The organism is Arthrobacter livingstonensis (assembly GCF_003219815.1).
Lineage (GTDB): Bacteria > Actinomycetota > Actinomycetes > Actinomycetales > Micrococcaceae > Specibacter > Specibacter livingstonensis.
Map to the genome: position 1 here is coordinate 1 of NZ_QJVD01000022.1, position 56,108 is coordinate 56,108.

Genomic DNA, 56,108 nt, shown 5'->3' on the forward strand with positions numbered 1-56,108 from the left:
GTCCGCCTCCTCAACGGCATCGCCCTCTACACACCCACCAACAGCACCGACCCCACCCGCCACGACCTCCGCAACCCCTACCACCACGGCCTCATCCTCCCCGAATGAGCCAAGGAATTAGCCGACCGGGACTCCTCAAGCGAAGTTCTCAACACAGGACCGCGACCGAGGGGTTCCCCGTCAAAGGAACCAGGCCGGGGCTGGGAACCGACAGCGGGCCCGGACACCAAGGCGTCAGGAGGGGCCGGAGTCGTCCGTACCCATGTAAAAGGAGGTGGTGCGCTGGGCGGCCTCGCGTGCTGCCGCGGGGTTGGTCCCGCTGGCAATGGCGGCGTTGGCCCAGGCCTCGCTGCTGGCCGCAATGAACGAATTCATGGTCTCCGGCGGCGGCTGGTGGGACGGACCTGTGGGAATGCCGCGCAGGTGCTGGTAGAGCCCCAGCAGCGTCAGGTCCCAGCCCACACCTACCGCTCCCGGCCCGTAGGTGACCATCATGTCCGGATCCACCGCGGCTGTGTGCGTCAGCTCCACCAGCGCATGGTCGATGTTGGTGGGTGTCACCGTGAATTCAACCTCGGATTCGGGGCCGGCCCCCATCACCCAGGAAACCCGGAAGCTGCGCCCGGCGTTGCAGTCGAGTACTTCGCCGGAGGCGTTGCCTTCGAGGGCATAGTGCCCGCCGACGCTGAGGTCACCGCTTATGGGCAGGAACCACTCTTGGAGGCGTTCGGGCTCGGTGCACGCAGCCCAGACCTCGTGGGCCGGTGAGGAGAGCTCCTGATGAAGAACCACCGCAGTGGCGTCCTGATGCTCGAGCTGGGTCGTCTTAACGAGTCGAGTGATGCCGGGAAGGATGTCCATGATGTCAGCCATGCAGCCAGACTAGGCGAGGCTGGCTGCTCGGGCAACAAGCGCCCCGGCTGCGTGGCAGGATGATTCCATGGCAGTTGCTTTGGAATTCCATCCCCCGTTTGAGCCCGGCATCTTCGACTTTTTGGCAGCGCGCGCAGTTGTTGGCGTCGAGGAGGCAACATCCTCCAGTTATGCGAGGACGCTGCATCTCCCCGGCGGCCATGGCTGGTTCGCGCTTGCTTGGGACGGAAACAGGTTGCTGCTGGACCATGCGGTTGAGGACCCCGCAGACGTCCCTGCGTTGGTGTCGCGCGTGCGGCACCTGTTCAACCTGGACCACGACCCCACAGCTGCGGACGCGGCCCTTTCCGCAGATCCACTGCTTTCAGCACGGGTTGCGGCACTGCCCGGCATGCGGCTGCCCGGTTGCGTGGACCCGGCCGAGATCCTGGTCCGTGCCATGGTTGGACAGCAAATCACGGTGGCAGCAGCCACGACGGCACTGCGGCAGCTAGTTGCCCTAAGCACTTCCAGCCGTCTGCCGCACGGCTCCATGACCCACTTCTTTCCCTCACCGAAACAGATCGCAGCCGGCGGCCGCAGCATTTTGCGCGGCCCACAGCGGCGGATCGACGCCATCGTCGAGGTGGCCGGGAGGCTGGCAGACGGTTCCCTGCACATTGATGCCTTGGACACCCCTGTTTCCCTGGCGGAAAAGCTGCTGCCGCTTCCCGGCATCGGGCCGTGGACCGTGGGCTACGTCAGCATGCGGGTGCTCGGCAGCAGCGACGTCTTCCTGCCCACGGACGCCGCCGTGCGCAACGGGTACGGGCTGCTGCGCGGCGACTCGCTGGCCACGGCTCGGAGCATCAAGGCGCCCGAACTGGCGCGGATGGCCCAGCCGCTGCGGCCCTGGCGTTCCTATGCCACCCTGCACTTTTGGCGGGCCGCAGGGGAAAAATAGCACGACGGCGCCACCGGCTTGCCAACGCGCCCAGCCCGAGCAGGACCTCCCGGGCCCATGCGCGGTGCCAACCGGTGCGCTCAACAGTGAGCTGCCTGGCGCAGTCGGCACACCAGTGGGCCTGTTCGGGTTCCTTGCCGCATGCCACTGGGTGAAGTCCCCGCTGCAGCCGAGGTGCCAGGCGGCGCCGTGGTGGTCCCGGACGTGGCCATGATCAGCCAGGGCGACCGCATCCGGGCCAGGATGCGGGTAGCATCGGTGAAGTGACTTCAGCGCCTGCAGCCGGGATTGGTTTGCGTCTTTTTGGCGACGTGAGCGTGGACGGCAAGTCCCTGCCTGGCCGCCGCGCCAAGGCGCTGCTGCTTGCGCTGGCCATGGCGAAGGGACGCGCGGTTGCCCCGGCAAGCCTCATCGACGAGGTATGGGGGCTGGACGCGCCCGCCAATGCCGCCACCGCCCTGCACACCATGGTTTCGCGCATTCGGTCAGGACATTCCCGCGAGCTCATCACTTCCTCTTCGGCCGGCTACGCCTTGGGCATGCCCACCCGCACGATTGACTACTGGGCCGCCCGGAATCTCCTCGACGACGCCCGAGCCTCCCTCGCCCACGCCCCTGGGACGTCGCTGGAGCTGCTGGGGAACGCTGCCGCACTGACTGACGGCGAGCCCGCTGCCGGGACCGCCGCCTCGCCGGCCCTGGACGACTTCACCGTCCGGGCGGGACAGTTGCGCGGAAGCATGGACAAGACCCTGGCCGAGGCGCTGCTGGCCACCGGCCGACCCGCCGACGCCGCCGCGCTCCTGCAGCCGCTCCTGGCCGCCGGACCGATGGACGAACCCCTGCACGGCCTATACTTCCGCGCGCTGTCCGCCAGCGGCCAGGCAAATACCGCCCTGGCCGGCTATGACCAGCTGAGCCGGAGGCTGCGGCGCGAACTTGGCACCGGTCCCTCGCCTGTGCTGCAGCAGCTCCATGCCGGGCTTCTGCGGGAGACGGACGACGCCGGGACGCCCCCTTCGTCCGATATCGCACCTGCCGCCGTGCCCCGGGAAGCTGGGGCCGGCCGGGGCGCCCACAGCTTCGGCATTCGTTCGGCCCCCAATGAGCTGGTGGGCCGCACCGGTGACCTTGCCGCAGTGGGAACCCTCTTGCGCAGCAGCAGGCTCACCACCATCCTTGGCACCGGCGGCCTGGGCAAGACCCGGATGGCCCTGGAATTGGCAAACCGGGCGGCCGGAGAAGGCAAGTCGGTGATCGTGCTGGAGCTGGCAGGCATCCGGACATCTGACGACATTTGGCTGGCCCTGGCCGAAGGCGCCGGCATCCGCGAGGCCCGCAGCAGCCGCACACTGCAGGATGGCCGCCTCGGCCAGGACTTGCGCAGCCGCACACTGGCCAGGCTTTCCGCCGGGCAGGTCCTGCTGGTCGTGGACAACTGCGAACACCTCGTGGGCCAGGTCGCGGCCGTCATCGCGGAGATCCTCGCAGCCTGCCCGGACGCTTCTGTGCTGGCGACCAGCAGGGCACCACTGAGCATCGCCGGTGAATCCGTCTACCAGTTGCAGCCGCTGGCCACCGGCGGCCCCTCGGACACGGCCGTCCCTGCCGCCGTGGAACTTTTCACGAGACGTGCCATGGCCGCCCGGGGCAGCGTGCGGCTCGACCCCGCCGTGGTCCGCAACCTGTGCGAGCATCTGGACGGACTGCCCCTGGCCATCGAGCTGGCTGCCGCACGGGTTCGGATGATGAGCGTTGAGGACATTGCCCGGCGCCTCACGGCCGGCATGGACCAGTTGGTCAACACGGACAGGTCCGCGCCGGCGCGGCACCGGTCCCTGACCGCCGTCATCAATTGGAGCTGGGAGCTGCTCACCGATACGGAGCACACGGTGATGCGCCGGCTGTCATGTTTTCCCAGCGGGTTCTCCCTTGGCGCCGCCTGCGCCACGGCAGCCTGCCTGCCCGATCCGGGCTTGGCCGAGAACTCCCCGACCAACGGCGCCGCACTGACTCTGGCGTCGGAGGACGTGGAGGCGGCGGTGGAAGCACTTGTCAACCAGTCCCTGGTGCTCTCGGAGGAGGACCCGTCAACCGGCACTGTGCGCTTCCGCATGCTGGAGACGGTGCGGGAATATGCGGCGGCCCAATTAGCTGCGATGCAGGAAACTGCCGCCGTGGAAGCTGCCCTGACCGGGTGGGCAGTGGAATTTTCCCTTCAGGCACTCTCGGACAGCGCAGGTTCCGCGCAGCTGGCAACCCTCCGCCGCACCACGGCCGAACAGGAAAATCTGCTCCATGCGCTCAGGTCCGCCATGGCCGCAGGCGGACCTGGCAGTGCAGACCGGGTGTATGCCATTTTCGGGCTCCTGGCCAGCTACTGGTCCCAGCGCGGCATGCATTCCGAGGTGTACGAATTTGCGGGAACCATCCTGGCGGCAACGAAGGACTACATCCCCTCCGCCAGGACGGCGGACGCCGCCGTTTTCTCATTGTCAACACTGGCCCTGACCACCATGGTGTTCAACCTTCGCCAGGGGGCTGCCGTCCGGTCACGGCTGCGCAGGATTGTGGCCGCCGCGCTGCCTCTGGCACCACGCAACAACGCCATGGCACAAGTGATCCTGGCCATCGGCAACGACGCCCGGGTCGTGGGCCTGCTGGCCGAACTTCGCATGGATCCGCGGGACGATGTCGCTGCGTTGGCCCTGCTCATGAGCGGCGTCTGGGCGGAAAACATGGCCGAGCCCGAGCAGGCCGTCAGGTACGCCGAAAAGTCCTTCCGGCTCTCCGAAAAGTTGCAGGACACTTGGTCGGCGGGGTCGGCCGCGGACAATGCGGCCGAGCTGTACAGCCAGGGCGCCCAGCCCGGGCCGGCGGTGAAATGGGCGCGGCTGGCGGCCGAGCGGATGGCTTTGGTGGGTGCCTGGCCCGACGTTGCCAGTGCCACCCTGACCCTGGCCCTGAATCTTGCGGCCCTGGGCGATCCGGATGCCGCGGAGGCCGCCCTCCACCGCCTGCATGCGATGGATCCCGGGGAATCCCGTACTGAATTGGCGGCCATGGAAACGGTGGCAGCGGCGGAAATCCAGCTTGCCCGGGGTCACGACGCGGAAGGGCTTCGGCTGTATCGCTCCGTTCAGTCGCAGCGCCGGGCGGAACGCTCCAACGGGCCGATGGGCCAGATTCTTCAGGCCGCCAGAATTTGCGCCGAGGTCCTGTACAATTCCGGCGTTGCCGACACTGATGCCACAGTTGGCGACGTTGGCCGGCTGCGGCGTTCCGTGATTGCCAGCCGGCGCCGCTCTCCGCGGTTCATGGACATGCCCGTCCTGGGCACGCTCAGCCTGGCCGTGGGTGCCTGGCACGCAAGGCTCGCGGCCCCGGGAACCCGGCGTGCCGGCGTCGGACTTGAACTGATGGTGCTTGCCGGCATTCTCAAGGGGCGCCAGGATGAGACCGTCCTGGTCAGGAAACGCCACAACGCCGCCGCCCGTGACAGGCACGGGGCGGCGGCGTTGACGGAAGTCGAGGCTGCGGTGGCGGCGAATGTCCGTGACCCGGCCCGCGCCGTCGAGCGCGTGCTGGAACTGCTCTCGGATCCTTCGCTGCGGGAATCCTAGGCCTTGCGCATGTAGGCGCGTACGGTCAGCGGGGCAAAGGTGGCAACGACCACCACTCCGCCAAGCACTGCCCAGACGGCCGCCATGCCCAGCTGTCCGTTGTTGGCCAGGTCGCGCACGGCCGTCACCAGGTGGGAGACCGGGTTGACGTTCGCGAATGCCCGCAGCCAGGACGGCAGGCTGTCGGCCGGCACAAACGCGTTGGAGAGAAATGTCAGCGGGAACAGCACGATCATGCTGATTCCCTGCACACTGGAGGCGCTGCGGGCGATGACTCCGAAAAACGCCCAGATCCAACTCAGCGACCAGGCACACAACATGACGATCAGCCCGGCCAGCACCACCGCGCCAAATCCTCCGGCGGGATGGTAACCCATGACCCAGCCGGTGGCGAACGTCAGCGTGGTGGCAATGGCGTAGCGCAACGTGTCCGTCAGCAGCGCACCGGCCAGGGGCGCGATCCGGGCGATCGGCAGCGATTTGAAACGGTCAAACACGCCCTTGTCCATGTCCTCGCGCAGCTGCACGCCGGTGACCATGGAGGTGGTGATGACTGTTTGGACCAGGATGCCGGGGATCATCAGGGGCAGGTATTGCTGGACGTTCCCGGCGATGGCCCCGCCAAAGATGTAGGCGAACATCACTGTAAACAGGATCGGCTGGACCGTAACGTCGATCAGCTGTTCCGGGGTTCGGCGGATCTTGATGAGGCCGCGCCAGGCCATGGTGAGGGTGTTGGACAGGAGCTGGCGGGCTCCCACGTGGTTGCGGAGGGCCCCGGTGTCCTGCAGGAGGGCTGGGGTAATGGCGGTCATCGTGCGTTCTCCAATTCTGGGGTGGCCCTCCGGGCCTTTTCTGTTTCGGCGGGTGTGCCGGTGCCATGGCCGGTCAGTGTCAGGAACACCTCATCCAGGGTCGGCTGCTGGACGGAGATTTCCGCCACGGCGATGTTGTCGCGGCGCAGGGCAAGCAACAGGTCCGTGACCAGGTCGGCGTGCTGCATTGGTGCCGTGAGCTGGCCGGTCCCCTCGGAGACCACGGAGTCGACGCCGAGCGTGGAGCGGATCAGCTCACGGGCTGACGGGATGTCCGAGGACTCGGACAGCCGCAGCTGCAGGGCCGCGGTGCCCACGGAGGACTTCAGCTCACCGCTGGTGCCCTCGGCCACCACCCTGCCCTTGTCGATGACGGCGACGCGGTCGGCGAGCTGGTCGGCCTCGTCCAGGTATTGGGTGGTCAGCAGGACGGTGGAGCCCCCGGCAACTAGGCGCCGGATGGTGTCCCACATCTGGCCCCGGGTCCGTGGGTCCAGGCCGGTGGTGGGCTCGTCGAGGAAGATCAACGGGGGCTGGGCAATGAGGCTGGCGGCCAGGTCCAGGCGGCGGCGCATGCCGCCAGAAAAGCTCTTCAGCGGCTTCCGGGCGGCTTCGGTCAGGCCAAATTCTTCCAGGAGCTCCGCGGCCTTGCGCTTGGGCGCCGATCCGCGCAGGCCCAGCAGCTTGGAGAACAGCACCAGGTTTTCGGTGCCGCTGAGGTTCTCGTCAACTGACGCGTACTGCCCGGTGACGCCGATGAGCTGGCGCACAATCTGGGACTCGGTGCCGACGTCGAAGCCGAAGATTTTGGCACTGCCGGCGTCCGGCTTAAGTAGCGTGGCCAGCATGGAGATGGTGGTGGTCTTGCCGGCACCGTTGGGGCCGAGGACCCCGTAGACGGTGCCTGTCCTGACGGTGAGGTCGACGCCGTCGACGGCACGGTTGCTGCCGAAGAGCTTGACCAGGCCGCGGGCCTCGATGGCCAGCTCGGTGGGGCGGGTGGTGGATACCATGGTCGGCTCCTTCCTTTCAAAAGGTGTTCCGTACTTCTGGTATCCAGTTTTGGCCGCTCCGCTTACCGCGGGCTTACGTGGGCCTTACAACCGGGGAAGCGCCGGTCCGTCGCCGGGGCGGTTACTTCTTCAGCGCGGACGGCCAGGGAAGCAGTTCGGGCAGGTCAACGGAGTCCGCGGCGGCCTCGGCACGCAGGCTGCCCAAGGTCGGTGTGCGCCCGGCCAGCCAGGCGGCGATGTCGGTGAGCATGCCCTGCACGGAGACCGTGTCCTCCCCGTACCCCACGGTCATGGGGGCAAGAGCCAGGGGCAGCAGCACCAGTCGCGAATCCTCCGGCACCCTGGCCGCCAGGAAGTCGATCAGGTACAGGCAGAACTCCTTGGACCAGGTCTCCGGGCCGCGGCCAACATCAAGGTCCGCGAGGTGGATGACCAGCTCGCGCCACAGGGCCAGCGCGCCGTCGTACACCGTGCCGTCGCGGTAGCTGATGCGCAGCTTCCACTGTTCCGCGTCCAGCGCCGCCAGGGCGGAGAGCACACGGGAAAGCGCGGCGTCGAGCTTGGCCTGGTGCTCCGCGGCAGGTTTTCCCGCCGCCATTTCGATGGCCTGGGTGCGCCCACCCACGCCGCCGTCGTAAAATTCAATGGATTCCCCGCGCAAAGCGTATTCCACCTGCCGCGCCACGGCGTCGGCGACGTTGGCCACGTGGGCCAGCACATGCCCCCGCGTCCAGCCCGGCAGTTCGGTGGCTGCGCGGACATCGTCGTCGCTCAATTGTGCCGCTTTGCCGGCTAGTGCATCCGCTGCCGCACCCAGGCGGTCCGTCAGCTGTGCTGTTGAAATCTCAGTCATTGCCCAAGCATAGCGGCCGAGGGTCCCGCTGCGAGCTTGCGAGCCGCGGGAGGCGGCTCTGCGATAGCGGCCGAGGGTCCCGCTGCGAGCTTGCGAGCCGCGGGAGGCGGCTCTGCGATAGCGGCCGAGGGTCCCGCTGCGAGCTTGCGAGCCGCGGGAGGCGGCTCTGCGATAGCGGCCGAGGGTCCCGCTGCGAGCTTGCGAGCCGCGGGAGGCGGCTCTGCGATAGCGGCCGAGGGTCCCGCTGCGAGCTTGCGAGCCGCGGGAGGCGGCTCTGCGATAGCGGCCGAGGGTCCCGCTGCGAGCTTGCGAGCCGCGGGAGGCGGCTCTGCGATAGCGGCCCGGGCACGAAAAATGCCCACATCCAGTGTTTGAATGCGGGCATTCCCCGGTCCACGTTCGACGCCGGTCAGGCCAGGAAGCCGCGCGCCTCGCCCAGCTGCCCCTCCAGGGCGGCGAGCTGTTCCAACACGGCGGAAGGCGCGGTGCCGCCCTGGGCGCTGCGGCTGTTCAGCGATCCCTCCGTGCTCAGCACGGAACGGACCTCAGGGGTGAGGTGGGCGGAGATCCCCGCGTATTCCTCGTCCGTGAGGTCCCACAGCTCCACGCCGCGGGCCTCGGCCACCTTGACCGCTGCCCCGGAGAGCTCGTGGGCGTCGCGGAACGGCACGCCCTGGCGGACCAGCCATTCGGCAATGTCCGTGGCCAAGGCAAAGCCCTGCGGAGCCAGCGACTCCATGCGTTCGGTGTTGAACACCAGCGTGGCGATCATGCCCGAAACGGCCGGGAGCAGCAGTTCCAGGGTGTCGGCTGCGTCAAAGACGGGTTCCTTGTCCTCCTGCAGGTCCCGGTTGTAGGCCAGGGGCAGGCCCTTGAGCGTGGCCAGCAGCCCGGTGAGGTCGCCAATGAGCCGGCCCGCCTTGCCACGGGCCAGTTCTGCCACGTCGGGGTTCTTCTTTTGCGGCATGATGGAAGATCCCGTGGAGTAGGAATCATGCAGTTTCACAAAAGAGAACTCCTTGGTGGCCCACAGGATGACTTCCTCGGAGATCCGGGACAGGTCCACGCCGATCATGGCGCACACCCAGGAGAACTCGGCAAAGACGTCGCGTGAGGCCGTGCCGTCGATCGAGTTCCACGTGGCCGAGTCGAAGCCCAGATCGGCGGCAACGGCGTTGGGGTCCAGGCCCAGCGAGGACCCGGCCAGGGCACCGGAACCATAGGGTGAGACCGCCGCGCGCTTGTCCCAGTCCACCAGGCGCTGCACATCCCGCAGCAGCGCCCAGGCGTGGGCCAGCAGGTGGTGACTGAGCAGCACAGGCTGGGCATGCTGGAGATGGGTGCGCCCGGGCATGGCCACGCCGTGGTGGGCCTTCGCCTGCTCCACCAACGCGTCAATCACTGACAAGACGCCAGCTGCCACAATTCGGGCGTGGTCCCGCAGGTACAGGCGCCCCAACGTGGCAATCTGGTCGTTGCGGGAACGCCCGGCCCGGAGTTTTCCGCCCAAGATTGTGCCCGCGCGCGTAAGTAGTCCGCGCTCTAGGGAGCCGTGCACGTCCTCATCGTAAACTGCGGGCCGGTAGGCGCCGGACTTCACATCGGCTTCAAGCTCCGCAAGGGCCGCAAGCATGTCTGCCAGTTCGACGTCGTCCAGCAATCCCGCGGTCCGCAAGACCCGGGCATGGGCCTTGGACCCGGCGATGTCATACAGCGCCAGCCGCCAGTCGAAGTGCGTTGACTTGCTCAGTGCCGCCAGCGCGTCGGCGGGGCCGCCCTGAAAACGGCCGCCCCACAGTGCGCCCTCGTTCGTCCCCGAACGTCCCCCTACCTCGCTTCGCTCGGCCGGGGACCCCTGCGCCCGTGGGCCCATGTGGCTCATGGTCATTTCCCTGCCGCGCGCTGGTCGCGGGTGGAGGCCACCTTGGAGGACATGCCCCACAGTTCAATGAAGCCCTTGGCCTGCGATTGGTCGAAGGTGTCACCGGTGTCGTAGGTGGCCAGGTCGAAGTCGTACAGCGAGGTGTCGGAGCGGCGGCCGTTCACGATGGCCGCGCCGCCGTGGAGGGTCATGCGGATGTCACCGGAGACGTACTTCTGGGTGTCCTCGATGAACGCGTCCAGGGAGCGCTTGAGCGGGGAGAACCACTGGCCGTCATAGACCAGTTCGCTCCACCGCTGGCCAACAGTGGCCTTGAAGCGGGCCTGCTCTCGCTCAATCGTGATGTCCTCGAGGTGCTTGTGCGCGGTGATCAGCGCCATGGCGCCGGGGGCCTCGTAGATTTCGCGGCTCTTGATGCCCACCAGTCGGTCTTCGACGACGTCGATCCTGCCCACGCCCTGTGCGCCGGCGCGGCGGTTCAATTCCTGAATGGCCTGCAGCGGGGAGACGGCGATGCCGTCGATCGCGACGGGGACGCCCTGCTTGAAGGTCACAACAACTTCATCCGGCGCCGGCGGGAATTCCGGGGTGGCCGTGTAGTCGTAGATGTCCTTGGTGGGGGCGTTCCAGATGTCCTCCAGGTAGCCGGTTTCCACGGCGCGGCCCCAGACGTTCTGGTCAATGGAGTACGGGTTCTTCTTGGTGGTTTCTATGGGCAGGCCCTTGGCCTCGGCGAAGGCAATGGCCTTGTCGCGGGTGAGGGCCAGGTCGCGGACGGGGGCAATGCACTTCAGGTCCGGGCCCAAGGTCTGGATCCCAACTTCAAAGCGGACCTGGTCGTTGCCCTTGCCGGTGCAGCCGTGGGCCACGGTGGTGGCACCAAATTCGCGGGCAGCCTTGACCAGGTGCTTGACGATGACCGGGCGGGAGATGGCGGACACCAGCGGGTAGTGGCCCTGGTAGAGGGCGTTGGCCTTCAGCGTGGGCATGGCGTAGTCGTTGGCGAATTCGTCGCGGGCGTCGGCCACGTAGGCTTCGACGGCGCCGCAGGCCAGCGCGCGCTGGCGGATGTCCTCCAGCGACTCCCCTCCCTGTCCGACGTCAACGGCCACGGCGATGACCTCTGCACCGGTGGCTTCACCGATCCAGCCAATGGCAACGGATGTGTCGAGGCCACCGGAGTAGGCCAATACAATGCGGTCAGTCACGTTCTTTATCTCCTCGTGTGGGTGGAATCCGATCGGCCCTGCGGCGTCAACGGCGTTGGTTCTCTTGCTTCTAGGTTAGGTGGTTTGGGGGCAGTTCATCCCGCGGCGCCCGATTCGGCCGCGAACTGCAGGAAGCGTTCGGCGACCTCTGCCCCGCCCAAGGGATCGCGGGTGATGATCATGACGGTGTCGTCCCCGGCAATGGTGCCCAGGATGCTCGGCATGACCGAGTGGTCAATGGCCAGGGCCAGGAAGTTGGCGGCCCCGGGAGGGGTCCGCAGCACGGCGATGTTGGCGGAGGCCTCGGCCGTGACAAGCAGTTCCCCGCACAGCCGGACCAGGCGCGTGTCCAGCAGTTCCTGGGAGGAGTGCCGGTGCACTTCCCGTTCCCCTCCCTCGCGCGGCACGGCGTAGAACAGGCCGCCGTCCTCGCCGCGCACCCTGAAGGCCCGCAGTTCCACCAGGTCCCGGGACAGCGTCGCCTGCCCCACCACCAGTCCGTCGTCAGCCAGCAGCGTGGCCAGCTCCGCCTGGGAGCGGACGGCACGGCTGGTCAGCAGAGCAGTCACGCGGGCCTGGCGGGCCGTCTTGGTGGCGGGCATTGCCGTCCCGGAAGCCAGTGTCCTGGACATGGTCAGGCGCCGGCCGCTTCGGCAGCCGCCTGAAGTGCCAGTGCGTCCTCCGCCGCGGACTGTTCCACCAGCCACACCATGAGTGCCTTCTGGGCGTGCAGGCGGTTTTCCGCCTCGTCCCACACCACGGACTGCGGCCCGTCAATAACGGAGGCCGCGATCTCGTAGCCGCGGTACGCGGGCAGGCAGTGGAGGACGATGGCGCCGGCATCCGCCTTGGCGAGGGCGGCGTCGTCGAGCGCGTAGTCCTTGAAAAGCTGCAGGCGCGCCTCCTTCTCTTCCTCCTGGCCCATGGACACCCAGGTGTCGGTGACCAGGACGTCGGCGCCGGAGACAGCTTCGTCCACGTTGGTCGTGACCAGCACGGACCCGCCGGTGAGTACGGCGCGTTCCTCGGCGGCCACAACCACGGAGGCTGCCGGGAGGTAGCCCTCGGGGCCGGTGATGCGCACGTGCATGCCCGCGGTGACGCCGGCCAGCAGGTAGGAGTTGGCCATGTTGTTGGCGGCATCCCCCATGTACGTCATGGTCAGCCCGGCCAGCCTGCCCTTGTGCTCGGCGATGGTAAGCAGGTCGGCCAGCAGCTGGCAGGGGTGGTAGTCGTCGGATAGCGCGTTGATGACCGGCACCTTGGAGTTCGCGGCCATTTGCTCCAGGCCGTCCTGGCCATAGGTCCGCCACACGATGGTGGAAACCATGCGCTCCAGCACCTTGGCCGTGTCCGCCACGGACTCCTTGTGGCCGATTTGGGCCTCCCCGGGATTGATGATCAGCGGGTTTCCACCCAAGGCGGCAACGCCGGCTGCGAAAGAAACCCGCGTCCGCGTGGACGTCTTGTCAAAGATCACGGCCACGGTCTGCGAGCCCGAACCATCGCCGGCAAACGTGCTCTTGGAATACGGCGCCTTCTTTAGCTCGGCCGCCAGGGCCAGAACCTCGGCCTGCTCTGCGGGGCTGAGGTCGGTGTCGACAAGGAAATGCCGGGTCATCAGGATGCTCCTTCGGTTGCTTGGGCCGCAACGGCCGTCCGGATCAAGGCCGGCAACGCCGCCAGGAATGAGGTGGCCTGCTCCACCGTCAGGTTCAGTGGCGGGGCCAGGCGGATGGTGTTGGGCCGCGGGGCGTTGACGATGAAGCCGGCGTCCAGGGCCGCGTTCACCACACCGGCGGCCACGGGCTCGGCCAGATCAAAGCCGATCAGCAGCCCGTGCGCGCGGATGTCGGTGACGGCGTCGATCTTGGCCAGCCCGGACGCAAAGACACGGCTGACGGCATTCACATTGTCGAGGACGCCCTGGGCCTCAAGCACGTGCAGCGTGGCCAGTGCCGCTGCTGTGGCCACCGGGTTTCCGCCAAATGTGGTGCCGTGCTGGCCGGCGGACAGCAGCGACGACGGCCCCCCGCCAAAGGTGATGAGGGCACCGATGGGAAATCCCCCGCCCAGACCCTTGGCCAGGGTCATGGCGTCAGGCACGATGCCTGCGTCGATACCGGCAAACCAGTGGCCGGTTCGGCCCACACCGGTCTGAACCTCATCGACAATCAGCAGGGATCCGGCCTTGGTGGTGAGCTCGCGGGCGGCCTGCAGGAATTCCGCCGAAAGCGGACGGACGCCGGCCTCGCCCTGAATGGGCTCAATCACCAGCGCCGCAACAGTGTCATCCAGCGCATCCCGCAGGGCGTCAATGTCGTTGAATGGAATGTGCCGGACGCCGCCTGGCATGGGTTCAAACGGTTCACGGTAGGCCTGCTTGGCGGTCAGCGCCAGCGCACCCATGGTGCGCCCGTGGAACGCACCCTCAAGGGCCAGGATGGTAGTGCGCGCGCGGCCGCCGGCAGCCGGGTGGGCTTTCCCGTGGGCGCGGGCCAGCTTGAACGCGGCCTCGTTGGCCTCCGTGCCGGAATTGGCGAAGAACACCTTGGATCCGGCCGGCGCGGCGCTCAGTTCCAGCAGCTTTTCGGCCAGCGCAATCTGCGTGGGGCTGGTGAAGAAGTTGGATACGTGGCCCAGGGTGGCCAGCTGGCTGGCGATGACGGAGGTGACAAAAGGGTGTGCATGGCCCAGCGCGTTCACGGCGATGCCGCCGAGGAGGTCCAGGTACTCCTTGCCGTCCGCGTCCCACACCACGGCGCCGGCACCGCGCACCAGGACACGCTGGGGGCTGCCAAAAACGCCCATGAGCGAATTGCTGTAACGGGCCAGCCACTGTTCGCTGGTGCCCGTGCCGGCCACGGCTGCTGCTGTGGCGGGGACCGTTGCGGCCTGGTCCGTGCCGGCCGTTTCGGAGCCGGCCGCTTCGGAGCCGGCCTTTTCGGAGATTGCCGCTTCGGGGCTTACATTTTCGGGGCCCGTCCCCGCGTTTCCACTGCTCATGATGCGTCCTCTTCGTCGGGAAAGATTTGGGTGCCGTTGCCGGCGGTGGTCATCAGTTCCAACAGGACTGAGTGTGCGCTGCGCCCGTCGACCACTGCGGCACGGGCCACCCCGCCGTCGACAGCGTTTAGGCAGGCGCCCATCTTGGGGATCATGCCCGATTCCAGTGAGGGCAGCATGGCGCGCAGTTCGCCGGCGCCCAGGGAGGAGAGCAGCGACGACTTGTCCGGCCAGTTGGCGTAGAGTCCCTCAACGTCGGTCAGGATGACCAGGCGGGATGCCCCAAGCGCGACGGCCAGGGCTGCGGCCGCGGTGTCCGCGTTGACGTTCAGCACGGTGGAGGCGTCCCCCACCTCGGGGGCCACCGTGGAGATGACGGGAATGCGCCCGGCCTCCAGCAGGTCAACGATGGCTCCGGGATTGACGCCAACCACCTCGCCAACCAGGCCCAGGTCCACGGGCAGCCCATCCACGACCGTGCCGGTCCGCTCGGCCTGCAGCAGGGCGCCGTCCTCGCCGGACAGCCCCACCGCATAGGCTCCGTGCGAATTGATCAGGCCCACCAGCTGGCGGCCCACCTGGCCGGTGAGCACCATGCGCACCACGTCCATGGCCTCCGGCGTGGTGACGCGCAGCCCGCCCTTGAACTCGCTCTTGATGTCCAGGCGCTTGAGCATCGAGTTAATCTGCGGCCCACCGCCGTGGACCACCACCGGCTTGATGCCCACGTGGTGCATGAACACGATGTCCTCGGCAAACGCACGCCGAAGGTCGTCGTTGATCATGGCATTGCCGCCGTACTTCACCACCACCACCGTCCCGGCAAATTGCTGGATCCACGGCAGCGCCTCGATCAGCGTCCCGGCCTTGTCCTGCGCGGTTTCCACCGAAGTCATCATGTTTTCCTAACTAGTGCAAATACGTTCGTGGTGTCGCCTCCCGGCGGAAAGCCTCCCGGCTGCGGACCGGGATTCCCTCGGCCGCTCTCCGGCCAATCGGCCGCGGGATTCCCTCGGCCTCCCTGACGCGGCCTACGGAAACCCCGGCTCCTCCGCCGTCCGGCTCACCGCCGGAAGCGTTTCCCACTCTCGGATGCCGTGGTGTCGGGCGAACGGCGTAGGCGGGGGAGCCGGCATTTTTGTAGCCCGGCGTAAAGGAGACCCGCAGGCCGCCCGCGGCCGAGGAGTCGGATAGCCGGGCGGAAAATGGCGGGCCCCCGCCGGGGTCTCGACGGGCTCGACCACCGGCTACGACGAGTAGGCGCTGTTTTCTTCGACGTACACATGCGTGAGGTCGTTCGTCCAGATGGTCGCGGTCGCGTCGCCGGCGCGCAGGTCGATTTCAACCGTGACTTCGCGGGCTGTGAGGTTCACGAGGTCTCGGGAGTCGCCGATCCCGCCCTTGCGGCAGATCTGGACGCCGTTGATGCTGACGTTGATCTCATTCGGGTCAAACACCGCGTCCGTGGTGCCGACAGCGGAGAGCACGCGGCCCCAGTTGGGGTCGTTGCCGAAGATCGCGCACTTGAAAAGGTTGGAACGGGCCACGGAGCGGGAGACGATCTCGGCGTCGCGTTCACTGTCCGCGTTGACGGTGGTGACGGCGATGTCGTGGTTGGCGCCTTCGGCGTCCGCTATCAGGGCCCGGGCCAGGGTGGCACAAACCTCGGTGAGGCCGGCCGTGAACTCGTCCATGTCGGGGATCGCGGTGGAGGCACCGGAGGCCATGAGCAGTACGGTGTCGTTGGTGGACATGCAGCCGTCGGAGTCGGCCCGGTTGAAGGTGACCTTGACGGCGTCCCGCAGGGCTGCGTCCAGGCCTTCGGCCTCCGCCTCGGCGTCCGTGGTGATGACCACCAGCATGGTGGCCAGACCGGGGGCCAGCATGCCGGCGCCCTTGGCCATGCCGCCGATCGTGTAGCTGTTGCCGTTGGCGTCGGTGGCCGACGTCCAGGACGCTTCCTTGGCGACGGTGTCGGTGGTCATGATCGCGGCGGCCGCGGCAGCTCCGCCGTCGGACGCCAGGGCTGCGGCGGCGGCCTCCACACCAGGGAGGATCTTGTCCATGGGCAGCTGTTCGCCGATGAGGCCGGTGGAGCAGACGGCCACGTCCGTCGCGGAAATGCCCAGGACGTCCGCCACCTTCTCGGCGGTGGTGTGCGTGTTTTGGAAGCCTTCGGGCCCGGTGCAGGCGTTGGCCCCGCCGGAATTAAGCACGACGGCGTCCACCCGGCCATCGCTGAGGACCTGGCGCGACCAGTGGACCGGTGCGGCGGCCACGCGGTTGGAGGTGAAGACGGCGGCGGCGCTGCGTTGCGGGCCATCGTTGACCACCAGTGCGAAGTCGGGGGTGCCGGACTTCTTCAGCCCGGCGGTGACGCCGGTGGCCCGGAAGCCCTGTGCAGATGTCACGCTCATGGTGCTACTCCTTGGAGGGTAAGGCCGGTGGTTTCCGCCAGGCCGAGGGCAATGTTCATTGACTGTACTGCTCCGCCGGCGGTCCCCTTGGTGAGGTTGTCGATGGCGCAGCAGGCGATCACGCGGTTGACGTTCGGGTCGTAGGCGATCTGCAGGGCGGCGTAGTTGGAGCCCTGGACTGATTTGGTGGACGGCCACCGGCCCTCCGGGAGGACCCGGACAAAGGGCTCGTCGGCGTAGGCGTCCACCCAGGCCTGGCGCAGCGTGGCGGCCAGGTCCATTCCCTCGGCAGCGGCAAAGCCCGGGGAGACCTTGGCCGTGGCCGTGGTGAGGATGCCGCGGCTCATGGGTGCCAGCGTGGGGGTGAAGGATACCCGCACGTCCAGGCCGGAAGCGTTGGAGAGGCCCTGCTGGATTTCCGGGGTGTGGCGGTGCCCGCCGCCAACGCCGTAGGGGCTCATCGAACCCATGACCTCGGCACCGATCAAGTTGATTTTGGCGGCCTTGCCCGCGCCGGAGGTGCCGGAGGCGGCAACGATGACGACGTCGTCGGGCAAAAGTGCGCCCGCGCTGAAACCCGGCAGCAGCGCAAGCAGCGAGCTGGTCGGGTAGCAGCCGGGAACGGCGATCCGCTTGGCACCGTGCAGCTTCTCCCGGGCCCCGGGCAGTTCGGGCAGGCCGTAGGGCCAGGTGCCGGCATGGGGTGAGCCGTAGAACTTTTCCCACTCGGCGGAATCCTGCAGGCGGTGGTCTGCCCCGGCGTCGATCACCAGCGTCTCGGCGGGGAGCTGGGCGGCGACGGCCGCGGACTTGCCGTGCGGCAGGGCCAGGAACACGACGTCGTGCCCAGCCAGGTTCTCCACGGTGGTATCGACCAGGATACGGTCGGCCAGCGCGTGCAGGTGGGGCTGCAGCTCGCCCAGGCGGGCGCCGGCGTTGCTATGGGCTGTGATGGCGCCAATGGTCACATCCGGGTGGCTGGCGAGAAGGCGCAGCACCTCTCCCCCGGCGTATCCACTGGCACCGGAAACGGCTACAGAAATTGTCATGGAACGACTATACAGCAAAATTATTCATCAATGCCGATATTTATGCACAGATGACGCGGGCGCCCGATCCTTGGGTCCTATGATGGAGGAAGGGCTCCACCGTTGCTGGGGGTGCGCCCGTGCCAGCGCAGTTGAAATTGAAAAGAAGTGGAGAACACCATGGCCCCCAAATGCCGCGCCATCGTAGCCGACGCCCCCGGAGGACCCCAGGTCTTGGAGATCCGGGACGTCGCCGTCCCCGAGGCGGGACCGGGAGAACTGCTGATCCACGTCGCCGCCGTCGGCGTGAACTTCATTGAAACCTACCAGCGCGACGGCACCTACAACGTCCCCTTCCCGTTCACACCCGGCGCCGAGGCCGCAGGCACCGTGGTGGCGGTTGGCCCCGGCGTCGAGGAATTTGCCGTGGGCGACCACGTTGCCACGGCCGAGGGCCGCGGCTGCTACGCGGAGTACGCCATATTCCCGGCCGATAAGGCGCTGCCCGTCCCGTCCTCGGTGCCGCTGGACGTTGCCGCGGCGTTGCCGCTTCAGGGCATGACGGCCCACTACCTGATGAACTCGACCTACCATGTGGAGCCCGGCCAGACGGTGCTGCTGCACGCCGGCGCCGGTGGCGTGGGCCTTCTGCTGACCCAGATGCTCAAGGAACGCGAGGCCAGGGTCATCACCACCGTGTCCACTGATGAAAAGGAGGAGCTCTCCCGCGTGGCCGGCGCCGACGAGGTGCTGCGCTACGACGGGTTCGCCGAGGCAGTGCGTGAGCTCACCGACGGCGATGGGGTGGATGTGGTGTACGACGGCGTCGGGAAGGACACGTTCGAAGGTTCCCTGGCGTCGCTGCGCATCCGGGGCACGCTGGTGCTCTTTGGCGGGGCCTCCGGTCAGGTTCCCCCGTTTGATTTGCAGCGCCTGAACTCCGCCGGGTCCCTGTTTGTCACCCGCCCCACGCTGGTCCACTACCTGCGCAACCCGCAGGAGCGCCGCTGGCGCTCGGCCGAGGTCTTCAACGCAGCGGCCGCCGGAAAGCTGACCGCACGCATCGGCGCCCGCTTCCCGCTGGCCGAGGCCGGGGCTGCGCACACGGCACTTCAGGCCCGCAAGACCACCGGCAAGGTCATTCTCGAGCCATAGGGCCGCGGTGGTCGAGCCCGACGAGACCCGCGGCCGAGCGTGTCAGACCCGAGCATGAAGGAAAACCACATGCGAAAACTGCCAAACGGTGCGTTTCAACTGAGCAGGTCCCGTGGCGCGAATGGGTACGTGCTCCCGCTGCAGGCCGGATATGCCGTCATCGATCCCGGCATGAAATCCGGGGCTCAGGCGGTCCTTGCGGAACTGGCGCACGCCGGAATGGCGGGTTCGATCAGCCACATTGTGTTGACGCACGGCGACACCGACCATGCGGGGGCGGCACTGACCCTGGCCAGGGAGACGGGCGCGCGGCTGTGGATCGGGCGTGCCGAGGCGGACATCCTGGCCGGTCGCACGGCACCAGGCACTGTTTTTCGCCGGCTGCTCAACTCCGTGGGCCGGCCACGCCTGCCGGACAAAGTGGAGTTCCTCGGTGAATCCGGAACCCTCCCCGGGGAAGTCACGGCCATCGCCACACCGGGGCACACACCCGGACATTTCGCCTTCGCCTGGCAGGACTCAGTGTTCTCCGGCGACGCGGTGATGGTGCGCGCCGACGGCTCGCTCAAGCAGTTTCCACGGCTGCTGATTACGAACAAAGCCCAAGCCCTGGCATCAACCCAAGTGCTGGAGGCCCTCGACGTCCAGTGGATCTGTCCGGGCCACGGCAAGGTCACCGCGAGGTAGGTCTTACCACGCTCAGCCACCTGGGTTCGGGCCTGTCCCATTCCAGTGGCCGAGCTTGCGGCCGTGCCGTTGCACACTCTAGGAGCGGACGTCTTCTGAGGTACTTCGTCAACGTGGAGTCCGGATCGACGAAGACCGCACCGTCCTCGGCCGCGGTCCAAGGCGCAGATGCCTTGATTCTTGTCTCCATGGTTCGGGATTGGAAATCGGGCAGCGGCTCGGGCGGGTGCCCCTGCCCTGCCAGTCGGACCATGTTGGGTACTCTGTCACTTTGCACCGCATGAACCATAGACTCCGTTGTAGCGGGTCCGCCGTGGATTTCCTGGCCGTTGCAGTCGAAAAAAGGTGCCGCGGCTCACCGAAACCATTTGCGTATGCCCCAGGGGCCTGCCGGAATGTGAGGGGCGAGTTCGAATGAAATTGGAGTCCGATTCAGCGGCGGAAAAGCGGTGGGAGGCCGCCCTTAACCTGGTGGAGGGAGTTCGAGACGACAACTACGGGCGCCGTCGCACCTGGACTTGGATATTCCTGATTGCGCTATTGATAATCGTGGGCTCAGGCGGCATATTGATCGCTGCCGTACTCCCAATGGGAGACCGGACTGAACCGTCCCCGGGGCGAGTGTGGATTGCGGGCGCACTTAGTGTCATCGCGTTTGTATGGATAGTGGTTGTCTTCGTCCATGGTCTCCGATCTAAGAGTTTTATCACTCGCTGGCGGGCCGTTCCATCTCCACTGAACCGGACGGAACGGCGCCGGGTGGTGAAGCAGTGGTGCGCCATGGCGTTCCTCGTCGCTGGACTGCTCCTGAATACGGAATTGAGAATTGTTCAGATCATGGCCGCCGCGTCAATATTCGCGTACACAATCGCCGCCGTGTTGATGTTCCGGGACCGGCGTCGCATTGCCGGATTCCTCCGGCGCAACGAATAGGATCTGCTTTGCTACGCCCCCAAGCCGAACGCCGGGTGGGCGTAAGCAGACCCTTGTGGTATTGGCTTTTGCTCATCCTCGTGCTGATGGTAATCAGTCTTGCGCTGAAGATATTCCTCAACAGCGTAGAACCTTGGTCGGGAATAGCTTTGGGGTTCCAAGGCCTTGCCGTTGTCATCGGCGTCGCATCCCGGGCATTCCAGGTCCAACCGAAACGATTAGTCACCGGTCCCCGAGGCATCGCGGCGCCACATCTACGTCAGGGACGCCATCCATGGGGTGCTATTGCACGCGGGCGCTGTGCGGGACATGTCACGACAGGCCTGAACTGCCGGCACGGCGGACGTTTGCGCCGCAGCCGCCAATGGAACCGGTTCCCCAGGCTCCGCCACGAAGGAGGCCCCGGCGGGCTTGACCAACCGTGGTCGAGCCCGCCGGGACCTCTTGTTGCGACGTTACCGCTGGGTGGCGCCGAACCGTTCGGCGGCCAGTGCGACGGCGGACGCGCGGGCCGCCGATGCCTCGTCGGCTGTCAGCGTGCGGTCCATCGCCCGGAAGCGCAGGCCAAAGGCGAGCGACTTGCTGCCGTCCGGGATGGCCGCGCCCTGGTACTCGTCGAACAAGGCAACGTCCTCGAGCAGCGCCCCTGCACCCTCGCGCAGCGTTTCCAGCACGGCGGCAGCGGGAATTTCCGCGGGAACCACCAATGCCACGTCCTGGGTGGCCACCGGGAAGGTGGAGATCGGCTTGGCCACAATGACGTCGGCAGCGGCGTCAAACACCTTCTCGGCGTTGATTTCCATGGCCACGGTGCGGGCCGGCAGGTGCTGCTCGGCCAGCAGCTTGGGGTGCAGCTCGCCGGCATGGCCCACCACTTCGCCCGAGCGCAGTTTCAGCACGGCGGCCCGGCCGGGGTGGAAGGCCTGGTGCGTGCCCTGCTCAACCACCAAGTCCACGCCGGCCACGTCCGCCACGAGGCGGGCGGCGTCGATGGCGTCGGCCCAGTCCCATGCACGCGGCGTGTGGCCCGGCGCGGCAGGGGAGTCCATGCCGGTAAAAAGCGCGCCGATGGTGAGCGGCTGGTACGGGATGCCGTCGTACAGGGCGTCCAGGACGTCGTCGGACGGCTTGATGCCCAGCGGCGGGATGGAGGCCGTGCCAAAGGTGCCTGAGGGCAGAAACACCAGACCGGACTCGAAGAGCGCCAGATCGTGGAAGCCGCGTGAGTGGTTGCGCTTGGCCGTCTCGATCAGGCCCGGCAGCATCGAGGTGCGCAGGTAGCCGAATTCCTCGCTGAGCGGGTTCGCCAGCTTCACGGCGGATCGCCCGGCGCCGGCCTCGGTGACGCCGAAGGTGTCATTGGCTGCCTTCGACACGAACGGGTAGGCCAGGACCTCGGTCAGGCCGAAATCGGCCAGCGCCTGGACCACACGGCGGCGCTGTTGTTGCGTGCGGGAGTAGCCTCGCCCGGGAGGGGCAACGGGCAGGGTGGCCGGGATCAGATCGTAGCCCACCAGCCGGGCCACCTCCTCGGTCAGGTCCTCGGGGGTGACCAGGTCGTGGCGCCAGCTCGGCGCAGTGACGTTCCATCCGCCGTCGACCGTTTCCACCACGCCGCCCAGGTCCTCCAGGGAAGCAACAATCTGTTCAGGCGGGAAGTCGATGCCGATCCGGGCGGAGGTGAATCCCGCCGGCAGGAACACGGTCACGGGCGCCGGCGCAGTGCCAGCGTCGGTGCCGGTGGTGTCCTCGGTGCCGCCGGCCAGCTCGACCAGCAGGTTCACGGCGCGCTGCGCGGCCTTGTCGGCAACGTTCCAGTCCACGCCGCGCTCAAAGCGCTTGGACGCCTCGGAGGGCAGCTTGTGGCGGCGTCGCGAACGGGCGATGGAGACTTCCTCGAAGTGGGCGGCCTCGATCAGCACGGTGGTGGTGGCCGCGGTGACCTCGGTGGAAGCCCCGCCCATAACGCCTGCGACACCGATGGCGCCGGAGCCGTCGGTGATCAGCAGGTCCTCGGCGTCCAGGGTGCGGACCTTGCCGTCAAGGGTTTCCAGCGTTTCGCCGCCGGAGGCGCGCCGGACCACGATCCCACCGCTGAGCTTGTCGGCGTCGTAGAAGTGCAGCGGCTGCCCGAGTTCCAACATGACGTAGTTGGAGATGTCGACGGGCAGCGAGATGGACCGCATGCCGGCCAGGCGCAGCCGGGACGACATCCACGTCGGAGTTGGCGCAGCCGGGTTAATTCCGTGGACGGTGCGGGCCACAAAACGGTCGCAGCCGGGCAGCCCGTAAATGGGGGCGTTGTCATCCAAACGGACAGGAAAACCCGGGCCCGTGGCCGCGGTGACGGAAACCAGGGCGGCGGGGTCGGTGAAGGGTGTCCCCGTGGCGTGGGCATACTCGCGGGCGGCGCCGCGGATGCTAAACACATAGCCGCGGTCCGGGGTCACGTTGATTTCGGCGGCCGAGTCCGTCAGCCCCAAAAGCTCCAGCGCGTCGGTGCCCAATTCCGGGTCAAGGCCCAGGGTGGAGAGCACCAGGATGCCGTCGTGCTCCTCTCCCATGCCCAACTCGCGGACGGAAGCGATCATGCCCGCCGACACATGGCCGTAGGTTTTGCGCGGGGTGATGCGGAAGTCTCCGGGCAGCACGGCGCCGGGCAGGGTGACCACCACCTTGTCCCCCACCTCAAAGTTGTGGGCTCCGCACACAATGCCCTGCACGCCGGACGGGTCAATGCCGTCAATGTCCAGGGCCTGCGAAGCGCCTTCGGGAACCACCCGGACGGAGCACCAGTTGATGGTCTTGCCGTTTGTCTGCGGCTCCTTCACCAGCGAGAGGACCTGGCCCACCACAATGGGCCCGCTGATCGAATCCAGCGGGCGGTGGACATCTTCTTCCTCAAAGCCAACCTTGACCAGCTCGGCCATAACGTCTTCGGCAGTTGCTCCTGCCGGTACCTGCGCGTACTCGCGCAGCCAAGTCAGTGGAATACGCACCGCTTAGATCTCCATCCCAAAGTGTTCGCTGAATCGTATGTCGCCCTCGATCATGTCGTGCATGTCGGCTACTTCATTGCGGAACATGAGCGCACGCTCAATGCCCATGCCGAAGGCAAATCCGGAGTATTCGTCCGGGTCGATGCCGACCGCGCGGAGCACGTTCGGGTTGACCATGCCGCAGCCGCCCCATTCGATCCAGCGCGGGCCGCCCTTGGCCCCCGGGTGCCAGACGTCCAGCTCGGCGGACGGTTCGGTGAAGGGGAAGTAGTTCGGGCGCAACCGGACAATGGCTTCCTCGCCAAACATCTGCCGGACAAAGTGCTCCAGCGTGCCGCGCAGATCGGCCATGGACAGGCCCTTGTCGATGGCCAGGCCCTCGAACTGGTGGAAGACCGGCGTGTGCGTGGCGTCGAGCTCGTCGGTGCGGAACACCTTGCCGGGGCACAGCACGTAGACGGGCAGTTCGCGTTCCAGCAGGGAGCGGACCTGTACCGGTGACGTGTGGGTGCGCAGCAGCAGGTGGGCCTCGGGCGGCTCCACGAAGAAGGTGTCCTGCATTTCGCGGGCGGGGTGGTCCGGCTTGAAGTTCAGCGCGTCGAAGTTGAACCACTCGGATTCCAGCTCCGGGCCTTCGGCAATTTCCCATCCCATGCCCACGAAGATGTCGCACACACGGTCCTGCAGCGTGGACAGCGGGTGGCGGGCACCGGCCCGGCGGCGGCGCGGGGCCGCCGTGACGTCAACGGTCTCCTCGATGAGGATGCGGGCGGCGTCCTCGGCCTCGAGCACCCCGGTGCGGGCGGCGAGCGCCTTGGCAACGCGGCCGCGGGAGGCTCCCATGAGCTTGCCGGCGGCGGCCTTGAATTCCTTGGACAATCCGCCAATTACACGGTTGGCCAGGCTCAGCGGGGACTTTTCGCCGGTGTGCGCCAGGCGGGCGGACTTGAGCTCATCAAGGTTGGCTGCGGCAGCAATGGCTGCGAGCGCCTGCTCGACGGCGGCGCCGATGGCGGCCTCGTCCAGCGGGTCCGGGGCGGCGGGGATGGATGATTCGGGCGCGGGGGCGGCCGTCTTCTCGGGAGTGTCAGACATCTACAGTTTTTACCTAAGCTCGTGTGCGGGTAAGCGGCGGGGCAGCTCCTCCCGCCTCATCCAGTCTAGAGGACGGCCCGCAGGGTTTTTGAATTGGCTCCGGCGCCGTTCCGGGGCCCAATCGGTACGGACTCTTTACCCTTTGCCCATCCCCTCCCGCGCACTGCCTTGCTACGCTCAGGTCATGCCCACCCGTGCAGCCTTCCCGGCAAGGCGTACGACGCCGGACGCGCGCCTTGCGCTGCTGGCCTGCCTTGCGCTGTGCCTGGGCGCTGCCGGGCTGGCCGGGTGCGCGGCCTCCCCCTCTTACCCTCCTGCCCCATCCCTTTCCCCGCCTGCCATCAATTCACCGGGCATCCTCACGCATTACACGCCCAACCCGGCTGCCCTTCAGGATTCCGCCAACTGCCCGGCGAACGCATCCTGGCTGTTGCATGGCGACCAGCCTGCCGCCGCAGTGAAGGACTTGATGGGCAGTGTGCCGGCGGGATTTGTGCCGGTGGCTGTGGTGGAGTGTAATCGCGGCCCGGTGCCAACGTCGGCGGGCGCCTCCCCTGTGCAACCCACCATCGTGGAGGACCACCTCTCCGGGGACTACGCCCCGCTGCTGGCGGCCTTGGCGGTGTCAAGTGACAGGCAGGACGGCGTTAATTGCACCGCCCAGTTGGAGGTGACGCCCGACCTGTGGTTGGTCAATGCCGCAGGCAAAGCCGTGCATGTCATCTGGCCCACGGATGCCTGTACGTTTTCCAAGCCCGGGGTGGCGAAGGCGCTGGCCGCGCTGCATGTTGCGTCCACACAACAGCTGGAAATACCGGTGGCTCCATGATTGGGGCAGCTTTGGCGTCCGGCAGGCACCGCCCGGGCCTGGTTGCCACCACTGTGACCCTTATGGCCGTCCTGGCCCTGTGCCTGGGCGGGTGCACAGTCATCACCGGCGGCGTCACGCACTACACCCCCGCCCCCGCCGCCCTGCAGGAGAAGGCGGACTGCCTGGCGACGTCGTACTGGAATGAGCCACTCATGACCGCCCCACCGGACGTTGCGGACAAGATGGGCAGCGTGCCGCAGGGCTTTGTCCCGGTGGACGTCGTTGAGTGTTCGCCGGGACAACGCATCTTCCGGCAAGTGAGTACGGAGCCGGCCTGGGCCTCCATCCTGGAACAGCACTTCTCCGGGGACTACGGCCCGCTTCTTGCCGCCCTGGCGGAACAAAGCGAGCGGCAGAATGGCGGAAACTGTGTCGCCATGGCGGAGACAATCCCCGATCTGTGGCTGGTCAATGCCGCAGGCAGGGCGGCCCACGTCGAGTGGCCCCATGATGCGTGCAATTTCTCCAAACCCGGCGTCCGGAAGGCCCTGGAGGCCTTGAAGGTAACGTCCTCCAAGTCCATCGACGTCCGGCCACCCGACGCCGTCGAGTCATTCACCCCCGCGCCCGCCCGCATCCTGGCTGGCGCCAACTGCATGACCACTGCCCATTGGTACGAAGGAGCCGGCCTGGCCGACCCTTCCGCCAAGGACATGGGCAGCATTCCCGAGGGCTTCGACCCGGTCTCGGCGGTGGAGTGCACCGCCTTTGGCGAGAACTTTACCGATGCCAAAGGCACCTGGCGGACCATCACCGAAAAGCGGCTCACAGGAGACATGGCGGTCCTCGTCAAGACGCTGCGCGAAACCAGTGACAAGGCGGTGGGACCCTTGGTGTGCGAGGCGAGCCTGGAGATCATTCCGGACCTCTGGCTGGTGGACGCCGAGGGCAAGGCCATCCACGTGCAGTGGCCGCAAACGGCCTGCCACAAATCCAAGCCGGGGACCAAGGAAATGCTGGCCCGGATGCATGTCGTGAAAATAAAGGTCTTGAAGGCTGTCCTCCAAGAGACTCCACGGCCCAAGACGCTCCCCTCGGCCGCGTCCACAAGAACTGCCCCATGAGGCCGGCCCTGCGCGTACGCAAGGTGGCCAATGTGCTGAACCTGTCCACGGCCGCCGGCCTGCTGCTGGCGGTCCTGAGCCGCACGCCAGTCGAACGTGGCCCGGACGGGCTGCTGCTGGGCACCCGCTACCGCCCGAAGCTGCCGCTGGCCGTTGCCTTTACCGTGGGCAATGTCATTTTCTACCGTGCCGAGCGGGCCTTCATCGACTCCCGCCCGGATCTGTTGCGTCACGAGGCCGGCCACGCCACCCAATATGCCTGGTGCCTGGGGCTGCCATTCCTGCCGCTGTATGCCGGCTGCGCAGCCTATTCGTGGTGGCGCACCGGGGACCCCGGCAGCCGGAACTTCTTTGAGCGCAACGCCGGGCTGGCCGACGGCGGCTACCGCGAGCTGCCCACGATCGCCAGACTGCCCGCGCTGGGGAACTTTTTGCGAACCGTCACGTTATCCAAGGCAACAGGCACCACCTCCCCCAAGGAAAGGCCCTACCCATGAGTGAATCCGCCACCACCGCAGGCCATGCCAACACCATCACCGTAAGCGGGCGTGGGGCCGTCAACGCCGAACCCGACTACTTCCACATCCACATCGGCATCGAAGCCCGGCGCAACAACGTCAAGGAAGCCTACGCAGCGGCGGCCGACGCCGTCACCGCGGTCCAACAGCGCCTGGCCGGGCTGTCCGTGGCCCGCGATGTGGTGGGCACCGAGGCACTGAACGTCCATGCCGATACACAATGGCAGGAGGGCAAGGTCAGCGTCGTCACCGGCTACGTTGTCACCACCAGCCTCAACGTCGTGCTCCGCTACGACGACGCCGCGGCGGACATCATCGCCGCCGTGGTCGACGCCGGCGGTGACGCCGTGCGGCTCAACGGCCTGTCCCCGGCGGTCTCTGACCCTTCTGCAGCCCAGGATGCTGCGCGGGCCGTGGCCTGGGCCGACGCCCGGCACGCGGCCGAGCTCTACGCCGGGATGGCCGGGCGCACCCTGGGCGCCGCCACGGCCATCACGGAGATACAGGACCAGGGCATGATGATCCCCATGGCGCGGGCCGTATCCCGGTTCGACAGCACGTCCCTTGCCCTGCCGTTGGAAGCGGGCCAAAGCAGCATCACGGCCACCGTCCAGGTCACCTGGCAGCTGCTATAGGAACCAACCCACGCACCGGCGGCCGGACACCATGGCTGCCCGGCCGCCGTCGTACGTCTGCGGTGATCAGGCCTGGGGGATGGTGATCTCGCGCTTGAGGATCTTGCCTGTGGGACCCTTGGGCAGGGTGCCCATGATGATGACCCTGCGCGGGAACTTGTAGGCGGCCACCCGGTCCTTGACGAAGTCCCTGATGCTGGCGGCAAGCGCTTCAGGATCGTCGGAGCCGTCGGCCCCGGCCTTGAGCGCAACCGCTGCGTAGACTTCCTCGCCGTGCACGTCGTCGGGGCGGCCCACGACGGCGGCCTCGGCCACGGCCGGATGCTCGTACAGGACCTCCTCGACCTCGCGGGGATACACGTTGTAGCCGCCGCGCAGGATCATGTCCTTCTTGCGGTCCACAATGAAGAAGACGCCGTCCTCATCCCTGCGGCCCAGATCCCCGGTGCGGAACCAGCCATCCGGCATGGCCGCCTCCGTTGCCGCGGGGTTGTTCCAGTAGCCCTTCATCACAAAGGGCCCCGCCACGGCAATCTCCCCCACGGCACCGGGCTCGACGTCGTTCCCTCCATCATCGACGACCCTGAGCTGTGCGCCGGCCACCACGGTGCCAACGGACCCTGGCTTGCGGATGCCGTCCATCTGGTTGAAGGTGATGACGGGGGACGTCTCCGAGAGGCCGTAGCCTTCGAGCATGGTGGCGCTAAACGTGCTTTCAAATTCGTGCAGGACTTCCAGCGGCAGCGGCGAGCCGCCCGAGGCCGCAACACGGAGGCTGGAGACGTCGTAATTCTCCCGCCCCGGCGTCCGCAGCAGCGCGATGTACATGGTGGGGACGCCCTCGAAGATGGTGACCTTGTCCCGCTGGATGATTTCCAGGGCTTTGACCGGGTCAAACTTCGGCAGGATGGTGACGGTCGCCCCGGCCATGATGGCCGAGTTCAGCGCGCAGGTCTGTCCGAAGATGTGAAAGAACGGCAGGCCGCCAAAGATCACGTCCCCGTCCCGGCTGCTGAACAGGCTCACGGAGACCTCTGCGTTGCTGCGCAGGTTTTCGTGCGTCAGCTCGGCACCCTTGGGCCTGCCCGTGGTGCCCGAGGTGTACAGGATGACGGCGGTGTCCCCCTTGTCCGCCGCGGCCACCTCGGAAAGGGGCTCAAGGGGAGCCAGCAGGGCCATGAATCCGGCGTCGATGGGGATGATCGTCGTGCCGGTCTCCGCGGCGCCGGCGGCAACCTCCCCCATGACGCCTTCCCAGGCAAAGGCCAGCTCGGCGCCGGAGTCCTTGAGGTGGTATTCAATCTCGCGTGCCTTAAGTAGCGGGTTCAGCGGCACCACGATGGCTCCGTAGCGCAGGATCCCGTAGTAGATGGGCGGCATTTGCGGCAGGTTGGGCGAAATCAACGCCACCCTGTCCCCCGGCTTGGTACCGCGGGCGGCCAGCAGCGCTGCCACCTTGGCACTGAGCACCTCCAGCGCACCAAAGGAGATTTCAATGTCATCCATTTTGATGGCTACGCCCGCAGGGTTTCTTTGCGCGGATGTGCCCACGATCGTGGCCAGGTTTGTCATGGTCGCTCCTTAACGGGACGGGGAGGCACCGTCGCCTCATGGTGACAGCATAGCGCCCGAAATGTGATCTGGGGCATAGTCATACCCGCGGGTAACTTCTCGGGATATCCCGGCATTGACGGAAAATAGAATATATGTTCGAATTGATGCATGCGGTGGACCAAGCAACAACTCGACCAGCCACTTTTCCCGGCCCAGGGGCTGCCCGGGCAGGACGGGGACGGCCCGGTGACGCTGCCCCTGCTGCCCCTTGCAGGCCTGGTCAAGAGCGTGCAGACGCCGGAGTTTGCCGGTATCACCTTTCACGAAGTGCTGGCCAAGAGTGCCTTGAACAAGGTGCCGGCCACGTCTTCCATGCCTTTCACCTGGACAGTCAATCCATACCGCGGCTGCTCCCATGCGTGCGTGTACTGCTTTGCCCGGAAATCGCACACGTACCTGGACCTGGACGCCGGGGCGGACTTTGATTCGCAGGTGGTGGTGAAGGTTAACGTGGCCGATGTGCTGCGCAGGGAACTGCACAAGCCATCATGGCAGCGCCCGCACGTGGCGCTGGGCACCAACACCGACCCCTACCAGCGCGCCGAGGGCCGGTACCGGCTCATGCCTGGAATCATCTCCGCCCTGGCCGACTCCGGCACGCCGTTTTCCATCCTCACCAAGGGGACATTGCTCGCGCGGGACATCCCCCTGCTGCAGAAGGCGGGCGGCCAGGTCGGCGTGGGCATGGGCATCTCACTGGCCCTCCTTGATGAGGAACTGGCCGCGGCCATCGAGCCGGGCACGCCGTCACCCAAGGCGCGGCTGGCCCTGGTCAGCAAGCTGCGCGACGCCGGACTGCCGTGCGGGGTGATGGCCATGCCCATCCTGCCGTGGCTGACGGACTCCGAGGAAGCCCTGGACACCTTGTTCGCGGCTCTTGCCCGTGCCGGAGCCACTGGCGTCAGTGCCGGAGCCCTGTACCTGCGCCCCGGCACCCGAGAATGGTTTATGCAGTGGCTGGCCCGGGAGCATCCCACCCTGGTGGGCCGCTACCAGCGGCTGTACGGCCAGGGCTCCTATGCCGGCAAGGAGTACAGGCAGTGGCTGGCGGCCCGCGTGAATGAAGCCAAGCGGCGCCACGGCTTTGCTGGCTCCGCCGGGTTCATCCATGATCCCCGCCGGGAAGAAGCCAGCTACCCCGCCGGCAGCCTGCCATCCGGGACATCCAGGTCGGGGCAGTCACCGTCGGAGCAGACAGAGTCTGGACAGTCGCAGTCCGGGGAGCCCTGGTCGGAGCAGACAGAGTCTGGACAGTCGCAGTCCGGGCACCGGACGCCGGCGCGGCTCGACGGTTCCCCCGCTCAGCCAAGCCGGTCCGGGCAGCAACATCGGTCCGCACAGGATTCGCCCGCACAAAGGGCAGGGGCCACCGTGAGTGCCCCTGCCCTTGCTGAATCTGCGCCCACCCTATTTTAGAAACTGCCGGTTAGGCAATTGCCACACCGCAGGCGGTCCGGCAACTGTGGGAGCCCGCGCCTATCCGCTCTTGCGGCGGAATTCGCGCTTGTGCTGTGCGGCTCCATGCTGCGCGTTGATCTTGGCACCGTTGGAGGCCTCCACGCTCCCGTGGTGTTGGTTCTTCTTGTTCTCCAGCGCCTGGCGAAACTTTTCCTTCGTTTCTTCACTGGCACCGCCGGCCTCTGCCGGGACTGAATCGTTGTGGTTCTCGGACGATGTCACTGCACAACCTCCTTGAGCTTTTGGGTAACCCCCAGTCTGGCACAGGGGCCGCCATTTCCAATACCCTCAGCCCGGTGTGTTCAGGCGCTTCAGCGCCTGCACAATGGGCAGGTCGGCCGGGATCCACGACAGCGCCAACACTTCCGTTCCGCCCAACTCCACCCAGCGCAGTTCGTCGTGGTCCTCCAGGGGTTCCGGCGAGCCGGCAGTCACCAGGGCCAGCCACACGCGCATGGCGGCCTTAATGCTCAAGGGCCAGCCATCCGGCGTCGGGCCTTCCAACTCAGCGCCCAGGCGGACCGAAACACCAAGCTCCTCGGCGAGCTCGCGGTGCAGCGCCTCCTCGGCGTTTTCGCCGGTCTCCACCTTGCCGCCTGGGAATTCCCACATGCCGGCGAATTCCGGTGGCGCCGTCCGCCGGGCGGCCAAAAGCCGGGTGGGCCGGGTCAGGGAGTCGACAAGGGCCGCACCCACAATTTGTTTACTTTTTGTCACGGACCCAGCATAGGCACAACTAGACTGGATGCGGACAGCGCCGTCTTGTCCACCTTTTTAGCGGCCCCGTTGCCTGCGCTCCAAGCAGCAGCTCCGCCCGCCTGCCAGCCTTTGCGCAGCGGCGAACATACCCAGTGGGAGACTGCGTCATGACCACCACGAGCACCCTGCGGGCCACAAGGCCCGCCACACCGAACGCCGCAGCCTGGGCCATCTTTGCCCTGGCCATTGGCGGATTCGGCATCGGCACCACCGAATTTGCCATGATGGGTCTGCTGCCCAACGTCGCCGAGGGCGTGGGAGTCTCCGTCCCCGAGGCCGGACATGTCATCTCCGCCTATGCCCTGGGCGTGGTAGTCGGCGCCCCCCTGCTGGTGGCGATCAGTGCCAAGTGGCCGCGCAAAACCCTGGCGCTGGCCCTCATGGCGTTGTTCACCTTGGGTAACCTGTCATCGTTCTTCGCCCAGGATTACACCACCTTGATAGTGACCCGCTTTGTTGCCGGCCTGCCCCATGGGGCCTACTTTGGCGTGGCCGCCGTCCTGGCGGCCTCCCTGGTGTCGCCCACCAAGCGCGGGCGGGCCATTGCCATGGTCATGATGGGCCTGGCCGTTGCAAACGTGGTGGGCGTGCCGCTGGCCACGTTGGTGGGCCAGCAGTTCGGCTGGCGGCTGATGTTTATCCTCGTTGCCTTCATCGGGCTGGTGACCATCGCCTTCATCGCCGTGGTCATCCCGCCCCAGAAGGCACACCCGGATGCCAGCCTGCGCCGGGAGTTGAGCGCCCTGAAGACGGGCCAGGTCTGGCTGACCCTGCTGGTCGGCGTGGTGGGCTTCGGCGGGTTTTTCGCCGTCTACACCTACGTGGCCAACACCATGACCGAAGTCGCCGGGTTCCCGGCAGAGTTCCTGCCGGTCATTGTGGGCCTGTATGGCCTGGGCATGGTCGCCGGCAGCTTTGTGGGCGGAAAGCTGGCGGACTGGTCCGTGCTGGGCAGCATCTACATCGTCATGGCCTTCATCGCAGCCATGCTGGTGACCTACACCTTCACCGTCCACATCCAATGGCTTGCACTGGTCATGATCTTCATCATCGGCGCCTCCGGGTCCATGCTGATCCCGTCGCTGCAGACCCGGCTGCTGGATGTTTCCCCCGGCGCCCCAACCCTGGCGTCCTCGCTGAACCACTCGGCATTGAACATGGCCAACGCCCTTGGCGCCTTTGCCGGCGGGCTGGTCATTTCCTGGGGCTGGGGATTCACGGCTCCTGCCATGTTGGGCGCCGTGCTGGCCGTTCTCGGCCTGGGCCTGGCACTCGTGAGCGGACTGCTCGAAAAGCGCAGCGGCGCCCGCACCCCACGGTGACCGTCGCGCCGTCGCGCTCTATAACTTCTGCGCCGCAAGAGGCTGAAAATTACCGCGTCCGGGCGATTTTCCAGCCCCTATTGCGGCTCAGATGCGGGTTGGACTCAGGGCTGGGGTGACGCCGGGGTGGCTGCGGCGGAGTAGATGTCCGGTTCCAGGTAGATGACCCTGGCGATCGGAACGGCTGCGCGCACACGCCTTTCGGCGGCGTCGATGGCGGCGGCGATCTGCGCCCCGGTCTCCGTCTCCTCGACGGCAATCTTGGCGGCCACAAGAAGTTCTTCCGGCCCCAAGTGCAGCGTCTTCAGGTGGATGATGCCGCTAACGCCCGGGCCCACCAGGGCCGTCTCGATGGCGCGGACGTCCTCCTCCGTGGCCGACTCCCCCAGCAGCAGGGACTTGGTTTCCACAGCCAAAATGATGGCTACGGCCACCAGCAGCAGGCCAATCAGCCCTGTGCCAGCAGCGTCCCAGTGGCCGTTCCCGGTCACGATAGTCATGGTGACCCCAAACAAGGCGAAGAGCAGGCCCAGCAAAGCCGCCGAATCTTCCAGCAGCACCACGGGAAGTTCGGGGGCCTTGGCCGTCCTGATGAACTGTCCCCAGCTCTTGGACCCGCGGGTGACGTTGGACTCCTTGATGGCCGTACGGAAGGAATTGCCTTCCAACAGGATCGATCCAAGCAACACCACCAGCGGCACCCAGGCCCACTGCGGTTCCATTCCGTGGGGGTGCTTCCATTTCGAATACGCCTCATAGAGCGCAAACACGCCGCCGACGCTAAACAGGATAATGGACACCAGGAACGCGTACACATAACGCTCGCGGCCGTATCCGAAGGGGTGCTCGGGGCTTGCCTGCCGTTTGGCACGCTTGCCGCCGACAAGGAGAAGCAGCTGGTTTCCCGAATCGGCCAGCGAGTGGATGGATTCGGCCAGCATGGACGATGACAACGTCAGCAGGTAGGCCAGAAATTTCAATACTGCAATGGACAAGTTCGCTGCCAGCGCCGCGATGATCGCTTTGTTGCCGCCTCCGTGAGCCACGATGGATTCCCCTCAAATGGTGCGTCTTCATGGTGGGGACATGACGATGTTCCCTGGACACATTGTCCTGCAAGGATGCTACCCGTTGCGTAGCAACGACCCGGCCTGTCGCCTGGCGGCCCGGGTCCGCTGCGCCGGCCCGCTGGCGCCCCGGTCCGCTGCGCCGCACGTCGGCCCGGGTCAGCTGAGCCCCACGTCGGCCCGCGCTGCGCTGGGCAGTGCTTCAGCCCACGCGGCGCTGGGCCCGCGCACTGGCGTACAAGCAAACGGTGGCTGCGGTGCCCAGGTTCAAGGACTCGGCCTCGCCGTAGACCGGCACTGCCACGCGGTGGTCCGCCAAGGCCTTTTCCTCCCCGGCCAGCCCCTGCGCCTCATTGCCGAAAAGCCAGAGCGTGGGGTCCTCCAGCACATATTGGGAGTCGGGGATCTGCTGCTCAAACGCCCGGGCCGCACTTTCGTCCTGCAGCAGGTCAAGGTTCAGCAGGCCGTAGCCGTCCGCCGCGAGAACGCCGAGGCCGGCCGACTTCGCCGCGGCAACCACGTCCGGCAGCTCCACGCCCCGGACAACCGGCAGGTGAAACAGCGAACCGGCGGTGGAGCGAACGGCCTTGGGGTTGTAAATGTCCACGCTTGAGCTGGAGAAGATGACGGCGTCAGCGCCGGCTGCGTCGGCGGCCCTCAGCACGGTTCCGGCGTTGCCCGGATCCTGTACGCGGCACAGCATGGCAATCAGCTTCGGCTTGGCAGCGAGCACTTCCGCCAGCGGCACGTCCACAAAATTGCACACGGCCACGATGCCCTGCGGGGCGACGGTGTCCGTCATGGCGGAGAGCACCAGGTCGCTGGCAATGCGTATTTGCAGCCTGGCAACTGGATGGGAAGCCAGTTCCATCAGCTCAGGCTGGCGCTTGAGGCATTCCACGGTGGCGTAGACCGCCTCGATGATGGGACTGCCGCCGGCGTCAAGGCAGTCGCGGTGCGCCCGCAGGGCCTCGCGCACGCCCTGCGGGCCCTCAACAAAGAACTGACGGCGCTTTAAACGGCCCGAGCGCCCTGCCAGCTTTGCAACATCCCTCACTCGATCTGCTCGAGGATTGGTCATTGCATCAACTGGCGGGCGCCCGGGTTCACTCATGCTTAGGACTTTAGCAGTCCGCCATCACGAATACGGAACGCACGGTTCCGTTCAAAACAGTCCTACTTTGCCGCCGGCGCGGAGGTGTCTGCCGGCAGTGCCGCCTTGGCGAGCTTCACCAGTGCAGCGAAAGCACCGGCGTCGTTCACGGCCAGGTCGGCCAGCATGCGGCGGTCAACCTCGATCTGAGCGGCCTTCAAGCCCTGGATCAGGCGGTTGTACGTCAGGCCGTTGGCGCGGGATGCAGCGTTGATGCGCTGAATCCAGAGGCGGCGGAAGTCACCCTTGCGCTTGCGGCGGTCGCCGTAGCTGTACACAAACGAGTGCAGCAGCTGCTCTTTGGCCTTGCGGTACAGGCGAGAACGCTGTCCGCGGTAACCCTTTGCGCGCTCAAGAATAACCCGACGCTTTTTGTGGGCGTTTACCGCCCGCTTCACACGTGCCACGTGCGTACTCCTTCAATTTTAAAGATCCCAAGCCAATCATGCCGGGGAAGGCTTTTTTTGGATTGGTGTTAGACCCAGGACTGGGAATGACACCGATTGACTTGCGAAATTAGATGCCGAGCATCTTTTTGATGTTACGCACATCAGCCTTGGCGACCGTGAGGTCTCCCTTGAGGCGGCGCTTCAAGCTGGAGGACTTGTGCTCCAGGTAGTGGCGGCGGTTGGCCTGCTGGCGCTGAAGCTTACCGGAACCGGTGAGCTTGAATCGCTTCTTTGCACCACTGTGTGTCTTCATTTTAGGCATGAGGACCTGTCTCCTTACGTATCCACCGGCGCTGCCTGTGGTTCTCTTGCAGCGACCGGTTGGGTCACTGTGGGGGTGTACTTTCACCGCTGAAAAAGGGTCAAACCCTATTCAGCTGAGTCTTTGGTGTCGGTCGCAGCCGTGCTCTTTGCAGAGGCAGGCTTTGCGGCCGGCTTGGCTGCCGCTTTCGCGGCGGGCCTGGCTGCAGGCTTGACAACCGGCTTGGCCATGGGCTTGGGCATCGGGATCGGCTTGGCAGCAACCGGCTTCGGCGCGACTACAGGCTTTGCGACTACCGGCTTGGCGGCCGGCGCCTTCACTGCGGCGGGTGCCTTGGCAACCGGGGCCTTCACCTCGGGAGCCTTGGCGGCGGCCGGCGCCTTCGCTGCGGCGGGTGCCTTGGCTGCCGCCCTGGGTGCAGGCTCGACGGCGGGCGCTTGCGTTGCTGCGGGCACGCTGGCCTTGGGCGCCTCCTCCGCGGCGGCGGGGGCGGTTGTCTCGACGGGAGGTTCGGCCGGTACCGTGGCGACGCTGGCGGCGGGAGCCCCGGCGTCGTCATTCAGGTGCAGGCCTTCAGGCAGGAGGTCTGCCAGGGACTGCGTCATGGGCGCCTTGTTCTCGCGGTCCACATCAACGCGGGCCGTGCCATTGGCGACCGCCTCGTTGTGTGCCTTGGCGTCGGCGCGCTGCTGTTCGCGGCGCGCCTCCGCCTTCGCTTCGGCCTTATTCTTCAAGGGCCCGATGACCATGACCATGTTGCGGCCGTCAATGCGGGGGCTCGACTCGATGATGCCAACCTCGGCAACGTCTTCAGCGAACTTCTGGAGCAGGCGGATGCCCATCTCCGGACGCTGCTGCTCACGGCCGCGGAACTGAATCATGGCCTTGACTTTGTCGCCGGTGCCGAGGAAGCGCAGGGCATGGCCGCGCTTGGTCTCGTAGTCGTGCTTGTCGATCTTGAGACGGAAGCGGATTTCCTTCAGAACGGTGTTCGTCTGGTTTTTCCGGGCTTCACGCGCCTTGACGGCGGCCTCGTACTTGTACTTACCGAAGTCCATCAGTTTGCACACCGGCGGCTTGGCCGTCGGTGCTACCTCAACCAGATCCAAGTCCGACTCGGCAGCCAAACGGAGGGCATCCTCAATGCGGACGATCCCAACCTGTTCGCCTGCCGGCCCAACCAACCGCACCTCAGGGACGCGGATACGATCATTGATGCGTGGCTCGCTAATGTGTAACTCCTGTTGTCATGAGAAATGTGTGCGCCATCAGCAACAGAAGAAGGCCTCCCATCGCTGATGCAATCGGAGGCCTCGAAGGGTTGGTGCCGCGGCGCCCATCGCAGGGGTGCGGCCAGCCTTCACATGAAAGGCACCAACCAAAACCAGACAACGCCATTGCTGGGTCGAAAGGTGGGAGAGGACTCCACTTGCAAACTGAATGCGTAGAAAATCACGGGGTTTGCGCCCCGTTCAAGTAACTGCACTCAGTCGGTCTGTGACAAGCTTAGCAGTATGAGTAGCTCAGATAATAATTCGGACACCCGCCACAGCTTCGAGACCGCACCGGAGGAGTCGCTCGGCGATGCCGAAGCGGCGTCAGTGGTACGCGACATCGCCGAAGTACCGGCCGTTGAGGTCATCACGACCGCCGCCGTCCATCTCATGAGCGCCGCCGCCGTCAAGTGCGGCCTCGCCGCCGGCCCCGACGCTGAGGACCTGAAGGACCTGGACGAGGCCCGCAAGCTGATCACCGCACTGGCCGGGTTCGTCACCGCCGCCGCCCCGGAGATCGGCAGCCAGCATGCCGGACCGTTGCGCGACGGCCTCCGCTCCCTGCAGCTCGCGTTCCGTGAAGCCTCGGAATTCCCGGACGCACCGGGCAAGGGTCCGGGCGAGAAGTTCACCGGCGCAGTCAACTAGCAGTTCACGCGCTCCGGCGGCGCGTCGACTGTGCAGTGGCAGGTCCGGGCCAAGGGGCTGCCGTGCCAAACGACGTCGAATTCGCGCGCGAACTCCCCTATCCCGGTCCCGTCCCTGCCGAGGGTTAAGTGTTGGGGCCGGGATGGAGCAACCGTATCTGGACGGAATCAACGGCCCGCGCAAAGTATTCGTTCCCGGCCCAATATGTCTGCAGGGAGTAGAGGACACCCTCCACTGCCGGTTGGTCAAGCCCCGGTTGCAGGGCAATGGAGACGGCCAGCTCCGGTCCGGCACCGCCGCCTGCCATTATCCGTCCAGACGGTCGTATATTTTGGTCCCAGAGGGATTCGATCCCCTTCCCGGCGCTTGCGGAAATACCCAGAATGGCCGGATTTCCGGCGGACGCCAGGGAGTCCTCCAATACCTGCATAACGACTGGGTCCCCATAGCTGGGTTGCCAGTCCTGCTGCTGGGCAAGGGCCCACATGGCGGGCCGGCGCACCACAAACGGCCTGTCGCTTCCGGGGTCCAGCACCAGCAGTTGCGCTTCCTCCGCCACGGCGGACAGTGCGGCCCTGGCGGCATAGACTGCCACGGGGCGGGCCTCAGGATGCCAGTTGGACAAGGCCGCGGCATGGGTGAACGCCGGCAGTGCCCGGCGTCCGTCCGGCGCCTGGACGGTGACAAGCGCCATGTCCGACTCCTTGTCGGAGGCCAGCCCGTTTTCGCCCACGACTTGTTCGGCCAGCTGCGCCACGATGGGAATGAACACCCGCGCCTGCGCCAGCGCCGCGACAACATCCGCTTCGGAGCCGCCTCCCCCGGCCAGCCGCCCAAACGCAGCCTCCAAGCGGGAATCCATGCCGCCGTCGTCGGCGTCAAAGTTGTGGTATTTCTCCCCGTCCGGCAATTCCCTGCCCGCCCATGGCTGGCCGGCCGAGTCCGTTGTTCCGCCGGCGCCGGCAAGCGCAGCGGCGATGTGTGCGGGAAGTTGCTTGTGGGGCATTTCAGTCATGGTGTTTAGCGGCGTCCGGCAACGTCGAGGGCCTGGGGCAGCGTGAACTTGCCCGCGTAGAGGGCCTTGCCAACGATGGCACCCTCGACGCCGCCGGCCACCAGCCCCCGCAGTACGCGCAGGTCATCCAGACTTGATATGCCCCCTGAGGCGATCACGGGTTTTGAAGTCCGTTCGCACATTTCCCGCAGCAGTTCCACGTTCGGGCCGCGCAGGGTGCCGTCCTTGGTGACGTCGGTGACGACGTAGCGGGCACAGCCGGCGTCCTCCAGGCGGGCCAGGACTTCCCAGAGGTCCCCGCCTTCCTTCGTCCAGCCGCGGCCGGCCAGGGTGGTGCCGCGCACGTCGAGGCCGACGGCGACCTTGTCACCGAAGCGTTCGATGGCCCGGGCGGTCCACTCCGGGTTTTCCAGTGCCGCGGTGCCCAGGTTAACGCGGGCGGCACCCAGTTCCAAGGCGCCTTCCAATGAGGCGTCGTCGCGGATGCCGCCGGACAGCTCCACCTTCACGTCGAGGGCCTGGACCACTTCACGCAGCAGTGCCAGGTTGGAGCCGCGTCCGAAGGCGGCGTCCAGATCCACGAGGTGGACCCACTCGGCGCCGTCGTTCTGCCAGTTCAACGCGGCTTCAAGGGGTGAGCCGTAGCTGGTTTCGGAGCCGGCTTCGCCTTGGACGAGGCGGACGGCCTGGCCGTCAGCGACGTCAACAGCGGGCAGAAGTTCCAGGATGGAGGCGGTGGTGGTCATCGGGTCCTCAACGTGTTGGTGGTGGGGCGGGCGGTACGGGCGTCTCAGCCCTGAAGGGTGAACAGGTAGGCCGCGATGAGCGACATGACGGCGAGAAAGACAAAGCTGATGGGAATCCAGCGGGCGGTTTTTTGCTGGTAGAACGTGTAGGCGCCGCCAAGGAGCAGACCGCCCAGTGCCATGAGGAGCAGCGAGTACATCTAGTCCCTGTCCCCCTTCAGGGACTGCACCCAATTGCGCAGCAGGCGCGCCCCGGCGTCCCCGGACTTTTCCGGGTGAAACTGCGTTGCGCACAGCGGGCCGTTTTCCACGGCGGCAATGAACGGCGCACCGTGTTCAGACCAGGTGACCGCAGGCGGTTTCATCTTCGGCTGGATGACATCAAAGTCCCAGCTTTGCACGCCGTAGGAATGCACAAAGTAAAAACGCTCGTTCTCCACACCGTTGAACAGGATGGAACCCTCCGCGGCCTTCACGGTGTTCCACCCCATGTGCGGAACCACATCGGCAGGCAGCAGCTCCACCGTCCCGGGCCATTCCCCCATGCCTTCTTCGCGGACGCCGTGTTCCACGCCGGCCTCAAAGAGCACCTGCAGGCCCACACAAATGCCCAGCACCGGTCGTCCCCCCGCCACTCGGCGGCCAATCATGCGGATGGCATCAACGCTTTTCAGCTCCGCCATGACGGAGCCGAAAGCGCCGACGCCGGGCACCACGAGGCCGTCTGCGCCCAAGACGTCGTCGGGCCTGGCGCTCAACGTCACCTTGGCGCCGGCCCTTTCCAGGGCGCGGACCGCCGAACGCACGTTTCCGGAGCCGTAGTCCAGGACCGTGACGGTGGGTTGTCCTGCCGGACCGGTGCCGGTTGCCGCCCCGCTGCTCACAAAAGGCCCTTCGTGGACGGGATTCCGGTAACGCGGGGGTCGTTTTCAATGGCCGAACGCAGTGCCCGTGCGAAGGCCTTGAACTGGGCTTCCACAATGTGGTGGGGGTCCCGGCCCGCTATGACCGTCATGTGGAGGCAGATTTGTGCGTGCAAGGTGATGGCCTCAAACACGTGGCGTGTCAGCGAACCGGTGAAGTGGCCGCCGATCAAGTGATACTCCTGGCCAGCAGGTTCGCCGCTATGGACCAGGTAGGGCCGTCCGGAAACGTCGACCACGGCGTTCGCCAGGGCCTCGTCCAGCGGAATGGTGGCCTCGCCGAAGCGGCGGATCCCTGCCTTGTTGCCGAGCGCCTCGCGCAGCACCTCGCCGAGGGAGATCGCCACATCCTCCACCGTGTGGTGGGCGTCGATGTGGGTGTCCCCGGTGGCCTTGACCTTCATGTCAATCAGCGAGTGCTTGGACAGCGCCGTGAGCATGTGGTCGTAAAACGGCACGGAGGTGTCAATGTCTGACACCCCGGTGCCGTCCAGGTTGATCTCGACCAGCACGCTGGATTCGCTCGTGGCGCGTTCCAGGCGTGCCGTGCGTCCCTGGCCGGGCTGCGGGCTGTTCTCGGTCATTGTTCTATCGGTCCTTCGGTTCGTTGGCCGCCCATGCCGGGCAGGGCATGGCGCGCGCAACTTTGGTGATGGTGTACCAACAGTTTAGGAGAGAGTGGACGCATCCGCCCAAAGCGGCCCGCTCTGCGCCCACGGCCCCTGGGCGCGGCTCCGGTTATTCGAACCGCGCTGCTTCGTGTCCGGGCCGCGCTACTTCGCCAGGATGTCGCGCATCCCGTTGAGGAACGCGCTGGTTTCAGCCTCCGTGCCGGCAGTGACACGCAGGTGGCCGGGGATGCCGACATCACGGATCAGCACCCCGTCTGCCAATAGCTTCTCCCACACGGATGAGGGGTCTGCCATACCGCCGAAGAGGACGAAATTGGAGTCCGACGGGGCTGGCCGGAGACCCATCTGCCCCAGTTCGTCCACGATGCGGTCGCGCTGAACCTTGATGGCTTCAACGTTGGCCAGGAGTGCGTCCGAATTTCTCAGGGCTGCAACGGCGGTGGCCTGGGTGATGGCGGAGAGGTGGTACGGCAGGCGGACCAGGCGGATCGCGTCGGTGACTTCAGGGGCCGATGCCAGGTAGCCCACGCGTGCGCCGGCCAGCGCGAAGGCCTTGCTCATGGTTCGGGAGACCACCAGGCGGGGGCGGCCCTCCAGCAGGTTCAGGGCGCTCGGCGTGCCGGCATGGGCGAACTCCGCATAGGCTTCGTCAACTATGACAATGGCCGAGGACGCCTCCCCGGCCTCGTAGACTGCCTCCACGACGTCCAGGCCAAGCACCGTTCCCGTGGGGTTGTTGGGCGAACAGAGGAACACGACGTTGGGGGCCAGCGCCTGAACCTGTTCGCCCGCCGACTGCGCCGAGAGGCTAAATCCGGCTCCCCGGACCCCGGCGGCGTAGGCCGTACCGGTGCCGCTGGCCAGCAGCGGATACATCGAATATGTGGGCGGGAAGCCCATGGCGATGCGCCCGGGTCCGCCGAAGGCTTGCAGCAGTTGCTGGAGGACCTCATTGGACCCATTGGCCGCCCAGATGTTCTCCGCCACGAGGCCATGGCCAAGATAAGCGGCCAGCGCCCGGCGCAGTTCAGTGAACTCGCGGTCGGGATAGCGGTTGAGGCCGTCAAGTTCATCCGCCACCGCCTTCAGGATGGCTTCCTTGGCGTCCAGCGGCACCCCAAAAGTGTTTTCATTGACGTTCAGCAAAATGGGAACGTCCAGCTGCGGCGCGCCATAGGGGTGCTGGCCGCGCAAATCGTCGCGAAGCGGTAACTGGCTGAGGCGTTCAAACTGGTCCATGCCCTCAGTTTAAGTTGCATGGCCGGCGAAAATGAACTTGTGACGCCCCATGCCGCCACGAATCTGCTAACGGTGGGCTCACGCGCCCGAGGGACCCGCCGCGGGGGCCCACGGCCGCGGGGGCCCCGCCGGGAGCTTGCGAGTGGTGGGAGCGGCTGGGGATTGCGAGCGGTGGGAGGGCGTGGGGACTACTTGGGCAGCGGCACGTACAGCTGCTGTCCGGCCTGCAGGACCCCGGTATCCAATTCGTTCAAGGCCACAATCTCAGCCACCACATCGCGGACGTCGCGGGTGGGGTCGCTGACGGCGGCAATTGACCAGAGGCTCTCGCCCTGGAGCACCGTCACGGGGGCGGCGTAACTGGCCATGTCCACCGGACTGTACCTGGTGGCCGCGTTGGCCGGACTGGCCAGGGAGCCGAGAAGGACTGCAAGCAGGGAGATAACCAGCACAGCCGCTAGCGCCAGCGCCGGAATGCCCAGGAGCAGCATGCGGCCGCGGCGGGTCAGCCGCAGTGGCTGAAGCGTTCCGGGGCGGTTTGTTGCGGGGCGGACGGTCCCTGCCCTGAAGGCGGGGACTGCCGCGGAAATCACCAATGCACTCATGACTTCGTTCCTTTCACACCTTGGGGTTTCACCCTGCCGGTTCCCGCCGGGGCGGGACTGCAAACCTTTTGCGGGGCTAAACTTCATGTGCACTCTGTTCGATAGAACGTATGTTCTAACGTTCTTGTATTAGTTTTAGCATCTATTAACGACTCTTGCCAAGACTCGATCGAACAAATGTTTGAAATTTGTTCGTGTGGGGCTTAATCTTGAGGGACAGGATTCGCTACCAAGAGCAGTCCACCAGCAGGCACTGACATTTTTGGTTGCATGCGCAGAAAGGACCGAGGAACATGGCTCTACCAGACCCTCCGCATCGAATCCCACAGGCCGCCAGCCGGGCAGGAATGAAGGGGCTGACGGTGCGGCAGAAGAAGATTCTCGAATGCATCCAACGCTCGATCGCCAACAAGGGCTATCCGCCGTCCATGCGTGAAATTGGCGACGACGTGGGGCTGGCCAGCCTCTCCAGCGTCACCCACCAGCTCACGCAGCTGGAACGGCACGGCTACCTGCGCCGGGATCCCAAGCGTCCCCGCGCCATGGAAGTGTTGATCCCCCTGGTGCTCGACAACGGCGTCGTCGAAATTGAAGGCGTCAACTCACCGGATCAGCTCCGCAGCTCCAACGGACTCAACTTCGCCCAGCTGAGCAGTTCCTCGGACACCGCGTTCGTGCCCCTTGTTGGCCGGATCGCAGCCGGCGGGCCTATCCTGGCGGACCAGGTGGTGGACGACATCATGCCGCTCCCCCGCCAAATTGTGGGCAGCGGCGAACTGTTCATGCTCAAGGTTGCGGGTGATTCCATGATTGACGCCGCCATCTGCGACGGTGACTGGGTGGTGATCCGCCGCCAGAACACAGCCAACAACGGGGACATTGTCGCAGCCCTGCTCGAAGACGAAGCCACAGTAAAGACCTTCCGCCAGCGCGACGGCCATACCTGGCTGCTGCCACAGAACACGCGCTATGAACCCATCCTCGGCGACGAAGCCACGGTCATGGGGAAGGTTGTTTCAGTCCTGCGCAGCCTGTAAGCAGCCCAAACAAATGCGCCCCGCCGTTCGGCGGGGCGCATTTTGCGGCTCAGTTACTTCCCGGACAGCCTCTGGAGCGCCGACAGGGCCACGGCGCGGTCCTTGGTGGACCAGAACGGGGGCAGTGCGGCGCGCAGGAATCCTCCGTAGCTGGCGTTGGCCAACCGCGAGTCCAGGACTGCCACCACACCGCGGTCGCTGCTGGAGCGGATCAGCCGGCCCACGCCCTGCGCCAGCCGGATGGCGGCATGGGTGGCCGAGATGGCGATGAAGCCGTCACCGCCGCTTTGGGCCACGGCACGGGCGCGCGCCGTCACGAGGGGATCGTCCGGCCGCGGGAACGGGATCCTGTCAATGACCACCAGCCGGCACGAGGCCCCCTGGACATCAACCCCCTGCCACAGTGACATGGTGCCGAACAAGCAGGTGTCCGGCTCGTCCGAGAACTCCTTGATCAGACCGGCCATGGAAGAGTCGCCCTGGCACAGGATCTTGACCTGAAGCTTTTTGCGCAGCTTTTCCGCAGCATCCTCGGCCGCCCTCCGCGAAGAGAACAGGGCCAGGGTGCCGCCGCCGGCGGCAGTGATGAGGGCTTCGAGCTCTGCCAGCTGTTCGGGGGAATTGCCGAAACCGGGCTTGGCCAGGTGCGATGCTACGTACAGCATGCCCTGCTTGGGGTAGTCGAACGGGGAGCCGACGTCGGCTCCGGTCCAGGCGGGGGCGTTGGCACCCAGCAGGCCCAGGCCGCCGGCCGTGGCCTGGAAGGACTCCCCAATGGCGAGGGTGGCGGAGGTGAGCACCACGGTATGGTCGGCAAAGAGACCCTCCCGGAGTTTGCCTGCCACGCTGAGCGGGGCGATGTTGATCACGGGCGGCTCGCTCTCGTCCGCCTTCTGATAGCCCTTTCCCGGCGCAAACGTGCCGGTGCGCGAGGCCCACACCACCTCCCGCGCGTCCCATGCGGTCAGCAGCCGTTCACACAGGTCAAAGATCAGGTTCAGCCGGGACCTGGCGATGGATCTGCCACCGTCGGCCGCCGCGCCGCCGTCGGGCTTGGAGTCGGACAACGCAACCCGCGTTGCGTCGCGCAACTGTGCAACGGCGGCGGTATGTTCCTCGTTGAGCCCGTTGGGCAGCAGCCCGGAAGCCGTGCCTGCGAATGCCATGTCAAGAGCCGTCGCGGCTGCGTGGAGGGCATCCACGGACACGCCGGTGTGCTTGCGTGTGCTCGAGGCGGCAGCCTGGACCATCTGCACGGACAGCTGTCCAGTCACGGCGCCGGTGACCCGGTCCTGAAGTTCGTGGGCCTCGTCCACCACCACGATGTCGTAGTCGGGCAGCACGGCGATGCCCTCAAAGGCACTGATCGCGAGCATGGCGTGGTTGGTTACGACAATGTCAGCCTCCCCGCCCTTGGCGCGTGCCAGTTCGGAAAAGCAAACCTCCGCCAACGGGCATTTTTGCGCGCCCAGGCACTCCATGGACGTGACGGACACCTGTCGCCAGGCCTTGTCGGTGACACCGGGCAGGAGTTCGTCTCGGTCGCCCGTCTGGGTTTCCTCGGCCCATTCCCGCAGCCGCACCACCTCACGGCCCAGAGGCGAGGAGGGGCCCGCCTTGGCACCGGGCAGGTGCACCACACTGGAGTCCTCACCCAGGTTGAACAGGGCACCTTCGGAGGAGTCCTCGGACGGGAACCCGCCGCCAAGCTTGTGCTTGCACACATAGTTGCTGCGTCCCTTGACCAGCGCGACATCGATGGGCCGCGGCAGCAGCGGCTCCAACGCGGCCAGCAGCCGGGGCACGTCCCGGCCCACAATCTGGGCCTGCAGGGCAAGCGTGGCCGTGGCCACCACGGACGGCTTGTCGCTGGTCAGTGAATGCACGATCAAGGGAATCAGATATGCCAGCGACTTGCCGGTGCCTGTGCCCGCCTGCACCAGCAGGTGGTCCCCGCTTTCAATGGAGGCAACCACGCGCCGCACCATTTCATGCTGGCCCTCGCGGCGCTGCCCGCCCATGGCTGCGACGGCGCTATCCAACAATTCCAGGGCCTGCGCCGTCAGGGCGCCAGTGTCATCAGCGTGTTCGTCAACTTCCGCGGTGGCCGCCGCCTCACCCATGCTGGACAAAAGGCTCGACCTCGTTGGCCAGGTCTTCGCGGACCCGGACCCTGGCCACGGTGCCGTGTTCACCGTGTTCCACGCTGACGATCTCGGCGTCGCTGCGGTGGAGGCGGTTCAGCACGTCGCCGCGGTCGTAGGGAATGAGCAGTGTCAGTGCAACGCTGGGCCGCGGAATGGCCTCGCTGATGGCGGCCAGCAGCTCGTCAATCCCCTGGCCGGTGCGTGCGGAGACCAGCACCGTGCGCCCCTCTCGCTGACGCAGGCGTTCCACCACGAAGGGATCGGCGATGTCGGCCTTGTTCAGGATGATGATTTCGGGAATCTTCAGGGCGCCTACCTCGGCAAACACCGTCCGGACGGCCGCAATCTGTCCTTCCGGGTCCGGGTGGGAGGCGTCCACAATGTGCAGGATGAGGTCGGCGTCGGCCACCTCTTCCAAGGTGGAGCGGAACGCTTCCACCAGCTGCGTGGGAAGGGAGCGGACGAAGCCGACGGTGTCCACGAGGGTGTAGCCCAGGCCGTCGGCCGTTTCCGTCTTCCTCACCGTGGGGTCCAGGGTGGCGAACAAGGCGTTTTCCACGAGCACACCGGCGTCGGTGAGCCGGTTCAGCAGCGAGGACTTGCCGGCGTTCGTGTAGCCGGCGATGGCGACGGAGGGCACGGAGTTGCGCTTGCGGTTGGCCCGTTTGGTCTCCCTGGCGGGCTTCATGGCGGCAATTTCACGGCGTAGCTTGGCCATGCGGGTGCGGATTTTCCGCCGATCCAGTTCCATCTTGGTTTCACCGGGGCCGCGGGAGCCGATGCCGCCGCCGGCCGCGCCAACTCGGCCACCCGCCTGGCGGGACATGGATTCACCCCAGCCGCGCAGGCGCGGGAGCAGGTATTCCATCTGCGCCAGCTCCACCTGGGCCCGGCCCTCACGGGACTGGGCGTGTTGGGCAAAGATGTCCAGGATCAGGGCGGTCCTGTCGATGACCTTGACCTTGACAACCTCTTCAAGTGTGCGCCGCTGGGACGGGGCAAGGTCGCCGTCGATGATCACCGTGTCGGCCCCGGTGGCGTGCACAATGTCCTTGAGTTCCTGCGCCTTGCCCGTACCGAGGTACGTGGCCGGGTCCGGCTTCGCCCGGCGCTGCACGAGCCCGTCAAGGACTTCCGAGCCGGCAGTCTCGGCCAGGGCGGCAAGTTCGCGCAGGGAATTTTCAGCGTCGGCCATCGTCCCTTCGCTCCACAAACCGGCCAGGACAACGCGTTCCAGGCGCAGCTGGCGGTATTCAACCTCGGTGACATCTTCGAGTTCGGTGGAGAGCCCGGCGGTGCGGCGCAGGGCATGGCGTTCGGCCAGTTCCGACTGGTCGCCGTCAAAGCTGCTGTGCTGGAAGTTCAGTTGGGAGAGCGCCTGCGCCCGGCCGACAATGGGGTGGGTCGTGCCCGCCGCGGACTGGGGGTCATCGGCGTCGACCCTTGCTTCCTCACGGACCGCCCGGCCGGCAGCGGCGTCCTTGGCCAGAATGCGGTCAATCACGGCTTCGATCTCGGCGACCGAGAGGTCCGAACTGCCATCCCCGGCGGGCCCTGCAGCGGATTTGCCGCGGGGATCGTGGTGGTCGGCGGGACCGTGGGGTGCAGATGGGTTGGACATGTTCTCCTTAGTGGCGGTTATACCAATCTTAGTCCCGGGCGCCGACAGGCACACCTTTGCCGGCACCGCCGTGTGGACAAGCTGCCGCAAGCCGGCCACGACGGCGTGAGGAGGGCCCGGGGCGTGCTCAAATACCGCTTACGCGCGATTCCCACTAATCTGGCAGGACTATGGGTACTCAGGGTGCAGATCATTATTTCAGTTCACAGCCGTCAACGCCGCTGAAACGGCGTCCGCTCACCGTGTTTTTAGCCGGCGCCGAACGCAGGCTCCAAACCGCCGGCGGAATCTTCAGCCCGGACGGAGTGGACAAGGGCACGACTGTCCTGCTGAACGAAGCTCCGCCGCCGGCAACTGCAGGAAACCTGCTGGACGTGGGTTGCGGCTGGGGCCCGATCGCACTGTCCCTGGCCCTGCGTTCCCCCGCCGCCACCGTTTATGCCGTGGATGTCAACGAACGCTCCATTGACCTGACCAACGACAACGCCAGGGCCCTGGGCCTGAGCAACGTCCATGCATCCACGCCCGTTGCCGTGGACCCCGCCCTGCGCTTCGACACCATCTGGTCGAACCCGCCCATCCGCGTGGGCAAGGAGGAATTGCATTCAATCCTGCTGATGTGGCTGCCCAGGCTGGCCGACGGCGGCACCGCCTACCTGGTTGTACAAAAAAACCTGGGCTCGGATTCCCTGCAGCGCTGGCTGGCGACGGAGCTGGCCGGGCGCTTCCCTGATGCCGGTTTTACGGTCTCCCGCGACTCCACACACAAGGCGTTTCGGGTCCTGAAGGTATCCCGGCCGCAGGATCGCGCCGGCGATTGACATTGACATTGATCCGAAGTTTGGGCCCACAAGTGTCGGCACCCTCGCTTGCCAGGTTCCCGAAAAATCGCGCCGTCGATTGACATTGACCCGAAGTTTGGGCCCACAGCCCGTGAGTGCTGGGCCCACGCTTGCCAGGTTCCCGAGAAATCGCGGCAGCGATTTGTCGGGCCGGCAAGTGGGGACTACGCGAGCACGCCCTCGGCCACGATCGCGGCCGGCCCGCTGAGCTCAACGTGCTCGCGCCCGTCCGGGCCGGGAAAAAAGCGCACGCCGACCGTTCCTCCGGGCACGGCAACGGCCCACAGGTCCGGGGCGTCGCTCCCGGCCCAAAAGCGCGTGGCAGCGGCGGCTGCACAAGCCCCCGTGCCGCAGGAGAGGGTCTCCCCCACGCCACGTTCGTGGACGCGCATGGTGATGTTGCCGACGTCGTCCGTCACAAGGGGTTCGGCGGGCACGGCAAACTCCACATTGGTGCCGTACGGCGGGATCGGCGTGACGGACGGGGCCACCGTAAGGACCGTGCCGTCCAGCTCGGCGAGGTCGGCCAGCGCCACCACGGTGTGCGGATTTCCCATGCTCACCGACAGTGCCGGGCGGGCCACGTCCAGGCCGGCAGCGTCCACGAGTGAATCCATGCCCCGTTCCTGCGCCTGCGCCGGGAAGATGAACTCCCAAGGGCCCATGTCCACGCGGTAGCCGTTCTCCGTGCGCGCCACCACCTTGACGCCGCCGCGGGTGCCGATGGTCAGCGCCTCCCCCTCCGCCAGCGCGGCCAGGCCCTGATCAATGAGGAAGTGCACAAAGACGCGCACGCCGTTGCCGCACATCTCCGACAGTGAGCCGTCGCCGTTGCGGTAGTCCATGAACCATTCTGCCCCCGGGTTCTGCTCCAGCAGCGCCGCACCTTCGGGCAGGTGCACGGAGCGGACGGCGCGGATCAGCCCGTCGCCGCCAATGCCGCGGTGGCGGTCGCACAGCTGCGCCACCTGTTCCGGGGCGATGTCTCGTTCGCCGTCGGGGTCCGCCACCAGCACAAAGTCATTGCCGGTGCCGTGGCCCTTGGAAAAGCGAAGTCCGGTCAAGGGGGCAGGCGTCTCAGTCATGAAACAAGCCTAGGGCAGATGATGTCCGACGCCGGACACCGCCTCAGGCGTCCGGCCCACCGTGCACCCGGCCCACCAGCTCCGCCGCCGCTGCGACCAGGTCGCGTTGCGACCAGTCCAGCCACCGCACGCGCGGGTCGGCGCGAAACCAGGTGAGTTGGCGCCGGGCGAACTGGCGCGTGGCCGTGATGGTTTGCTCGGTCGCCGCTGAAATGGTGGAGTCACCGTCGATGACGCGCAGGAACTGCTGGTAGCCAAGCGCCTTCCGGGCAGTGCGGCCCTCACGCAGCCCCTGTGCAATGAGCCGCTCCACTTCATCCTGCAGGCCCGAGGCCACCATCCCGTGCACCCTGGCAGCAAGGCGTTCGTGGAGCCCTCCGCGGTCGCCGTTGAGCCCAATTTGCACCGTGGGCTGGACGTAGTTGCGTTCCGGCATGAAGGAGCTGAACGGCCGGCCCGTCAGCTCGTGGACTTCCAGTGCGCGGATCACGCGCTTGGCGTCGCTGACGCGGGCTGCCGAGATCGGGTCCACCAGCGCCAGGCGCGCCACCAGCGGTGCCAGCCCGCCGTCGTCGAGCTCCGCTTCCAGACGGCCCCGGATGCTGGCGTCGGTTCCGGGGAATTCCAGCACGTCCAGGGCTGCCCGCACATACAGCCCCGAGCCACCGACCAGAATGGGCAGCTTCCCGCGGGACCGGATGTCTGCAATGGCAGCCCGGGCCATGGCCTGGAACTGGGCTGCGGTGGTGTCCTCGCGGACGGTCAAAAAGTCCATCAGGTGGTGCCGAATGCCGCGGCGTTCGGCCACGGGAAGCTTCGCCGTGCCGATGTCCATGCCGCGGTAGAACTGCATGGAGTCGGAGTTGACGGCCTCCCCGCCGAAGCGCTCAGCCAGCTGCAGGGCCAGCTCCGACTTGCCGGAGCCCGTCGGCCCGACGACGGCGACAACGGGCAGTGCCGCTGCCGGCCCCGTGGCGGTCAGGCCTGCGTCCGCTGAGCTCACGCGGTGCGGACGGGCAGCGACGGCATGCCCAGGCTCACTGAGGCCCTGGCACCGCCTGCGGCCGGAACCGCCGGTACGCCGCAGGACTCGGCCTGGGACCTGTCCCAGGCGTCGCCGGCCCGTGAGCGGCGCAGGCGGAAGTCGGCAGCCGTCGCCGGATCGGCCACCAGATGGAAGGACGCCGCTTCCGTGATGACAACTGTGACGAGGTCACCGGGGCGTGGTGTTTCCGAGCCCCCCGGAACGCTGAAGTGGACCAGCCGCTGGTCCTGGGAGCGGCCAGAGAGCCGGTGGGTCTCGGCGGCCTTGCGGCCTGACTGTGCCGTGACCATGACCTCCACCGTGCGGCCCACCTGCCTGGCGTTTTCCTCGGCGGCAATCCTGTCCTGCAGGGCGGTCAGGCGCAGGAAGCGTTCCTGCACCACTTCTTTCGGAAGCTGGTCTGGAAGGTCGGCGGCCGGGGTGCCGGGGCGCTTGGAGTACTGGAAGGTGAAGGCGGTGGCAAAGCGGGACTTTTCAACGACGTCGAGCGTGGCCTGGAAGTCCTCCTCGGATTCGCCGGGGAAGCCGACAATGATGTCCGTGGAAATGGCGGCGTGCGGCATTTGTTCGCGGACCTTGTCCAGGATGCCCAGGAACTTCGCGGAGCGGTAGGAGCGGCGCATGTCCTTGAGGACCTTGTCCGAGCCCGATTGCAGCGGCATGTGAAGCTGCGGCATGACATTGGGGGTCTCGGCCATGGCGGCAATGACGTCGTCAGTGAAAGCGGCCGGGTGCGGGCTGGTGAAGCGGACCCGCTCCAGACCCTCGATCTGCCCGCAGGCCCGCAGCAGTTTGCCAAACGCAAGGCGGTCGCCAAACTCCACGCCGTAGGAGTTGACGTTTTGTCCCAGCAGCGTCACTTCGATGGCGCCGTCGTCGACCAGTGCCTGGATCTCGGCCAGGATCTCGCCGGGGCGGCGGTCTCGTTCCTTGCCGCGCAGCGACGGCACAATGCAGAAGGTGCAGGTGTTGTTGCAGCCCACCGAAATACTGACCCAGCCGGAGTAGACGGCGTCGCGGCGGGTAGGCAGCGTCGAAGGGAACACGTCCAGGGATTCCAGGATCTCCATCTGGGCGTCGGCGTTGTGGCGGGCGCGCTCCAGCAGCACGGGCAGGGCGCCCACGTTGTGCGTGCCAAACACCACGTCCACCCAGGGTGCGCGCTTTTGGATCGTGGCGCGGTCCTTTTGCGCCAGGCAGCCGCCCACCGCAATCTGCATGCCCGGGTTGCTTTCCTTGATGTGGGCCAGCATGCCCAGGTTGCCGTACAGCTTGTTGTCCGCGTTTTCGCGGACCGCGCAGGTGTTGAAGACCACGACGTCGGCGCTGGGACCCACGGGCTGGCCGTGTCCGTCAAGCTCTCCCGTGGCACCGGCATCGTCGAAGGGCACCATGCCTGCAGTTTCCAGCAGCCCTGCCATGCGTTCGGAGTCATGGACGTTCATTTGGCAGCCGTAGGTGCGCACCTGGTAGGTGCGGGGCCGGCTGGAAGTGGTGGAGGCGGAAGAATCAACGCCATTAAGGGTCAGGCTCACTTCTCCAGCTTAAGTCCTGGCAGGCCATCCGGCTAAACAGCCGGCTCGCACACTATGGGTTCAGGATAGGGAAACGTTGTACTCCTCTGCGCCCCGGTTGACGCCGGTGCTTGCCAGGTTCCGGGTAAAACCGCCCTCGCGATTTTAGCCGGCCGGCTGGGCCCACGCGCCCGAGGGGCCCTGTGGTGGCTGGCCCGCGAGCCGACATGGGGAGGGCGTGGCTGGGCCCACGCGCCCGAGGGGCCCTGTGGTGGCTCGCCCGCGAGCCGACTTGGGGAGGGCGTGGCTGGGCCCACGCGCCCGAGGGGCCCTGTGGTGGCTCGCCCGCGAGCCGACATGGGGAGGGCGTGGGGATTAGTACCAGTTCTGTGAGACTTCGTGGGACCACGCGCCACACGGCGAACCGTAACGGTTGTTGATGTAGCCCAGGCCCCAGTCAATCTGCGTGCGGTAATTGGTGAGCCAGTCGGATCCCGTATCCGAATATTTTCCTGGCGGCAGGGCCTGGGCGATTCCGTAGGCGCCGCTGCTCTGGTTGGTGGCATTGGTCAGCCAGTCAGATTCCTGCGTCCACAACTGGACAAGGCACTGGAACTGGCTTTGCGGCCAGCCGTAGGCTCCGAGCCTGGACGACGCATAGGCCTGCGCACCACCGGGGTTGTTCACTGCGCCGCCGGGGATGTTGGGCAGGAGCACCGCGACCGGTATGAAGCCGTTCCCGGGATCGGCGGTGGCCGGGGCCGGCGCTGCGGCTGGCGCCTGGATTGCCTGTTGTTGGGCTGCGGCCGATGCTGCCGCCGCGGCAGCCGCAGCCTGGCGAGCCGCTTCCGCTTCGGCGGCCTTCCGCTTCGCTTCCTGGGCTGCCTCATAGGCGGCCAGGGCTTCCTGGCCCTGTCGGTACTTTTGCTCGACGGCTGCGGTGGTGTTGTTCAGCGAGGCAAGCTGCGCCGTCAGGGTGGTGCTTTGTTTTTTCCTGGCCGCGAGCTGGTTGGCCACCGCCTGCTGGGCGGCTACGGCTGCCTCCAGGGCAGCCTTGGAAGCGGCAGTCAGTGTGGCTTGCTCGGCTTCCGCCGCCTGCCGGGACTTGGCCAGTGCGGCCGCCACGGCCTGTGCATCCTTCGCGCGTACCTGCCGGCCGGCAGCCTGTTCGCCCACCTGTGCAAGCATGTCCAGCCCCTGCAGCGCGCTGGTGGAATCTAGCGCCGTCAGGGTGTTGAAGATGCCCAGGTTGGCGCCGCCGGACTTGTAGCTTTGGACGGCGGCTGCCGCAACATCCTTTTGGTAGGTGCTGGCTTCCTTTTCGGCCCGGCTGGTCTGGGCCTGTAGGACACCAACCTGGCCGGCGACCACGTCCAGCTGGCCTTTGGTCGTGGCATAGGAGGCGCCTGCCTGAACGGCGGCCGTGCCCAGGGCGTCGGACTCGGCCGACAAGCTGTCCAGCAGGCCGTTGATTTTGACCACTTCGGCCTGGGTGGCCGCTGCATTGCCCTTGGCGCTTTGGACGTCCCCCCAAGTGGGGTAGCCGCTGGGCGGGCCGTCATCTGCGGCCGCGGGCCCCAGGCCAACGCCGGAAACCACCAAGAACCCGGCGGCAACAGTGGCAGCCAGGGTATTCAGGGCACGACGCAAAAAACTACTCATAAGAGGCCAGCATAACCAACGGAATGGCGCATTCGGTGGTTATTACTGCGGTGTTTCGCTTTCAAGTTGTTCATCGATGAGGCTGCCCACCACGGCAAAAGCGGCCGAAGGGTTATAGCCCTTGCGGGCCAGCATGGCCACCCAACGGCGGGTGTACTTGTCCCGTTCAGCCCTGTCGGCCAAGTTCATGGAGCCCCGCAACTTGCGCCGCACCAGCTCAGCTGCGCTGTCCCGTTCATCCTCATCGCTGATTTGGGCCAGGGCCTCCTCGGCCAGTTCCGGGGCAATGCCCTTCTCGGCGAGTTCGCGTTTTAGGGCGCCCCTCGCCAGTGATCGGTTTTGTGCCCGGCTGCGAACCCAGAGCTGCGCAAATTCGGCGTCGTCAATGAGCTCGATCTCAACAAAGCGGTCCAGCACGGATTCGGCGACGTCGGCCGGCACATTGCGCTCGGCCAATTTTTGCGCCAGCTGGTGCCGGCTCTTGGGCGAGTTGGTCAACTGCCGCAGGACGATGGACCTGGCCACCGACGCGGGGTTGGCGTCGGGTTCCAGTTCCGGGGCGGGCTTCTTCATGGTGATTGCTGCCGCTTAGAAGCCGTCAACGGCCTTCAGCTTGGGTGCGCTTTCCTCTTCAGCTTCCACGATGACGCCAACGCCCAGCTTTTCCTTGATCAGGCGCTCCAGCTCTTCGGCCAGTTCCGGGTTGTCCTTGAGGAAACGCCTGGAATTTTCCATGCCCTGCCCAAGCTGGTCCCCGTCATAGGTGTACCAGGAGCCGGACTTCTTGATCAGGCCATGTTCCACACCCATGTCGATGATTCCGCCTTCACGCGAAATGCCCACACCATAGATGATGTCAAACTCAGCTATCTTAAAGGGCGGGGCCATCTTGTTCTTGACGACCTTGGCCTTGGTGCGGTTTCCGACCGCGTCCGCGCCTTCCTTCAAGGTTTGGATGCGTCGCACGTCGATGCGAATGGAGGCGTAGAACTTCAGCGCCTTACCACCTGTGGTGGTCTCCGGGCTGCCGAAGAACACGCCAATCTTTTCACGCAGCTGATTGATGAAGATCGCCGTTGTCTTGGTCTGGCTCAGCCTGCCTGTGATCTTGCGCAGCGCCTGACTCATGAGGCGGGCCTGCAGGCCGACATGGCTGTCACCCATGTCGCCCTCAATTTCCGCACGCGGCACCAATGCCGCCACGGAGTCAATGACAATGACGTCCAGGGAACCCGAACCAATCAGCATGTCCATGATCTCCAACGCCTGCTCGCCGGTGTCCGGCTGGGACACCAGCAGCGCATCGACGTCGACGCCGAGTTTCCCGGCATAGTCCGGGTCCAGCGCATGCTCGGCGTCAATGAACGCCGCGATGCCGCCGAGCTTCTGGGCACTGGCCACGGCGTGCAGGGCGAGCGTGGTCTTACCTGACGACTCAGGACCGTAGATCTCCACGACACGGCCGCGAGGCAGGCCGCCTATGCCCAAGGCCACATCCAGGGCGATCGAACCGGTGGGGATAACTTCAATGGGTGCCCGGACGTCGTCGCCCAGGCGCATTACCGAGCCCTTGCCGAACTGCTTGTCAATTTGGGCCAGTGCTGCGGCCAGCGACTTTTCACGGTCTGCGGGAGCGGCCATGGTTCACCTCGGTCTTTCTTCAGTGCCGATTCTTCGGCCCCGTCCGGCAACGCTGTCTGCGCCGGGGGCGGGTGGTGGTTTAGTTGCATCGTGCGGAGCAACCCGGTTGTTTTCCATTACTTAAAACGCTAGTCCAAGCCTCTGACATTGTCGCTCCGGGTCCGGCGCTGCGGGAAAAATGTGGAGAACTTTCTTTCCCCGCCGCAACATCCAACACCATAATAGGTCTGTTCGAATAGGTATTCGAACTTTGTCGCGGCGTGTCGCCTGGCTGATGCGGTTATTTCTTCACCGGGACGTCCCGCCCCAGGCGCCGGGATTCCGGCACGTCCTGCATCTGGCACACCTGCAGCCAGACCTCGCGCGGGTCAAAGCCGGCCTGAAGCGCGTCAAGCGCCGTCTTGCCGCCCACCCCGGTCAGGTGCAGCTCCCTGGCCAACACGCGGGAATACCCGGGGGTGAACTCGTCGTCCATCAATCGCCAAAACTCGCTTACTCGCACCCTGTAATTATCGCACGCCCCGCACCGCCCGGCGCGCCCCAATAGACTGGAGCCATGACCACTGGAGCATCACCCCAAGGCGATGGCACGCCGCCGCTTTCGAATGAGACCAAGGCAGCCATCGAAGCGCTGGAGGTCGAGCTCAGCCTGATGTGGCGGCGGGCCCGCGTAGCCAGCCACACACTCTCTCGCAGCGTCCACCCGGACCTGGAGCCTGCCGCCTACGGG

At 66.3% G+C, this 56,108-nt stretch carries 53 protein-coding genes and 1 pseudogene (1 of these 54 running past the window's edge); 16 read left to right on the forward strand and 38 right to left on the reverse strand.

Going from position 1 to position 56,108, the window contains the following annotated elements; translation table 11 throughout:
• Window positions 1-234 precede the first annotated feature (234 nt).
• Complete coding sequence (locus CVV68_RS17240) at window positions 235-873, reverse strand: SRPBCC domain-containing protein (RefSeq protein ID WP_110502240.1); 639 nt, start codon at window positions 871-873, stop codon at window positions 235-237.
• A gap of 67 nt (window positions 874-940) precedes the next feature.
• On the opposite strand from CVV68_RS17240, the gene CVV68_RS17245 reads away from it, so the two are divergent.
• From CVV68_RS17245 to CVV68_RS17250, 3 genes are all read left to right on the forward strand, one after another.
• Complete coding sequence (locus CVV68_RS17245; RefSeq protein ID WP_110502241.1) at window positions 941-1,816, forward strand: DNA-3-methyladenine glycosylase family protein; 876 nt, start codon at window positions 941-943, stop codon at window positions 1,814-1,816.
• 141 nt (window positions 1,817-1,957) lie between these two features.
• On the forward strand, window positions 1,958-2,083 hold the full coding sequence (locus CVV68_RS24660; RefSeq protein ID WP_281268299.1) for a hypothetical protein: 126 nt from the start codon (window positions 1,958-1,960) through the stop codon (window positions 2,081-2,083).
• Window positions 2,080-5,439, forward strand: a complete 3,360-nt coding sequence (locus CVV68_RS17250) for an ATP-binding protein (RefSeq protein ID WP_110502242.1) — start codon at window positions 2,080-2,082, stop codon at window positions 5,437-5,439. Before CVV68_RS24660 ends, CVV68_RS17250 begins: the two co-directional genes overlap by 4 nt.
• Here the strand turns inward: CVV68_RS17250 and CVV68_RS17255 are convergent.
• The 11 genes from CVV68_RS17255 to argC all read right to left on the reverse strand — a co-directional run bounded on the left by CVV68_RS17255 (window position 5,436) and on the right by argC (window position 17,682).
• Complete coding sequence (locus CVV68_RS17255; protein ID WP_110502243.1) at window positions 5,436-6,254, reverse strand: ABC transporter permease; 819 nt, start codon at window positions 6,252-6,254, stop codon at window positions 5,436-5,438. The two genes, CVV68_RS17250 and CVV68_RS17255, sit on opposite strands and share 4 nt — an antisense overlap.
• Window positions 6,251-7,267 (reverse strand): ATP-binding cassette domain-containing protein, encoded by a 1,017-nt coding sequence (locus CVV68_RS17260; protein ID WP_110502244.1) that lies wholly within the window; start codon window positions 7,265-7,267, stop codon window positions 6,251-6,253. The genes CVV68_RS17255 and CVV68_RS17260 overlap by 4 nt, the downstream gene beginning before the upstream one ends.
• A 121-nt stretch (window positions 7,268-7,388) precedes the next feature.
• On the reverse strand, window positions 7,389-8,120 hold the full coding sequence (locus CVV68_RS17265) for a maleylpyruvate isomerase family mycothiol-dependent enzyme (RefSeq protein ID WP_110502245.1): 732 nt from the start codon (window positions 8,118-8,120) through the stop codon (window positions 7,389-7,391).
• 409 nt (window positions 8,121-8,529) lie between these two features.
• Window positions 8,530-9,993, reverse strand: a complete 1,464-nt coding sequence (gene argH, locus CVV68_RS17270; RefSeq protein ID WP_245933620.1) for an argininosuccinate lyase — start codon at window positions 9,991-9,993, stop codon at window positions 8,530-8,532.
• A gap of 11 nt (window positions 9,994-10,004) precedes the next feature.
• On the reverse strand, window positions 10,005-11,210 hold the full coding sequence (locus CVV68_RS17275) for an argininosuccinate synthase (protein ID WP_110502247.1): 1,206 nt from the start codon (window positions 11,208-11,210) through the stop codon (window positions 10,005-10,007).
• Between the two features lie 95 nt (window positions 11,211-11,305).
• On the reverse strand, window positions 11,306-11,842 hold the full coding sequence (locus CVV68_RS17280; protein WP_110502248.1) for an arginine repressor: 537 nt from the start codon (window positions 11,840-11,842) through the stop codon (window positions 11,306-11,308).
• A 2-nt stretch (window positions 11,843-11,844) separates the two neighbouring features.
• Window positions 11,845-12,831, reverse strand: a complete 987-nt coding sequence (gene argF, locus CVV68_RS17285) for an ornithine carbamoyltransferase (RefSeq protein WP_110502249.1) — start codon at window positions 12,829-12,831, stop codon at window positions 11,845-11,847.
• Entirely contained in the window at window positions 12,831-14,216 is a 1,386-nt protein-coding gene (locus CVV68_RS17290; protein ID WP_110502250.1) for an acetylornithine transaminase, read from the reverse strand. Before CVV68_RS17290 ends, argF begins: the two co-directional genes overlap by 1 nt.
• Window positions 14,213-15,112 carry an acetylglutamate kinase gene (gene argB, locus CVV68_RS17295; protein ID WP_110502251.1) on the reverse strand — a complete coding sequence of 300 codons (900 nt, stop codon included), beginning with the start codon at window positions 15,110-15,112 and terminating at the stop codon, window positions 14,213-14,215. The genes CVV68_RS17290 and argB overlap by 4 nt, the downstream gene beginning before the upstream one ends.
• Before the next feature lie 351 nt (window positions 15,113-15,463).
• Window positions 15,464-16,633, reverse strand: a complete 1,170-nt coding sequence (argJ, locus tag CVV68_RS17300) for a bifunctional glutamate N-acetyltransferase/amino-acid acetyltransferase ArgJ (protein ID WP_110502252.1) — start codon at window positions 16,631-16,633, stop codon at window positions 15,464-15,466.
• Entirely contained in the window at window positions 16,630-17,682 is a 1,053-nt protein-coding gene (gene argC, locus CVV68_RS17305) for an N-acetyl-gamma-glutamyl-phosphate reductase (protein WP_110502253.1), read from the reverse strand. The genes argJ and argC overlap by 4 nt, the downstream gene beginning before the upstream one ends.
• Before the next feature lie 159 nt (window positions 17,683-17,841).
• Between argC and CVV68_RS17310 the strand changes: the two genes are divergently transcribed.
• The 3 genes from CVV68_RS17310 (at window position 17,842) to CVV68_RS23600 (ending at window position 20,436) form a co-directional block, all read left to right on the forward strand.
• Window positions 17,842-18,816, forward strand: coding sequence for a quinone oxidoreductase family protein (locus CVV68_RS17310; RefSeq protein WP_110502303.1), 975 nt, complete (start codon window positions 17,842-17,844; stop codon window positions 18,814-18,816).
• A gap of 69 nt (window positions 18,817-18,885) precedes the next feature.
• Window positions 18,886-19,503, forward strand: a complete 618-nt coding sequence (locus CVV68_RS17315) for an MBL fold metallo-hydrolase (RefSeq protein ID WP_170133235.1) — start codon at window positions 18,886-18,888, stop codon at window positions 19,501-19,503.
• A 780-nt stretch (window positions 19,504-20,283) separates the two neighbouring features.
• Complete coding sequence (locus CVV68_RS23600) at window positions 20,284-20,436, forward strand: hypothetical protein (protein WP_170133236.1); 153 nt, start codon at window positions 20,284-20,286, stop codon at window positions 20,434-20,436.
• Between the two features lie 455 nt (window positions 20,437-20,891).
• Here the strand turns inward: CVV68_RS23600 and pheT are convergent, their stop codons facing one another.
• Together pheT and pheS are read right to left on the reverse strand one after the other, a co-directional pair.
• Window positions 20,892-23,435 (reverse strand): phenylalanine--tRNA ligase subunit beta, encoded by a 2,544-nt coding sequence (gene pheT / locus CVV68_RS17325; RefSeq protein ID WP_110502256.1) that lies wholly within the window; start codon window positions 23,433-23,435, stop codon window positions 20,892-20,894.
• Window positions 23,436-23,438: 3 nt separating this feature from the next.
• Complete coding sequence (gene pheS / locus CVV68_RS17330; protein WP_110502257.1) at window positions 23,439-24,530, reverse strand: phenylalanine--tRNA ligase subunit alpha; 1,092 nt, start codon at window positions 24,528-24,530, stop codon at window positions 23,439-23,441.
• 184 nt (window positions 24,531-24,714) lie between these two features.
• On the opposite strand from pheS, the gene CVV68_RS17335 reads away from it, so the two are divergent.
• From CVV68_RS17335 to CVV68_RS17350, 4 genes are read left to right on the forward strand one after another with little or no spacing between them, the layout of a single operon-like run.
• Window positions 24,715-25,359 carry a hypothetical protein gene (locus tag CVV68_RS17335; protein WP_110502258.1) on the forward strand — a complete coding sequence of 215 codons (645 nt, stop codon included), beginning with the start codon at window positions 24,715-24,717 and terminating at the stop codon, window positions 25,357-25,359.
• Window positions 25,356-26,465, forward strand: a complete 1,110-nt coding sequence (locus CVV68_RS17340) for a hypothetical protein (protein WP_110502259.1) — start codon at window positions 25,356-25,358, stop codon at window positions 26,463-26,465. The genes CVV68_RS17335 and CVV68_RS17340 overlap by 4 nt, the downstream gene beginning before the upstream one ends.
• The gene (locus CVV68_RS17345) at window positions 26,462-26,962 is read left to right on the forward strand and encodes a hypothetical protein (RefSeq protein ID WP_245933616.1); all 501 of its coding nucleotides are present in this window, start codon (window positions 26,462-26,464) and stop codon (window positions 26,960-26,962) included. The genes CVV68_RS17340 and CVV68_RS17345 overlap by 4 nt, the downstream gene beginning before the upstream one ends.
• Window positions 26,959-27,618, forward strand: coding sequence for an SIMPL domain-containing protein (locus CVV68_RS17350; RefSeq protein WP_110502260.1), 660 nt, complete (start codon window positions 26,959-26,961; stop codon window positions 27,616-27,618). The genes CVV68_RS17345 and CVV68_RS17350 overlap by 4 nt, the downstream gene beginning before the upstream one ends.
• Before the next feature lie 66 nt (window positions 27,619-27,684).
• Here the strand turns inward: CVV68_RS17350 and CVV68_RS17355 are convergent, their stop codons facing one another.
• Window positions 27,685-29,190, reverse strand: coding sequence for a long-chain-fatty-acid--CoA ligase (locus CVV68_RS17355; RefSeq protein ID WP_110502261.1), 1,506 nt, complete (start codon window positions 29,188-29,190; stop codon window positions 27,685-27,687).
• Window positions 29,191-29,340: 150 nt separating this feature from the next.
• Between CVV68_RS17355 and CVV68_RS17360 the strand changes: the two are divergent.
• Window positions 29,341-30,426 (forward strand): annotated as a pseudogene (locus CVV68_RS17360) (Rv2578c family radical SAM protein); the annotation flags it as partial.
• Window positions 30,427-30,708: 282 nt separating this feature from the next.
• Here CVV68_RS17360 and CVV68_RS17365 read toward each other — a convergent pair.
• Window positions 30,709-30,912, reverse strand: a complete 204-nt coding sequence (locus tag CVV68_RS17365) for a DUF5302 domain-containing protein (RefSeq protein ID WP_110502263.1) — start codon at window positions 30,910-30,912, stop codon at window positions 30,709-30,711.
• Window positions 30,913-30,978: 66 nt separating this feature from the next.
• Window positions 30,979-31,407: a (deoxy)nucleoside triphosphate pyrophosphohydrolase gene (locus tag CVV68_RS17370; RefSeq protein WP_110502264.1), complete on the reverse strand. Its 429-nt coding sequence runs from the start codon at window positions 31,405-31,407 to the stop codon at window positions 30,979-30,981.
• Window positions 31,408-31,556: 149 nt separating this feature from the next.
• Here CVV68_RS17370 and CVV68_RS17375 point away from each other — a divergent pair, with 149 nt between their 5' ends.
• Window positions 31,557-32,771 carry an MFS transporter gene (locus tag CVV68_RS17375; RefSeq protein WP_110502265.1) on the forward strand — a complete coding sequence of 405 codons (1,215 nt, stop codon included), beginning with the start codon at window positions 31,557-31,559 and terminating at the stop codon, window positions 32,769-32,771.
• A 104-nt stretch (window positions 32,772-32,875) separates the two neighbouring features.
• On the opposite strand, the gene CVV68_RS17380 is transcribed toward CVV68_RS17375, so the two are convergent.
• From CVV68_RS17380 to infC, 5 genes are all read right to left on the reverse strand, one after another.
• A complete protein-coding gene (locus tag CVV68_RS17380; RefSeq protein ID WP_110502266.1) occupies window positions 32,876-33,817 on the reverse strand; it encodes a cation diffusion facilitator family transporter in 942 nt (313 codons plus the stop codon).
• 223 nt (window positions 33,818-34,040) lie between these two features.
• Window positions 34,041-34,952, reverse strand: coding sequence for a TrmH family RNA methyltransferase (locus CVV68_RS17385; protein WP_110502267.1), 912 nt, complete (start codon window positions 34,950-34,952; stop codon window positions 34,041-34,043).
• 62 nt (window positions 34,953-35,014) lie between these two features.
• A complete protein-coding gene (gene rplT / locus CVV68_RS17390; RefSeq protein ID WP_110502268.1) occupies window positions 35,015-35,398 on the reverse strand; it encodes a 50S ribosomal protein L20 in 384 nt (127 codons plus the stop codon).
• Window positions 35,399-35,507: 109 nt separating this feature from the next.
• Window positions 35,508-35,702 (reverse strand): 50S ribosomal protein L35, encoded by a 195-nt coding sequence (gene rpmI / locus CVV68_RS17395; RefSeq protein ID WP_110502269.1) that lies wholly within the window; start codon window positions 35,700-35,702, stop codon window positions 35,508-35,510.
• Between the two features lie 107 nt (window positions 35,703-35,809).
• The gene (infC, locus tag CVV68_RS17400) at window positions 35,810-36,892 is read right to left on the reverse strand and encodes a translation initiation factor IF-3 (RefSeq protein ID WP_245933617.1); all 1,083 of its coding nucleotides are present in this window, start codon (window positions 36,890-36,892) and stop codon (window positions 35,810-35,812) included.
• 324 nt (window positions 36,893-37,216) lie between these two features.
• Between infC and CVV68_RS17405 the strand changes: the two genes are divergently transcribed.
• Window positions 37,217-37,624 (forward strand): DUF1844 domain-containing protein, encoded by a 408-nt coding sequence (locus CVV68_RS17405; RefSeq protein WP_110502271.1) that lies wholly within the window; start codon window positions 37,217-37,219, stop codon window positions 37,622-37,624.
• 124 nt (window positions 37,625-37,748) lie between these two features.
• Here CVV68_RS17405 and CVV68_RS17410 read toward each other — a convergent pair whose 3' ends face one another.
• From CVV68_RS17410 to CVV68_RS17435, 7 genes are all read right to left on the reverse strand, one after another.
• Complete coding sequence (locus CVV68_RS17410) at window positions 37,749-38,639, reverse strand: SseB family protein (RefSeq protein WP_110502272.1); 891 nt, start codon at window positions 38,637-38,639, stop codon at window positions 37,749-37,751.
• Window positions 38,640-38,644: 5 nt separating this feature from the next.
• Complete coding sequence (priA, locus tag CVV68_RS17415; RefSeq protein WP_110502273.1) at window positions 38,645-39,385, reverse strand: bifunctional 1-(5-phosphoribosyl)-5-((5-phosphoribosylamino)methylideneamino)imidazole-4-carboxamide isomerase/phosphoribosylanthranilate isomerase PriA; 741 nt, start codon at window positions 39,383-39,385, stop codon at window positions 38,645-38,647.
• Between the two features lie 44 nt (window positions 39,386-39,429).
• Entirely contained in the window at window positions 39,430-39,585 is a 156-nt protein-coding gene (locus CVV68_RS23605; RefSeq protein WP_170133237.1) for a CG2302 family histidine operon protein, read from the reverse strand.
• Window positions 39,586-40,269 carry an imidazole glycerol phosphate synthase subunit HisH gene (gene hisH / locus CVV68_RS17420; RefSeq protein ID WP_110502274.1) on the reverse strand — a complete coding sequence of 228 codons (684 nt, stop codon included), beginning with the start codon at window positions 40,267-40,269 and terminating at the stop codon, window positions 39,586-39,588.
• Window positions 40,266-40,892: an imidazoleglycerol-phosphate dehydratase HisB gene (gene hisB / locus CVV68_RS17425; RefSeq protein ID WP_110502275.1), complete on the reverse strand. Its 627-nt coding sequence runs from the start codon at window positions 40,890-40,892 to the stop codon at window positions 40,266-40,268. Before hisB ends, hisH begins: the two co-directional genes overlap by 4 nt.
• 189 nt (window positions 40,893-41,081) lie before the next feature.
• A complete protein-coding gene (locus CVV68_RS17430) occupies window positions 41,082-42,179 on the reverse strand; it encodes a histidinol-phosphate transaminase (RefSeq protein ID WP_110502276.1) in 1,098 nt (365 codons plus the stop codon).
• A 188-nt stretch (window positions 42,180-42,367) separates the two neighbouring features.
• Window positions 42,368-42,784 (reverse strand): LysM peptidoglycan-binding domain-containing protein, encoded by a 417-nt coding sequence (locus CVV68_RS17435; protein WP_110502277.1) that lies wholly within the window; start codon window positions 42,782-42,784, stop codon window positions 42,368-42,370.
• 293 nt (window positions 42,785-43,077) lie between these two features.
• Here CVV68_RS17435 and lexA point away from each other — a divergent pair, with 293 nt between their 5' ends.
• Window positions 43,078-43,821: a transcriptional repressor LexA gene (gene lexA / locus CVV68_RS17440; RefSeq protein ID WP_110502278.1), complete on the forward strand. Its 744-nt coding sequence runs from the start codon at window positions 43,078-43,080 to the stop codon at window positions 43,819-43,821.
• A gap of 53 nt (window positions 43,822-43,874) precedes the next feature.
• On the opposite strand, the gene CVV68_RS17445 is transcribed toward lexA, so the two are convergent.
• On the reverse strand, window positions 43,875-45,944 hold the full coding sequence (locus tag CVV68_RS17445) for an ATP-dependent DNA helicase (protein WP_110502279.1): 2,070 nt from the start codon (window positions 45,942-45,944) through the stop codon (window positions 43,875-43,877).
• On the reverse strand, window positions 45,937-47,589 hold the full coding sequence (gene hflX / locus CVV68_RS17450) for a GTPase HflX (protein ID WP_110502280.1): 1,653 nt from the start codon (window positions 47,587-47,589) through the stop codon (window positions 45,937-45,939). The genes CVV68_RS17445 and hflX overlap by 8 nt, the downstream gene beginning before the upstream one ends.
• Before the next feature lie 170 nt (window positions 47,590-47,759).
• On the opposite strand from hflX, the gene CVV68_RS17455 reads away from it, so the two are divergent.
• On the forward strand, window positions 47,760-48,410 hold the full coding sequence (locus CVV68_RS17455) for a class I SAM-dependent methyltransferase (protein WP_110502281.1): 651 nt from the start codon (window positions 47,760-47,762) through the stop codon (window positions 48,408-48,410).
• A 185-nt stretch (window positions 48,411-48,595) separates the two neighbouring features.
• On the opposite strand, the gene dapF is transcribed toward CVV68_RS17455, so the two are convergent.
• From dapF to CVV68_RS17490, 7 genes are all read right to left on the reverse strand, one after another.
• Complete coding sequence (gene dapF, locus CVV68_RS17460; RefSeq protein WP_110502282.1) at window positions 48,596-49,516, reverse strand: diaminopimelate epimerase; 921 nt, start codon at window positions 49,514-49,516, stop codon at window positions 48,596-48,598.
• A 43-nt stretch (window positions 49,517-49,559) separates the two neighbouring features.
• Window positions 49,560-50,519, reverse strand: coding sequence for a tRNA (adenosine(37)-N6)-dimethylallyltransferase MiaA (gene miaA, locus CVV68_RS17465; RefSeq protein WP_245933618.1), 960 nt, complete (start codon window positions 50,517-50,519; stop codon window positions 49,560-49,562).
• Window positions 50,516-52,006: a tRNA (N6-isopentenyl adenosine(37)-C2)-methylthiotransferase MiaB gene (miaB, locus tag CVV68_RS17470; protein WP_438502655.1), complete on the reverse strand. Its 1,491-nt coding sequence runs from the start codon at window positions 52,004-52,006 to the stop codon at window positions 50,516-50,518. Before miaB ends, miaA begins: the two co-directional genes overlap by 4 nt.
• Window positions 52,007-52,450: 444 nt before the next feature.
• Window positions 52,451-53,737, reverse strand: a complete 1,287-nt coding sequence (locus tag CVV68_RS17475) for a coiled-coil domain-containing protein (RefSeq protein WP_110502284.1) — start codon at window positions 53,735-53,737, stop codon at window positions 52,451-52,453.
• A 42-nt stretch (window positions 53,738-53,779) separates the two neighbouring features.
• Window positions 53,780-54,310, reverse strand: coding sequence for a regulatory protein RecX (locus CVV68_RS17480; protein ID WP_110502285.1), 531 nt, complete (start codon window positions 54,308-54,310; stop codon window positions 53,780-53,782).
• A 15-nt stretch (window positions 54,311-54,325) separates the two neighbouring features.
• Window positions 54,326-55,378: a recombinase RecA gene (gene recA, locus CVV68_RS17485; RefSeq protein WP_110502286.1), complete on the reverse strand. Its 1,053-nt coding sequence runs from the start codon at window positions 55,376-55,378 to the stop codon at window positions 54,326-54,328.
• A 280-nt stretch (window positions 55,379-55,658) separates the two neighbouring features.
• Window positions 55,659-55,880 carry a DUF3046 domain-containing protein gene (locus CVV68_RS17490; protein ID WP_110502305.1) on the reverse strand — a complete coding sequence of 74 codons (222 nt, stop codon included), beginning with the start codon at window positions 55,878-55,880 and terminating at the stop codon, window positions 55,659-55,661.
• 54 nt (window positions 55,881-55,934) lie between these two features.
• On the opposite strand from CVV68_RS17490, the gene CVV68_RS17495 reads away from it, so the two are divergent.
• Window positions 55,935-56,108 carry the 5' portion of a MarR family winged helix-turn-helix transcriptional regulator gene (locus CVV68_RS17495; RefSeq protein ID WP_110502287.1) on the forward strand. Its footprint extends 312 nt past the window's final position, so 174 of the gene's 486 nt are visible here — the first part of the coding sequence; it begins with the start codon at window positions 55,935-55,937; its stop codon lies beyond the right edge, outside the window.

Bases quoted from the DNA above. Each gene is read 5' to 3' on its own strand.
- CVV68_RS17240 (WP_110502240.1), bottom strand. From the start codon at position 873: ATGGCTGACATCATGGACATCCTTCCCGGCATCACTCGACTCGTTAAG.
- CVV68_RS17245 (WP_110502241.1), top strand. From the start codon at position 941: ATGGCAGTTGCTTTGGAATTCCATCCCCCGTTTGAGCCCGGCATCTTC.
- CVV68_RS24660 (WP_281268299.1), top strand. From the start codon at position 1,958: ATGCCACTGGGTGAAGTCCCCGCTGCAGCCGAGGTGCCAGGCGGCGCC.
- CVV68_RS17255 (WP_110502243.1), bottom strand. From the start codon at position 6,254: ATGACCGCCATTACCCCAGCCCTCCTGCAGGACACCGGGGCCCTCCGC.
- CVV68_RS17260 (WP_110502244.1), bottom strand. From the start codon at position 7,267: ATGGTATCCACCACCCGCCCCACCGAGCTGGCCATCGAGGCCCGCGGC.
- CVV68_RS17265 (WP_110502245.1), bottom strand. From the start codon at position 8,120: ATGACTGAGATTTCAACAGCACAGCTGACGGACCGCCTGGGTGCGGCA.
- argH (WP_245933620.1), bottom strand. From the start codon at position 9,993: ATGGGCCCACGGGCGCAGGGGTCCCCGGCCGAGCGAAGCGAGGTAGGG.
- CVV68_RS17280 (WP_110502248.1), bottom strand. From the start codon at position 11,842: ATGTCCAGGACACTGGCTTCCGGGACGGCAATGCCCGCCACCAAGACG.
- argF (WP_110502249.1), bottom strand. From the start codon at position 12,831: ATGACCCGGCATTTCCTTGTCGACACCGACCTCAGCCCCGCAGAGCAG.
- CVV68_RS17290 (WP_110502250.1), bottom strand. From the start codon at position 14,216: ATGAGCAGTGGAAACGCGGGGACGGGCCCCGAAAATGTAAGCCCCGAA.
- argB (WP_110502251.1), bottom strand. From the start codon at position 15,112: ATGACTTCGGTGGAAACCGCGCAGGACAAGGCCGGGACGCTGATCGAG.
- argJ (WP_110502252.1), bottom strand. From the start codon at position 16,633: ATGAGCGTGACATCTGCACAGGGCTTCCGGGCCACCGGCGTCACCGCC.
- argC (WP_110502253.1), bottom strand. From the start codon at position 17,682: ATGACAATTTCTGTAGCCGTTTCCGGTGCCAGTGGATACGCCGGGGGA.
- CVV68_RS17310 (WP_110502303.1), top strand. From the start codon at position 17,842: ATGGCCCCCAAATGCCGCGCCATCGTAGCCGACGCCCCCGGAGGACCC.
- CVV68_RS17315 (WP_170133235.1), top strand. From the start codon at position 18,886: ATGCGAAAACTGCCAAACGGTGCGTTTCAACTGAGCAGGTCCCGTGGC.
- CVV68_RS23600 (WP_170133236.1), top strand. From the start codon at position 20,284: ATGGCGTTCCTCGTCGCTGGACTGCTCCTGAATACGGAATTGAGAATT.
- pheS (WP_110502257.1), bottom strand. From the start codon at position 24,530: ATGTCTGACACTCCCGAGAAGACGGCCGCCCCCGCGCCCGAATCATCC.
- CVV68_RS17335 (WP_110502258.1), top strand. From the start codon at position 24,715: ATGCCCACCCGTGCAGCCTTCCCGGCAAGGCGTACGACGCCGGACGCG.
- CVV68_RS17340 (WP_110502259.1), top strand. From the start codon at position 25,356: ATGATTGGGGCAGCTTTGGCGTCCGGCAGGCACCGCCCGGGCCTGGTT.
- CVV68_RS17345 (WP_245933616.1), top strand. From the start codon at position 26,462: ATGAGGCCGGCCCTGCGCGTACGCAAGGTGGCCAATGTGCTGAACCTG.
- CVV68_RS17350 (WP_110502260.1), top strand. From the start codon at position 26,959: ATGAGTGAATCCGCCACCACCGCAGGCCATGCCAACACCATCACCGTA.
- CVV68_RS17355 (WP_110502261.1), bottom strand. From the start codon at position 29,190: ATGACAAACCTGGCCACGATCGTGGGCACATCCGCGCAAAGAAACCCT.
- CVV68_RS17375 (WP_110502265.1), top strand. From the start codon at position 31,557: ATGACCACCACGAGCACCCTGCGGGCCACAAGGCCCGCCACACCGAAC.
- CVV68_RS17385 (WP_110502267.1), bottom strand. From the start codon at position 34,952: ATGAGTGAACCCGGGCGCCCGCCAGTTGATGCAATGACCAATCCTCGA.
- rpmI (WP_110502269.1), bottom strand. From the start codon at position 35,702: ATGCCTAAAATGAAGACACACAGTGGTGCAAAGAAGCGATTCAAGCTC.
- CVV68_RS17405 (WP_110502271.1), top strand. From the start codon at position 37,217: ATGAGTAGCTCAGATAATAATTCGGACACCCGCCACAGCTTCGAGACC.
- CVV68_RS17410 (WP_110502272.1), bottom strand. From the start codon at position 38,639: ATGACTGAAATGCCCCACAAGCAACTTCCCGCACACATCGCCGCTGCG.
- priA (WP_110502273.1), bottom strand. From the start codon at position 39,385: ATGACCACCACCGCCTCCATCCTGGAACTTCTGCCCGCTGTTGACGTC.
- CVV68_RS23605 (WP_170133237.1), bottom strand. From the start codon at position 39,585: ATGTACTCGCTGCTCCTCATGGCACTGGGCGGTCTGCTCCTTGGCGGC.
- hisB (WP_110502275.1), bottom strand. From the start codon at position 40,892: ATGACCGAGAACAGCCCGCAGCCCGGCCAGGGACGCACGGCACGCCTG.
- CVV68_RS17430 (WP_110502276.1), bottom strand. From the start codon at position 42,179: ATGGACCAGTTTGAACGCCTCAGCCAGTTACCGCTTCGCGACGATTTG.
- CVV68_RS17435 (WP_110502277.1), bottom strand. From the start codon at position 42,784: ATGAGTGCATTGGTGATTTCCGCGGCAGTCCCCGCCTTCAGGGCAGGG.
- lexA (WP_110502278.1), top strand. From the start codon at position 43,078: ATGGCTCTACCAGACCCTCCGCATCGAATCCCACAGGCCGCCAGCCGG.
- CVV68_RS17445 (WP_110502279.1), bottom strand. From the start codon at position 45,944: ATGGGTGAGGCGGCGGCCACCGCGGAAGTTGACGAACACGCTGATGAC.
- hflX (WP_110502280.1), bottom strand. From the start codon at position 47,589: ATGTCCAACCCATCTGCACCCCACGGTCCCGCCGACCACCACGATCCC.
- CVV68_RS17455 (WP_110502281.1), top strand. From the start codon at position 47,760: ATGGGTACTCAGGGTGCAGATCATTATTTCAGTTCACAGCCGTCAACG.
- dapF (WP_110502282.1), bottom strand. From the start codon at position 49,516: ATGACTGAGACGCCTGCCCCCTTGACCGGACTTCGCTTTTCCAAGGGC.
- miaB (WP_438502655.1), bottom strand. From the start codon at position 52,006: ATGAACGTCCATGACTCCGAACGCATGGCAGGGCTGCTGGAAACTGCA.
- CVV68_RS17475 (WP_110502284.1), bottom strand. From the start codon at position 53,737: ATGAGTAGTTTTTTGCGTCGTGCCCTGAATACCCTGGCTGCCACTGTT.
- CVV68_RS17480 (WP_110502285.1), bottom strand. From the start codon at position 54,310: ATGAAGAAGCCCGCCCCGGAACTGGAACCCGACGCCAACCCCGCGTCG.
- recA (WP_110502286.1), bottom strand. From the start codon at position 55,378: ATGGCCGCTCCCGCAGACCGTGAAAAGTCGCTGGCCGCAGCACTGGCC.